This is a genomic window from Parapusillimonas granuli (assembly GCF_013416525.1).
In the GTDB taxonomy this organism is placed as follows: Bacteria; Pseudomonadota; Gammaproteobacteria; order Burkholderiales; family Burkholderiaceae_B; genus Parapusillimonas; species Parapusillimonas granuli.
In genome coordinates, this window is the sequence record NZ_JACCEM010000008.1 from 1 (window position 1) to 55335 (window position 55335).

The 55335-nt window shown below is 65.1% G+C and carries 55 protein-coding genes and 1 other RNA gene (1 of these 56 only partly in view); 29 read left to right on the plus strand and 27 right to left on the minus strand.

Annotated features, from left to right (window positions below; genetic code table 11):
* Window positions 1-688 precede the first annotated feature (688 nt).
* Window positions 689-1165, minus strand: a complete 477-nt coding sequence (locus tag H0A72_RS14985; RefSeq protein WP_180156754.1) for an Lrp/AsnC family transcriptional regulator — start codon at window positions 1163-1165, stop codon at window positions 689-691.
* Window positions 1166-1317: 152 nt separating this feature from the next.
* Between H0A72_RS14985 and hppD the strand changes: the two genes are divergently transcribed.
* Complete coding sequence (hppD, locus tag H0A72_RS14990) at window positions 1318-2430, plus strand: 4-hydroxyphenylpyruvate dioxygenase (RefSeq protein WP_180156756.1); 1113 nt, start codon at window positions 1318-1320, stop codon at window positions 2428-2430.
* Between the two features lie 119 nt (window positions 2431-2549).
* Complete coding sequence (locus tag H0A72_RS14995) at window positions 2550-3518, plus strand: nucleoside recognition domain-containing protein (protein WP_180156758.1); 969 nt, start codon at window positions 2550-2552, stop codon at window positions 3516-3518.
* A gap of 41 nt (window positions 3519-3559) precedes the next feature.
* On the opposite strand, the gene msrA is transcribed toward H0A72_RS14995, so the two are convergent.
* Both msrA and H0A72_RS15005 read right to left on the minus strand, forming a co-directional pair.
* The gene (msrA, locus tag H0A72_RS15000) at window positions 3560-4087 is read right to left on the minus strand and encodes a peptide-methionine (S)-S-oxide reductase MsrA (protein ID WP_180156760.1); all 528 of its coding nucleotides are present in this window, start codon (window positions 4085-4087) and stop codon (window positions 3560-3562) included.
* Window positions 4088-4099: 12 nt separating this feature from the next.
* Window positions 4100-4450 (minus strand): c-type cytochrome, encoded by a 351-nt coding sequence (locus H0A72_RS15005; protein ID WP_180156762.1) that lies wholly within the window; start codon window positions 4448-4450, stop codon window positions 4100-4102.
* A 100-nt stretch (window positions 4451-4550) separates the two neighbouring features.
* On the opposite strand from H0A72_RS15005, the gene lgt reads away from it, so the two are divergent.
* Complete coding sequence (gene lgt, locus H0A72_RS15010; protein ID WP_180156764.1) at window positions 4551-5342, plus strand: prolipoprotein diacylglyceryl transferase; 792 nt, start codon at window positions 4551-4553, stop codon at window positions 5340-5342.
* On the opposite strand, the gene H0A72_RS15015 is transcribed toward lgt, so the two are convergent.
* The 4 genes from H0A72_RS15015 to H0A72_RS15030 form a co-directional block, all read right to left on the minus strand.
* Window positions 5299-6054: an SIMPL domain-containing protein gene (locus tag H0A72_RS15015; protein WP_180156766.1), complete on the minus strand. Its 756-nt coding sequence runs from the start codon at window positions 6052-6054 to the stop codon at window positions 5299-5301. The two genes, lgt and H0A72_RS15015, sit on opposite strands and share 44 nt — an antisense overlap.
* Before the next feature lie 48 nt (window positions 6055-6102).
* A non-coding RNA gene (gene ssrS / locus H0A72_RS15020) (6S RNA) lies at window positions 6103-6282 on the minus strand.
* A gap of 53 nt (window positions 6283-6335) precedes the next feature.
* Window positions 6336-6650: a cell division protein ZapA gene (locus H0A72_RS15025; protein ID WP_180156768.1), complete on the minus strand. Its 315-nt coding sequence runs from the start codon at window positions 6648-6650 to the stop codon at window positions 6336-6338.
* 5 nt (window positions 6651-6655) lie between these two features.
* A complete protein-coding gene (locus H0A72_RS15030) occupies window positions 6656-7093 on the minus strand; it encodes a hypothetical protein (RefSeq protein ID WP_218953349.1) in 438 nt (145 codons plus the stop codon).
* A 334-nt stretch (window positions 7094-7427) separates the two neighbouring features.
* On the opposite strand from H0A72_RS15030, the gene H0A72_RS15035 reads away from it, so the two are divergent.
* The 3 genes from H0A72_RS15035 to H0A72_RS15045 all read left to right on the plus strand — a co-directional run bounded on the left by H0A72_RS15035 (window position 7428) and on the right by H0A72_RS15045 (window position 10438).
* Window positions 7428-7889, plus strand: coding sequence for a tripartite tricarboxylate transporter TctB family protein (locus H0A72_RS15035; protein ID WP_180156772.1), 462 nt, complete (start codon window positions 7428-7430; stop codon window positions 7887-7889).
* Between the two features lie 13 nt (window positions 7890-7902).
* Window positions 7903-9408: a tripartite tricarboxylate transporter permease gene (locus H0A72_RS15040; RefSeq protein ID WP_180156773.1), complete on the plus strand. Its 1506-nt coding sequence runs from the start codon at window positions 7903-7905 to the stop codon at window positions 9406-9408.
* Between the two features lie 127 nt (window positions 9409-9535).
* On the plus strand, window positions 9536-10438 hold the full coding sequence (locus tag H0A72_RS15045; RefSeq protein WP_180156775.1) for an NAD(P)-dependent oxidoreductase: 903 nt from the start codon (window positions 9536-9538) through the stop codon (window positions 10436-10438).
* 18 nt (window positions 10439-10456) lie between these two features.
* Here H0A72_RS15045 and H0A72_RS15050 read toward each other — a convergent pair whose 3' ends face one another.
* Genes H0A72_RS15050 through H0A72_RS15060 form a run of 3 tightly spaced genes read right to left on the minus strand, consistent with a single transcriptional unit; the run spans window position 10457 to window position 13195 of the window.
* Entirely contained in the window at window positions 10457-11971 is a 1515-nt protein-coding gene (locus H0A72_RS15050) for a sensor histidine kinase (RefSeq protein WP_180156777.1), read from the minus strand.
* On the minus strand, window positions 11971-12648 hold the full coding sequence (locus tag H0A72_RS15055) for a response regulator (protein ID WP_180156779.1): 678 nt from the start codon (window positions 12646-12648) through the stop codon (window positions 11971-11973). Before H0A72_RS15055 ends, H0A72_RS15050 begins: the two co-directional genes overlap by 1 nt.
* Window positions 12629-13195: an RNA pyrophosphohydrolase gene (locus H0A72_RS15060; RefSeq protein WP_180156781.1), complete on the minus strand. Its 567-nt coding sequence runs from the start codon at window positions 13193-13195 to the stop codon at window positions 12629-12631. Before H0A72_RS15060 ends, H0A72_RS15055 begins: the two co-directional genes overlap by 20 nt.
* Before the next feature lie 65 nt (window positions 13196-13260).
* Between H0A72_RS15060 and H0A72_RS15065 the strand changes: the two genes are divergently transcribed.
* The 11 genes from H0A72_RS15065 (at window position 13261) to H0A72_RS15115 (ending at window position 23394) form a co-directional block, all read left to right on the plus strand.
* On the plus strand, window positions 13261-14994 hold the full coding sequence (locus H0A72_RS15065) for a proline--tRNA ligase (RefSeq protein WP_180156783.1): 1734 nt from the start codon (window positions 13261-13263) through the stop codon (window positions 14992-14994).
* Between the two features lie 78 nt (window positions 14995-15072).
* Window positions 15073-15498 (plus strand): tol-pal system-associated acyl-CoA thioesterase, encoded by a 426-nt coding sequence (ybgC, locus tag H0A72_RS15070; RefSeq protein ID WP_180156785.1) that lies wholly within the window; start codon window positions 15073-15075, stop codon window positions 15496-15498.
* Window positions 15499-15500: 2 nt separating this feature from the next.
* Complete coding sequence (gene tolQ / locus H0A72_RS15075) at window positions 15501-16175, plus strand: protein TolQ (protein ID WP_180156788.1); 675 nt, start codon at window positions 15501-15503, stop codon at window positions 16173-16175.
* The gene (gene tolR, locus H0A72_RS15080; RefSeq protein WP_180156790.1) at window positions 16175-16612 is read left to right on the plus strand and encodes a protein TolR; all 438 of its coding nucleotides are present in this window, start codon (window positions 16175-16177) and stop codon (window positions 16610-16612) included. The genes tolQ and tolR overlap by 1 nt, the downstream gene beginning before the upstream one ends.
* Window positions 16613-16667: 55 nt before the next feature.
* Complete coding sequence (tolA, locus tag H0A72_RS15085; protein WP_180156792.1) at window positions 16668-18059, plus strand: cell envelope integrity protein TolA; 1392 nt, start codon at window positions 16668-16670, stop codon at window positions 18057-18059.
* Window positions 18060-18131: 72 nt separating this feature from the next.
* Complete coding sequence (gene tolB, locus H0A72_RS15090; RefSeq protein ID WP_246436972.1) at window positions 18132-19385, plus strand: Tol-Pal system beta propeller repeat protein TolB; 1254 nt, start codon at window positions 18132-18134, stop codon at window positions 19383-19385.
* Window positions 19386-19417: 32 nt separating this feature from the next.
* Window positions 19418-19915 carry a peptidoglycan-associated lipoprotein Pal gene (gene pal / locus H0A72_RS15095; protein WP_180156796.1) on the plus strand — a complete coding sequence of 166 codons (498 nt, stop codon included), beginning with the start codon at window positions 19418-19420 and terminating at the stop codon, window positions 19913-19915.
* 99 nt (window positions 19916-20014) lie between these two features.
* Complete coding sequence (gene ybgF / locus H0A72_RS15100) at window positions 20015-20698, plus strand: tol-pal system protein YbgF (protein WP_180156798.1); 684 nt, start codon at window positions 20015-20017, stop codon at window positions 20696-20698.
* Complete coding sequence (locus H0A72_RS15105) at window positions 20698-21735, plus strand: FecCD family ABC transporter permease (RefSeq protein ID WP_180156800.1); 1038 nt, start codon at window positions 20698-20700, stop codon at window positions 21733-21735. Before ybgF ends, H0A72_RS15105 begins: the two co-directional genes overlap by 1 nt.
* Before the next feature lie 21 nt (window positions 21736-21756).
* On the plus strand, window positions 21757-22554 hold the full coding sequence (locus H0A72_RS15110; RefSeq protein ID WP_180156803.1) for an ABC transporter ATP-binding protein: 798 nt from the start codon (window positions 21757-21759) through the stop codon (window positions 22552-22554).
* 9 nt (window positions 22555-22563) lie between these two features.
* On the plus strand, window positions 22564-23394 hold the full coding sequence (locus tag H0A72_RS15115) for an alpha/beta fold hydrolase (RefSeq protein ID WP_180156805.1): 831 nt from the start codon (window positions 22564-22566) through the stop codon (window positions 23392-23394).
* 18 nt (window positions 23395-23412) lie between these two features.
* Here H0A72_RS15115 and H0A72_RS15120 read toward each other — a convergent pair whose 3' ends face one another.
* Together H0A72_RS15120 and H0A72_RS15125 are read right to left on the minus strand one after the other, a co-directional pair.
* The gene (locus H0A72_RS15120) at window positions 23413-23967 is read right to left on the minus strand and encodes a copper chaperone PCu(A)C (RefSeq protein ID WP_180156807.1); all 555 of its coding nucleotides are present in this window, start codon (window positions 23965-23967) and stop codon (window positions 23413-23415) included.
* A gap of 100 nt (window positions 23968-24067) precedes the next feature.
* Complete coding sequence (locus tag H0A72_RS15125; protein WP_180156809.1) at window positions 24068-24481, minus strand: DUF2946 family protein; 414 nt, start codon at window positions 24479-24481, stop codon at window positions 24068-24070.
* 52 nt (window positions 24482-24533) lie between these two features.
* On the opposite strand from H0A72_RS15125, the gene H0A72_RS15130 reads away from it, so the two are divergent.
* From H0A72_RS15130 to H0A72_RS15155, 6 genes are all read left to right on the plus strand, one after another.
* Window positions 24534-24986 carry a PaaI family thioesterase gene (locus tag H0A72_RS15130; RefSeq protein WP_180156811.1) on the plus strand — a complete coding sequence of 151 codons (453 nt, stop codon included), beginning with the start codon at window positions 24534-24536 and terminating at the stop codon, window positions 24984-24986.
* A gap of 116 nt (window positions 24987-25102) precedes the next feature.
* Window positions 25103-25720 carry a TetR/AcrR family transcriptional regulator gene (locus H0A72_RS15135; protein ID WP_180156813.1) on the plus strand — a complete coding sequence of 206 codons (618 nt, stop codon included), beginning with the start codon at window positions 25103-25105 and terminating at the stop codon, window positions 25718-25720.
* A gap of 24 nt (window positions 25721-25744) precedes the next feature.
* Window positions 25745-26725 carry a Bug family tripartite tricarboxylate transporter substrate binding protein gene (locus tag H0A72_RS15140; RefSeq protein WP_180156815.1) on the plus strand — a complete coding sequence of 327 codons (981 nt, stop codon included), beginning with the start codon at window positions 25745-25747 and terminating at the stop codon, window positions 26723-26725.
* Between the two features lies 1 nt (window position 26726).
* Window positions 26727-28178, plus strand: coding sequence for a carboxylesterase/lipase family protein (locus tag H0A72_RS15145; protein ID WP_180156817.1), 1452 nt, complete (start codon window positions 26727-26729; stop codon window positions 28176-28178).
* A gap of 115 nt (window positions 28179-28293) precedes the next feature.
* Complete coding sequence (locus H0A72_RS15150; RefSeq protein WP_180156819.1) at window positions 28294-29289, plus strand: aldo/keto reductase; 996 nt, start codon at window positions 28294-28296, stop codon at window positions 29287-29289.
* 36 nt (window positions 29290-29325) lie between these two features.
* On the plus strand, window positions 29326-29880 hold the full coding sequence (locus H0A72_RS15155) for an MgtC/SapB family protein (RefSeq protein WP_180156821.1): 555 nt from the start codon (window positions 29326-29328) through the stop codon (window positions 29878-29880).
* Between the two features lie 33 nt (window positions 29881-29913).
* On the opposite strand, the gene H0A72_RS15160 is transcribed toward H0A72_RS15155, so the two are convergent.
* The 3 genes from H0A72_RS15160 to scpC all read right to left on the minus strand — a co-directional run bounded on the left by H0A72_RS15160 (window position 29914) and on the right by scpC (window position 34714).
* A complete protein-coding gene (locus H0A72_RS15160) occupies window positions 29914-32031 on the minus strand; it encodes an AsmA family protein (RefSeq protein WP_180156823.1) in 2118 nt (705 codons plus the stop codon).
* A gap of 150 nt (window positions 32032-32181) precedes the next feature.
* Entirely contained in the window at window positions 32182-33165 is a 984-nt protein-coding gene (locus H0A72_RS15165) for a diaminopimelate dehydrogenase (protein ID WP_180156825.1), read from the minus strand.
* A gap of 55 nt (window positions 33166-33220) precedes the next feature.
* Window positions 33221-34714: a succinyl-CoA:acetate CoA-transferase ScpC gene (gene scpC, locus H0A72_RS15170; protein ID WP_180156827.1), complete on the minus strand. Its 1494-nt coding sequence runs from the start codon at window positions 34712-34714 to the stop codon at window positions 33221-33223.
* A gap of 112 nt (window positions 34715-34826) precedes the next feature.
* Here scpC and H0A72_RS15175 point away from each other — a divergent pair, with 112 nt between their 5' ends.
* Complete coding sequence (locus H0A72_RS15175) at window positions 34827-35738, plus strand: LysR family transcriptional regulator (protein ID WP_180156829.1); 912 nt, start codon at window positions 34827-34829, stop codon at window positions 35736-35738.
* A gap of 55 nt (window positions 35739-35793) precedes the next feature.
* Here H0A72_RS15175 and ahpF read toward each other — a convergent pair whose 3' ends face one another.
* From ahpF to H0A72_RS15210, 7 genes are all read right to left on the minus strand, one after another.
* A complete protein-coding gene (gene ahpF / locus H0A72_RS15180; RefSeq protein ID WP_180156831.1) occupies window positions 35794-37395 on the minus strand; it encodes an alkyl hydroperoxide reductase subunit F in 1602 nt (533 codons plus the stop codon).
* A 104-nt stretch (window positions 37396-37499) separates the two neighbouring features.
* A complete protein-coding gene (ahpC, locus tag H0A72_RS15185) occupies window positions 37500-38063 on the minus strand; it encodes an alkyl hydroperoxide reductase subunit C (RefSeq protein WP_180156833.1) in 564 nt (187 codons plus the stop codon).
* A 146-nt stretch (window positions 38064-38209) separates the two neighbouring features.
* Window positions 38210-38974 carry a TSUP family transporter gene (locus tag H0A72_RS15190; protein WP_180156835.1) on the minus strand — a complete coding sequence of 255 codons (765 nt, stop codon included), beginning with the start codon at window positions 38972-38974 and terminating at the stop codon, window positions 38210-38212.
* Window positions 38975-38985: 11 nt separating this feature from the next.
* Window positions 38986-40257, minus strand: coding sequence for a TRAP transporter large permease (locus H0A72_RS15195; protein WP_218953351.1), 1272 nt, complete (start codon window positions 40255-40257; stop codon window positions 38986-38988).
* 22 nt (window positions 40258-40279) lie between these two features.
* Window positions 40280-40819 (minus strand): TRAP transporter small permease, encoded by a 540-nt coding sequence (locus H0A72_RS15200; protein WP_180156839.1) that lies wholly within the window; start codon window positions 40817-40819, stop codon window positions 40280-40282.
* Window positions 40820-40891: 72 nt separating this feature from the next.
* Window positions 40892-42115 carry a TRAP transporter substrate-binding protein gene (locus tag H0A72_RS15205; RefSeq protein ID WP_180156841.1) on the minus strand — a complete coding sequence of 408 codons (1224 nt, stop codon included), beginning with the start codon at window positions 42113-42115 and terminating at the stop codon, window positions 40892-40894.
* A 123-nt stretch (window positions 42116-42238) separates the two neighbouring features.
* A complete protein-coding gene (locus H0A72_RS15210) occupies window positions 42239-43861 on the minus strand; it encodes a GMC family oxidoreductase (protein ID WP_180156843.1) in 1623 nt (540 codons plus the stop codon).
* A gap of 115 nt (window positions 43862-43976) precedes the next feature.
* On the opposite strand from H0A72_RS15210, the gene H0A72_RS15215 reads away from it, so the two are divergent.
* Window positions 43977-44771, plus strand: coding sequence for an IclR family transcriptional regulator (locus H0A72_RS15215; RefSeq protein ID WP_343060203.1), 795 nt, complete (start codon window positions 43977-43979; stop codon window positions 44769-44771).
* 97 nt (window positions 44772-44868) lie between these two features.
* Here H0A72_RS15215 and H0A72_RS15220 read toward each other — a convergent pair whose 3' ends face one another.
* The gene (locus H0A72_RS15220) at window positions 44869-45576 is read right to left on the minus strand and encodes a TerC family protein (RefSeq protein WP_180156844.1); all 708 of its coding nucleotides are present in this window, start codon (window positions 45574-45576) and stop codon (window positions 44869-44871) included.
* A gap of 376 nt (window positions 45577-45952) precedes the next feature.
* On the opposite strand from H0A72_RS15220, the gene H0A72_RS15225 reads away from it, so the two are divergent.
* The gene (locus H0A72_RS15225; RefSeq protein ID WP_180156846.1) at window positions 45953-47458 is read left to right on the plus strand and encodes a lyase family protein; all 1506 of its coding nucleotides are present in this window, start codon (window positions 45953-45955) and stop codon (window positions 47456-47458) included.
* On the opposite strand, the gene H0A72_RS15230 is transcribed toward H0A72_RS15225, so the two are convergent.
* Window positions 47436-48143, minus strand: a complete 708-nt coding sequence (locus H0A72_RS15230) for a GntR family transcriptional regulator (RefSeq protein WP_180156848.1) — start codon at window positions 48141-48143, stop codon at window positions 47436-47438. The two genes, H0A72_RS15225 and H0A72_RS15230, sit on opposite strands and share 23 nt — an antisense overlap.
* 163 nt (window positions 48144-48306) lie before the next feature.
* Here H0A72_RS15230 and H0A72_RS15235 point away from each other — a divergent pair, with 163 nt between their 5' ends.
* The 3 genes from H0A72_RS15235 (at window position 48307) to H0A72_RS15245 (ending at window position 52279) form a co-directional block, all read left to right on the plus strand.
* Window positions 48307-49302 carry a Bug family tripartite tricarboxylate transporter substrate binding protein gene (locus H0A72_RS15235; protein WP_180156850.1) on the plus strand — a complete coding sequence of 332 codons (996 nt, stop codon included), beginning with the start codon at window positions 48307-48309 and terminating at the stop codon, window positions 49300-49302.
* 14 nt (window positions 49303-49316) lie between these two features.
* The gene (gene acnA / locus H0A72_RS15240) at window positions 49317-51998 is read left to right on the plus strand and encodes an aconitate hydratase AcnA (protein WP_180156851.1); all 2682 of its coding nucleotides are present in this window, start codon (window positions 49317-49319) and stop codon (window positions 51996-51998) included.
* Between the two features lie 152 nt (window positions 51999-52150).
* Entirely contained in the window at window positions 52151-52279 is a 129-nt protein-coding gene (locus H0A72_RS15245) for an entericidin A/B family lipoprotein (RefSeq protein WP_180156853.1), read from the plus strand.
* Between the two features lie 63 nt (window positions 52280-52342).
* Here H0A72_RS15245 and H0A72_RS15250 read toward each other — a convergent pair whose 3' ends face one another.
* From H0A72_RS15250 to H0A72_RS15260, 3 genes are all read right to left on the minus strand, one after another.
* Window positions 52343-52552, minus strand: a complete 210-nt coding sequence (locus H0A72_RS15250) for a hypothetical protein (RefSeq protein WP_180156855.1) — start codon at window positions 52550-52552, stop codon at window positions 52343-52345.
* Window positions 52553-52637: 85 nt separating this feature from the next.
* On the minus strand, window positions 52638-54134 hold the full coding sequence (locus tag H0A72_RS15255) for a PepSY domain-containing protein (RefSeq protein ID WP_180156857.1): 1497 nt from the start codon (window positions 54132-54134) through the stop codon (window positions 52638-52640).
* 21 nt (window positions 54135-54155) lie between these two features.
* Window positions 54156-55335, minus strand: partial view of a TonB-dependent receptor gene (locus H0A72_RS15260; protein WP_180157219.1) — the 3' portion only. 920 nt of this gene lie beyond the right edge of the window; the window shows 1180 of its 2100 coding nt (coding positions 921-2100); its start codon lies off the right edge, out of view; the stop codon is at window positions 54156-54158.

The following is a 55335-nucleotide window of genomic DNA, read 5'->3' on the forward strand; positions in this document are numbered from 1 at the left end:
AACTCTTCAGTTCAATTCCTGTAATCGTAAATTCCTCAAGCATCCAAAGACACTCGGGACATACGTCGCTTCACTCAAACGAAAAAGACAAGTGTTCTAATCTCTTAAAACCTTACTTCTTCATTTACTGTGAGCACTTGATAAATAACGTTGGCAAAAGCCCCTCGTGAAAGAGGCCTCGCTTGCGTCGCATTCCAAGCGCCCACACTTATCGGCTGTTTGATTGTTAAAGAACAAGGGTGATGGTCAACCGAAGCCCTAGCCTCGCCGCCCATCGGCACTTCCGCCCCCGCCTCGCCCGCCGGCTGCACTTGCGTGCCGCGCTGCGCTTGAAGCAGAGAAACGAGATTATGAAGCAGTTTTTTTAGGCTGTCAAATCGAAGACTTTCTGAAGTGCTCTCCCGAAAACCTCCTGCTTCGACTTCCCTTGCGCCGCAGTCCTTCGCCGCACAAGCCACCGCCCTTACCGCCCGCATGACCTCGCCGGTCTTGCCGCCCCGCCGCTCGCTAGGGAAAACCCTAGATCTCGATCAGCGAGGAACGGAACTATAGCATCAATTCTTCACCGCGTGCAAGTCCGTGTGCCCCAGCCACGACGAAAAAAAGCACCAGGCCCGGCAAGCCCTTGATTTCCATGCGTTTGCCGCGGCGGCGCGGGCACGCCCGCCGCCTCACGCGGTCACACCGCTCACACCGCCAGCACCGTCGTCTCCTTGATGCGCTGCAGAGTGAAGCTCGACCGCATATCGACGACCGCCGGATGCTGCATGAGCTTGTCCATGGCGAAACGCGAGAACTCGGCCAGGTCGCCGACCTGCACTCTAAGCAAATAGTCCATGTCGCCGGACATTGCATAGCACTCCACCACTTCGGGCCAGGTCTGCACGTCCCGGGCGAAGTCGGACACCGGCGCATGGGTTGCACGGAAGACCTTGTTCAGGCGGATGGTGACGTAGGCCAGCAACTTGAGCCCCACCTTGTCGGGATTCACCAGCGCCACATAGCTTTCTATATAGCCTTCCTCTTCCAGGCGCCGCACCCGCCGCAGGCAGGGGCTGGGCGACAGCGACACCCGATCAGCGAGATCCTGGTTGCTGATGCGGCCATTGCGCTGCAATTCCATCAAAATACGCCGGTCTGTTTTATCTAAGTCATTTTGTGACATAAACCACCACCAAATAATTCATCCCAAGTAGATTATTGCTCAATAATGGCAATTTGGATGCATGTTGGCAATCTCCTGCCAGCGTTTTTTCTTAGAATTTCTCCATCACCTTTTGTTGATGCACATCAAATCAATACGACGGAGCAAGGACGATGACAAACAGTTTTCAAGCATGGGACAACCCCATGGGCACCGCGGGTTTCGAATTCATCGAATACACCGCCCCGGACCCGGTGGCGCTGGGCAAGGTATTCGAGGCGCTCGGCTTCAAGGCGATCGCCCGCCATCGCAACAAGAACGTGACCCTGTATCGGCAGGGCGGCATCAATTTCCTGATCAATGCCGAACCCGACTCCTTCGCACAGCGCTTCGCGCGCCTGCATGGGCCGTCCATCTGCGCCATTGCCTTTCGCGTCCAGGACGCGGCCAAGGCCTATAAGCGCGCACTCGAATTGGGCGCCTGGGGCTTCGATTCACGCAGCGGCCCCATGGAGCTGAACATTCCGGCCATCAAGGGCATAGGCGACTCCCTGATCTACCTCGTCGATCGCTGGAACGGCAAGAAGGGGCATGGCGGGATTGGCGACATCAGCATCTATGACGTGGATTTCGAACCCATCGACGCATCCACCGCCACCGAGGACGTCGCGCACAAAGGCGCGGGGCTGACCTTGGTCGACCACCTGACCCACAATGTGCACAAAGGCCGCATGGAAGAGTGGGCGGAGTTCTACGAGCGCCTGTTCAATTTCCGCGAGATCCGTTATTTCGACATAGAAGGCAAGGTCACGGGCGTGAAGTCCAAGGCCATGACCTCGCCTTGCGGCACGATACGGATCCCGATCAACGAAGAAGGCACCGAGGAAAAAGGCCAGATCCAGGAATACCTGGACCTGTATCGCGGCGAAGGCATACAGCACATCGCGCTGGCGACCGACAATATCTACGATACGGTGGAAAAGCTCAGGACCGCCGGCCTTCAGTTCCTGGATACGCCGGACACCTATTATGAACTGCTGGACCGCCGCCTGCCCAATCATGGCGAAGACGTCGCGCGGCTGCGCAAGAACAAGATACTGCTCGACGGCACCGACGACGGCGGCTTGCTGCTGCAGATCTTCACGGAAAACCAGATCGGCCCGATCTTCTTCGAAATCATCCAGCGCAAGGGGAATGACGGCTTCGGCGAAGGGAATTTCAAGGCGCTGTTCGAATCCATCGAGCTGGACCAGATGCGCCGCGGCGTATTGAAATCCGTGGACTGACCGCGGGGCTCGGCCGGGCTTCGCCCCATGCGTCGGCCGGCGCAGCGGGCGATGCGCCGGCCGCCCGGGCAAGCTTCCCCGCAAACGGCTAGAATCCTGAGGTTCATGGGGGAAGTGGGATGCTTGCGTATCTGAAAGCGCTTGCCAAGCGCAGCTGGCGGCTGTTCATCACGGTGACCAAGGTGATGCTGCCTGTGATGATCATCGTGAAGATCGCCGACCTTTTCGGTCTGGTCGACTTGGTGGGGCGGCTGATCGCACCCGCCATGTCCTTGCTGCACCTGCCGCCCGAGGCAGGCATCATCTGGGCCACCACCGTGCTTACCGGCATCTACGGCGGCATCGCGACCCTCAGCAGCCTGCCGTCCCCGCCCGACATGAGCGTCGCGCAGGTCAGCGCGCTCTGCGCCATGATGCTGTTCGCCCACGCCATTCCGGTGGAACAGGCCATCGTCCGCCGCGCGGGCGCCGGGTTCGGGGTCACCGCCGCCTTGCGCATCGGCACCGCCGTCTTCTATGGCGGCCTGGTTTCATGGGTGTGCCATCTGACGGGCGCGCTGTCCGAGCCGCTTTCTTTCGACTGGCTGCGCGGCTCCGAGGTCATCGCGGCGGATGCGGGCTCTCCTTTCTTCGGCTGGGTGCAGTCCACGGCGTTCTCGCTGGGCCTGACTTTGTGCATCATCTTCGTGCTGGTGGTCGCCCTGGACTTGCTCGACCGCCTTGGCATCACGCGCCGCTTCACCCGGCTGATGATGCCGCTGCTGCGGGTTTCGGGGCTCGACGCCAATGTGGCGCCGGTCACGACGGTGGGGGTTCTGCTCGGCCTTACTTATGGCGGCGCGCTGATCATCGAGGAAGCCGAGAAACAGAACTTCCCGGCGCGCACGCGCTTCCTGGCCTTGTCGTGGCTTTGCCTGTCGCATTCCTTGATCGAGGACACGCTGCTGTTGCTGGCGCTGGGCGCGGATATCTGGATCGTCCTGGTGGGCCGCGTGGCGCTCACGCTGCTCATCGTGGCGGCGCTGGCGCGGCTGACGAATCGGGGGAACTGGCGGAGCATTCCCGCAACGGGTGCCGGGCAGGCCTGAGTTCCGGCGCCTTGCGCGGCCCGGGCAAACCGCCCGGCCGCCTATTGCGCCAGCAAATGCGCATACCGCTGCCGGAACTTCGCAAGCTTCGGAGAAATCACGGCCTGGCAATAGCCTTGATAAGGATTGCGCGCAAAATAATCGTGGTGGTAGTCCTCGGCCGGCCAGAACTTTTCCGCGCCAAGCAAACGGGTGACGATGGCCTGGCCCGTCTCGGCCTGCAGCTCCGCGATCAATGACTCGGCGACCGCCCGCTGCGCCGGCGACTGGCAGAAAATGGCCGATGCATATTGCGGGCCCACGTCGGCGCCCTGCCGATCCGGCGTCGTTGGATCATGGACGGCGAAGAACACGCGCAACACCGTTTCGTAATCGACGACCTGCGGGTCGAATTCCACACGCACGACCTCGATGTGCCCGGTGGTCTTGGTGCAGACCTGCTCATAGCTCGGGTCATCGACATGCCCGCCGCTGTACCCGGGCGTGACGTCCGCCACGCCGCGCATGGCCTTGAAAACCGGCTCGATGCACCAGAAGCACCCGCCGCCCAATATCGCAATTTCCGTCATGATGCCCGATTCCTATTCGACCTTGGCCGCCCGCTTGTCGGCCAGCGACAATATCCACGCCGCAAGCAGCTGCGCATTGGCGGGACTGACTTGCGGCTGGGCGGGCATGGGCACCGCGCCCCAGCGCCCCCGCCCGCCGCGGATGATGGCGTTGGCCAGATACGGCACCGCGGCCTCCTGGCCCGCGAATCTTTCCGCGATGACTTCAAAAGACGGGCCGACACGCTTTTTATCGACCTGATGACAGGCCATGCAATTGCTCGCCTGCGCCAGCGCCAGGCCGGTGGTGGACTGCCCCTGGGCGGCGCCGACCCAGAAAAAGCCGGCAACGCCTAACGAAACGATACTGAAAAACGAACGCATAAACCAACCCGGTGATCATTGAATAAGCCGTGGCGCCGCCCGATGCCCGAGGGCGTATCGGGTATTATCGACGATATTCCGTAGAGACGACACCTTTCATATGCTGCACTACCCCCAAATCGACCCCGTCGCATTCCAGATCGGTCCCATCGCCGTCCATTGGTATGGGCTGATGTATCTGATCGGCTTCAGCCTGGTCTGGATGTTCGGCCGCTGGCGCATCCGGCGCGGGCTGTCCGACCTGACCCTGCGCGATCTCGAGGACTTGATCTTCTACAGCGTGCTCGGCGTCGTCGCCGGGGGCCGGCTGGGCTACGTGCTGTTCTACAAGCCGTCCGAATACCTGTCCGATCCCATCCAGGTCCTGTATCTGTGGCAGGGCGGCATGTCTTTCCATGGCGGCCTGATCGGCGTCATCGTGGTGCTGCTGCTGTTCGCGCGGCAGCGCGGCCGCAGCATGCTGGAAGTGGGCGATTTCATCGCGCCCTTGATTCCACTGGGGCTGGCCGCCGGGCGCCTGGGCAACTTCATCAACGGGGAGCTCTGGGGCAGGCCGACCCAGGCGCCTTGGGGCATGGTCTTCCCGCAGGCGGGCGACAGCATCGCCAGGCACCCTTCGCAGCTGTACGAGATGGCGCTGGAGGGCTTCGTGCTGTTCGCCGTCTTGTGGTGGTTCGCGCGCAAGCCGCGCCCCACGGGGCAGGTCAGCGCCCTGTTCCTGATAGGCTACGGCGCGTTCCGCTTCATGGTGGAATACACCCGCGAGCCCGACTACTACCTGGGCTTGCTGGCGGGCGGCCTGTCGATGGGGCAGTTGCTTTCCCTGCCCATGATCCTGGCCGGCGCGCTTATTTTTGTTCTGAGCGCAAGAAGATCTCGCCCCGCACCGTGACCGTGACGCGTTCCGTGCCGCCTTCCAGCGGCACCGCAGCGTCCGCCGACTTGGCCATCATCATTGCCCGGGGCGCGGCTTCGAAACGCGTGCCGGCGCCGCCGAGGTCGATCTTCTTGATGGTGTAGCCGGCAAAGCCGAACGCCGAGGCCAGCGCCTGGGCGCGGTCGCGGAATGCCTTGGCGGCGCTTTCCAGCAGCGCCTCTTCCTGCTTGGCCCGCGCTTCGGGCGACACCGAGAACGCGAGATTGGAAATGGGCATGCGGTCGGAGAATTTCGAGGCGAGTTCGGATGCGGCGGCAAAGTCGCTGGACTGAAGCACGATTTCGCCGCGCCCGCGCCAGTTGGATATTTTTCCGTCCTTGTCGTTCATGGGCCAGATGTTGTAGTTGCCCGTACTGACCTTGATGCCCTGGTGGCCTTTGGCCTGCGCCATGACGCCGTCCATGACCTGGGCAAGCGCCGCTGCCACGGCCGCCTGGGTCGATTCGCTGACCTCGGAAGCCAGGGTGATCCTGACCGTGTCGTGCGGGATTTCCGCCGCGGCCTCGGCCTGCAGGCTGGCCTGCGGCCAGGCCTCGCGGTATGCCGGGTGCCGGGGGCCGTCGGCCCGCGGAGCCGCCTGCGCCACGGCGCAAAGCGATGCGGCGAGCGCCGCGGCGCCCAGCGCCGACGCCAACAAACGTTTACGTTTCTGTACGGAAAGATGCATGCGGCCACCCCAAAAAAGGAAAGCCCGTCCGGAGGACGAGCTTAGTTTTATTGCCCCGCCTGTGCCGTCAAGGCCGGCATCCCGGAACCTGAGGTTCAAGGTGGTCGCCATCAGCCAAGCTTCGGGTTCTCCAGTTAAGGAGAGCACGCCCACTTGTCAATCCGGCAACCTAATGCCATAGCATTGGTTCAAGGAATATTGGCCGAGTCACGAACACGGCAGGGACTAACCGTTGAATACGCCATGGCGTATCCGTGAAAATCTGTATGCACCCATTATACCTAAGTCGGGCCGGATGTTTTCAGGCCGGCGACCTGGTCGAGCATTTCGTGCATGCCTTCAATTTTACGCTTGAAATCGCCAAGCGCAACATTGCTGAGCGGCCCGTCGGGCGCGCGCATGGTCAAGAGTTCGCCGGCGATCTGTATGGCCGCCATGACGGCGATGCGTTCATTGCTGGAGACTTTTCCAGAGCCTTTCACGGCCAGCATGCGCTGGTCGACATGGCGCACCGCGGCCAGCAACGCCTCTTTTTCAGAGGGCAGGCAAGCCAGGGAATAATCGCGCCCCAAGATGGATACGTCGATGCGTTCCATAACCGCTACTCCTGCGGCGCCCCGGGCAGGCGCATCAATATTGAATCAATCTGTTCGCGCGCCTTGGCGGCGACGCCGCGCAGGCGCGAGGAATCGGCCTCGCTGGCGGACAGCCGCCCCCGCAGGGCCTCGGCTTCCGTCTTGTAGCGCGACAGTTCTGCGTGCAGCTGGGCCTGCAGGGCGTCCGATTCGGACTTGGCCGCGGCGAGCGCCGCCTGCGCTTCGTTGCGCACGGCCTGCAACTGTGCTTCGTGGTCGGCCATGCGTTCCGAGGCGGAGGAATATTCCGCGTCGCGGCGGTGAAGTTCGTCGCGCAACGCATTGCGCTCTTGCTCGAGGGTATGCAGCCGGGCCTGATGCGCGGCGCATTCGGCCTGAAGCTGCCGCGCAAGCTGCACCAGTTGCCCGACACGGGCGGCGAGGAAATCGAGATCTTGCAACATGGGCGTTATCGTAAACCATCCGGCGACGATCTGGGTAGGGAAAAGTGGGCGGCTGTCATAACCTTTCACCCCTCTTTCCGTTACCTTTCAAAATTCTTTCATTTGGGTCGGTATTACGCCTCATTTGCTACGGGAATATGTAAAAAACCAGAATTTTACGGGTTAACCCTAGATAACTGAGGGGAAATCTGGGTTTTCAGCCCCCTTCCCGTCAATTACCATGCCTCACCTTCGAGATTCGGGCTCCCGAACTCTGTCGCGCGGAAAACCGTCGGCGGTGCCAGGGGCGCTCCGGCTTTCAGTTTCATCATGCTGTCGGGGAGATTTCATCAACATGCAGCTCAAAAACAAACAGGACTTCTGGTCCGGCATAATGTTCGTCGCCCTAGGCGTCGGATTCGCACTGGGTGCCACCAATTATTCAATGGGTACCGCCGCCCGCATGGGCCCGGGGTACTTCCCCTTCTGGCTGGGCGTGCTCCTGGCTCTGCTCGGCGCCATCGTCGCGCTGACCGCGATGTCGCCCAAGGCAGAGGAAACCGAAGTCGAACGCTTCGACTGGAAGATCACCATCGTCATCATCGGCTCGGTCGCGCTTTGCGGCATCGTCTTCGACTTCCTGGGCGTCTACCTGTCCGTCTTCCTGCTGGTTTTCCTCAGCAGCATGGCCAGCCACCAGTTCAGCTGGAAAGTGGCCGGCCTTACCGGAATATTCCTCGTACTGTTCGTGTGGCTCGCCTTCATCAAGGGGCTCGGCCTGATTTTCCCGCTGTGGCCCAGCTTTATCGGCAATTAAGGAGCCTTGAAACATGGAATTGTTTGAACACCTGGCGTTGGGCTTCTCGGTCGCCCTCAGCATGGAAAACATCGTGTACTGCCTGCTGGGATGTCTGCTGGGCACCCTGATCGGCGTGCTTCCCGGCATCGGTCCGGTGCCGACCATCGCGATGCTGCTGCCCATCACCTACGTGCTGCCGCCCGTCGCCGGCCTGATCATGCTGGCCGGCATCTACTACGGCGCGCAGTACGGCGGCTCCACCACGGCCATTCTCGTGGCGCTGCCCGGCGAAACCGCCGCGGTGGTCACGGTGCTGGACGGCCACCAAATGGCCCGCAACGGCCGGGCCGGCGCGGCCCTGGCCATCGCGGCCCTGGGCTCGTTCTTCGCCGGCTGCGTCGCCACCATCCTGCTGGCGGGCTTCGCCCCTCCCCTGGCCGAAGTCGCCTTCAAGTTCGGCCCGGCGGAATACTTCTCGCTGATGGTGCTGGGCCTGATCGGCGCCGTGGTGCTTGCCTCCGGCTCGCTGCCCAAGGCGATCTGCATGATTCTGCTCGGCCTGCTGCTGGGCATGATCGGCACCGACGTGAACTCCGGCGTGGCCCGCTATGATTTCGGCATCCCCGAGCTGCAGGACGGCATCGACTTCGCCGTGGTGGCGATGGGCGTGTTCGGTTTCTCGGAAATCATGACCAACCTGGAACTGAAAGACCAGCGCGTCGACATCACCGGCAAAGTGGGCAGCCTGTATCCCAACAAGCAGGAATTCAAGGAAGCCTGGCCCGCATGCGTGCGCGGCACTGCCCTGGGTTCGGCACTGGGCATCCTGCCCGGCGGCGGCGCGGTGCTGTCCTCGTTCGCGTCCTACACTCTGGAAAAGAAGATCTCCAAGAATCCGGAGCGCTTCGGCAAAGGCCACCCCGCCGGCCTGGCCGGTCCGGAATCGGCCAACAACGCCGCGGCGCAGACCTCGTTCATCCCGCTGCTCACTCTGGGCATTCCCGGCAACGCCGTGACCGCCCTGATGATCGGCGCCATGACCATCCACAACATCCAGCCCGGCCCCCAGGTCATGACCAGCCACCCCGAGCTGTTCTGGGGCCTGATCGTGTCCATGTGGATCGGCAACCTGATGCTGATCATCCTGAACCTGCCGCTGGTCGGTCTGTGGATCAAGCTGCTGCGCGTGCCCTACCGGATCCTGTTCCCCGCCATTCTGGTGTTCTGCACGATCGGCGTGTATTCGCTGAACTACAACGTGTTCGACATCTGGATGACGGCGGCTTTCGGCTTCATCGGCTATGTCTGGGCCAAGCTCAAGTGTGAAGGCGCGCCCCTGCTTCTGGGCCTGGTGCTGGGTCCCATGATGGAAGAAAACTTCCGTCGCGCCCTGCTGCTGGCGCGCGGCGACTACACCACCTTCGTCACGCGTCCGCTGTCGCTGTCGCTGCTGGTGGCCGCCGCCTTCCTGGTGGTCCTGGTGGCCCTGCCTTCCATCAAGAAGAAGCGACAAGAGACATTCGTCGAAGAAGGCTGACGCCGGCGCTCGATCCCGCTCCCTCTGCCAAAAAACCCACCCGCGCGGTGGGTTTTTTGCGTCGGCAATGAGGTAACCTTATAGGCGCTGCAAAAAAACCAATATTCAACCTATGGAGAACAACGATATGCCTTCCATCAATGCCAGGACCTACGAAACCCAGCCTTCAGCCAAGGTCGCCTTTCTGGGCCTGGGCGTCATGGGCTTCCCCATGGCGGGGCATCTGGCCAAAGCCGGCCATTCCGTTACGGTCTACAACCGCACTTACGCCAAGGCGGAACATTGGGTCCAGGAATTCGGCGGCAGCGCCGCGCGCACGCCGCGCGAAGCCGTGCGGGGCGCAAGCATGGTGTTCTGCTGCGTCGGCAACGACGACGACCTGCGCAGCGTGGTGCTGGGCGAAAACGGCGCATTGGCCGGCATGGATGAAGGCTCGATCTTCGTGGACCACACCACCGCTTCGGCCGAAGTCGCGCGCGAACTGTACGCGCTGGCCAAGGAAAAAGGCGTGGGCTTCATCGACGCACCGGTGTCGGGCGGCCAGGCGGGCGCGGTCAACGGCAAGCTCACCGTCATGTGCGGGGGGGAACAGGCCAGGTTCGACGCCATACGGCCCCTGGCGCTGAATTTCGCCCAGGCCGTCACGCTGCTGGGCGAGCCCGGCGCGGGCCAGCTGTGCAAGATGGTCAACCAGATCTGCATCGCCGGGCTGGTGCAGGGGCTTTCCGAAGGCATTGCCTTCGGCCAGGCGGCGGGGCTGGACATGTCCAAGGTGCTGCAGGTGATCAGCAAGGGCGCCGCCCAGAGCTGGCAAATGGAAAACCGCGGCAGCACCATGATCGAAGACAAGTTCGACTTCGGCTTCGCCGTCGACTGGATGCGCAAGGACCTGGGCCTGGTGCTGGACGAAGCCAAGCGCAACGGCGCGCGCGTTCCCGTCACGGCGCTGGTGGATCAGTTCTACGCCGACGTCCAGCACATGGGCGGCAACCGCTGGGACACCTCCAGCCTGATCAAGCGGCTGCGCTGACCCCGGCGGCAAGGCGGCTCAGGCCTTGTAGCGCGGCACTTTCAGGGTTGCGCACAGGCCGACGCCGCCGTCCGCCGACGGCTCCCCGTCCGTCAGCACGATGGTGCCCCGGTTGCGCTGCGCATAGGCCAGCGCAATCGCCAGCCCCAGCCCCGACCCGCTGCCCGGCGCGCCTCTGCGGCCGCTGCTGGTGCCGCGATCGAACCGCATGAATACGCTGTCGCGCAGCGATGGATCCAGCCCGACGCCGTTGTCGCACACGCTGACCCACGCGTCCTGCTCGTCGGCGCCGGCCGACACCGTGATGGTGCAGCCATCGCCCGCGTGGTTGATGGCGTTGTGCACCAGGTTGGCGATGGATTCATGCAGTTCGGCGTCGCTGCCCAGCACCCAGGTCCGGGGCAGGCCCGCGCTGTCGTCGCGGCTCGACCACCCCGCGACGCAGTCCACCCAGCCCAGGTCCTGGTTGCGTTCCCGGGCCAGGGGCAAATACTGAAGAACGACTTCACGCGCAAGCGCGCTCAGGTCGACGAGCGACTGGGGCGCGGCATCGTTGCGGCTGGCATGCGCGAGCGACAGCAGCTGTTCCGTCAGGCGGGAAGCCTGGCCGAGCTGGCGGATGATGGCATCCAGGGTGTCGCGCATGCGCTGGATGTCGGGTTCGCGCTTGGCGTATTGAGCCTGGGTGCGCATGATGGCAAGCGGCGTGCGCAATTGGTGCGAAGCGTCGGCCAGGAATTGCGCCTGCTTGGCCAGCACGCGGCGATACAGGTCGATGTGGTGGTTCACCGCCTCGACCAGGGGGACGACCTCGCGCGGGACCTGCTCCGCGTCGAGCGGGCTCAGGTTGTCCACGTCGCGCGACTTGATCTCGCGCCGTAGTTCGATCAGCGGCCGCAAGGCCCATTGCACGCTGACCCACACCAGCAGAACCGCCAGTATCAGCATGCGGCCGTCGCGGAACAGGCCGTGCCGCCATGCCTCTTGCTGGGTGCGCAGACGCATGTCCAGGCTTTCGCCCACGATGACCAGCACCTGCCGCCGCACGCCGTTCAGGTGCAGGTCGCGCCACAGCGCCAGCAGGCGCAGGTGATCGTTGCGGTACATGGCGTTGTAGAAAATGGGCATGCCTTCGTTGTCGGCCAGGAATTCCGGCTTCGGCAGGCCCTGCATGCCCAGCATGGTCCGCCCTTCCAGGTTCTTGGCGGGCGCGCCCGCCAGGTTCAGGACGATGGGGGATATTTCCTCTACCCGGAAATACTTGCGGTTGCCGGCGCGCGATTCGAGCATCACCTGGGCGTAAAAAGGCGGATCGATGCGCAACGAGCCGTCGGGATTGAATTCGATGCTGGTCTCCAGCACTTTGGCGGGTTCCAGCAGGGCGCTGTCGTAGACTTCTTCGGTCACGGCATTGAGCGCCTGGTAGTCCTTCACGCTGTCGAACAGCAACAGGCCGATGGTGCCGGGGATGAGCAGGACCAGCAGCCAGAACCGCATGCTGCCGCGCGAGGCTTGCGAAAACCAGCGCATCATCACGGATCGACGCTCAGGCTTTCCAGCATGTAGCCCAGGCCGCGCACCGTCACGATGCGGACGTCGCTGCCCGCCAGCTTCTTGCGCAATCTGTGCAGCACGACTTCGATGGCGTCGGGGCTGGTGTCACTGTCGTGATCGAACACCCTGCTGAACAGCTGCGCCTTGTCCATGGGCGCGCCGCTGCGCGTGATGAGGGCTGCCAGGGCCGCATGTTCGCGCGGCGTGAGATGCAAGATGGCGCCGTCCAGGGAGAACGCGCGGCTTTCACTGTCGTAGACCAGCGACCCGCAGTGCATTTGCGGCACCAGCCGGCCGCGGCTGCGCCGCACCAGCGCGGCCAGCCGGGCCTCCAATTCTTCGAGCGCGAAAGGCTTGGAAAGGAAATCGTCGGCGCCCAGGTTCAGGCCGCGCACCCGGTCCTGCAAAGCCCCTTGCGCGGTCAGGATGAGCACCGGGGTGATGTCGCCCCGATTGCGCATTTCGCGCAGGAGCACCAGGCCGTGCTTGTCGGGCAGGCGCAAGTCCATGATGACGGCGTCGTACTCGGACATGCTGAGCAGATGCTCGGCCGTCTGGGCGTCGTGCGCGTGGTCGGGCACGAAGCCGCTTTGAGCGAGGGCGCGTTCCAGCCACGCCGCCATCTCGCGTTCGTCTTCAACCAGCAGTACGCGCATGGCCTTTGGCGTCCGCTGCGGGCAGCGCGCGTGGATGCTGCCCACGCTGGCGCAGATAGCGGGTTTCTTGGCCGCGCTTGAAGAGGATCATGGCCAGTTCGTTCAAGGCGAGGGTATAGACCTCGCGCTTGAACTCGATGACGGCATCCAGCGGCACCCAGTACTGGCTCCAGCGCCAGGCGTCGAACTCGGGGTTATGCGTTGCACGCAGGCAGACGTCGGAATCGCGGCCCACCATGCGCAGCAAAAACCAGATCTGTTTCTGCCCCTTGTAGTGTCCCCGCGATTCACGCCGGACGAAATTACTTGGAACGTTATAGCGCAGCCAATCGCGCGTCCGCCCTAATATGCGTACATGCTCCGGTCGGAGGCCGACTTCTTCGTGCAGCTCGCGATACATAGCCTGGACGGGGCTTTCCCCGTACTTGATGCCGCCTTGCGGAAACTGCCATGCGTGCTCCCGAATACGTTTGCCCCAGAAAACCTCGTTTTTCTGATTTACGAGGATAATGCCGACATTAGGACGGTAGCCTTCACGGTCTAACATGGGCCACCCCAAAGCGAATTCAATACAATTACCGTTGATTATACGTATCTGTCGAGATCCTCACCATGCATGCAAGCAAGTATCACATAAACACCCTGAAAGAAGCACCCGCGGAAGCGGAAGTAAAAAGCCATCAGCTGATGACACGCGCCGGGATGATCCGCAAGGCGGCGGGCGGGATCTACACTTACATGCCCCTGGGCCTGAAGGTCCTGCGCAAGATAGAAGGCATCGTGCGCGAGGAAATGAACCGGGCGGGCGCCATCGAGCTGCTGATGCCCGTGGTGCAGCCCGCCGAGCTCTGGATGGAATCGGGCCGTTGGGAACAATATGGGGCCGAACTGCTGAGAATCAAAGACAGGCACCAGCGCGACTTCGTGCTCCAGCCCACGTCCGAAGAGGTCATCACCGACATCGCGCGCAACGAGATCCACAGCTGGAGGCAGCTGCCGCTGAATTTCTATCACATCCAGACCAAGTTCCGCGACGAGCGCCGGCCGCGCTTCGGCCTGATGCGGGGGCGCGAGTTCACCATGAAGGACGCCTATTCCTTCGACCGCGACGAGGCTTCGGCGCAAGCCAGCTACGACGCGATGTTCCAGGCCTACATGCGCATCTTCGAGCGGCTGGGGCTGGAATTCCGGGCGGTGGCCGCGGACACCGGCTCGATCGGCGGTTCGCGCAGCCATGAATTCCAGGTCATCGCGGACACCGGCGAAGACCTGGTCGTCTACAACCCGGCCAGCCAGTACGCCGCCAACATCGAGCTGGCGGAAGCGCCCTGCCTGATCGCCGAGCGCGCCGCGCCGGCGCAGGCCCTGACGAAAACCGCCACGCCCGACGCCCCCAAGTGCGAGCTCGTCGCCGAGCAATTGGGGCTGCCGCTGGCGCGGACCGTCAAGTCCATCGTCCTGGCCACCGACGACCCCGAGGGCAAGCAGCAGGCCCGCATCTGGCTGCTGCTGCTGCGCGGCGACCACGAGCTCAATGAAGTCAAGACCGGCAAGCTGCCCGGCTTCGAAAACGGATACCGTTTCGCCACGGAAGCCGAGATCCTGGAAACCTTCGGCTGCGTGCCGGGCTATCTGGGGCCCGTCGACACCGCCAAGCCCGTCAGCGTGATCGCCGACCTGACCGTCGCCCACATGAGCGACTTCGTCTGCGGGGCCAACGAAGAAGGCTACCATTACACCGGCGTCAACTGGGGCCGCGACCTGCCCGAGCCCGCCAAGGCCGATTTGCGCAACGTCGTTTCTGGCGACCCGGATCCGCAAGGCGGCGTCCTGGCCATCCAGCGCGGCATCGAAGTCGGCCATGTGTTCTTCCTGGGCGACAAATACTCCAAGGCCCTGAACGCCACCTTCCTGGAAACCGACGGCAAGCCGGCCGTGCTGCAAATGGGCTGCTACGGCATCGGCATCAGCCGCATCGCCGCGGCGGCCATCGAACAGAACCACGACGACAAGGGCATCATCTGGCCGCGCGCCATCGCGCCCTTCGAGGCCGTCATCTGCCCGATGAACCTGCATAAAAGTGAAACAGTCCGCAACGTCGCGGAAAAACTCTATCAAGAGCTGCAGGCAAGCGGCGTCGACGTCATGCTCGACGACCGCGACATCCGGCCCGGCATCATGTTCGCCGACTGGGAGCTCATCGGCGCGCCCCTGCGCATCACCATCGGCGATCGCGGCCTGAAGGACGGCATCGTCGAAATCCAGACCCGGCGCCAGGCGGCGGCCGACAAGATTCCGGTCGAGCAGGCGCTCGAATTCAGCCTGCAGCAGTTAAAATCCCTGTAACAGGCGCGGGCCGGTCATGCCGGCCCGCTTGTATTGGGGCCACCGGAAACCGTCCTGTCACACCGCTTAACCAAAGACATGCCACCAGACACAACCGTACAGAATTCAGAGCTGGATATTCGCGTATATTACGAGGACACGGACGCGGGCGGCGTGGTGTTCTACGCCAACTATCTAAAATTTTTCGAGCGTGGCCGCACGGAATGGCTGCGCCGGCTGGGCGTCAACCAGATCGAGCTCGCGGAAACCGCGCAACGCATATTCGTCGTAAAAAACGTTGAAATACAATACCGCAAACCGGCACGGCTAGATGACTTGCTCACGATACGCAGCGACATCACCCGCCTGGGCCGGGCATCCATTCATTTCAGGCAGGCGGCCGTCCGCGCCGGGGAACTGTTGTGCGAGAGCGATATCCAAATATGCTGCGTCGATACCGACAGCTTCCGCCCTGCCCCGCTTACCGATGAACTCAGAACCATACTGGAAAAGGCCAAGAAATAACCATGCAAGCCTCTAGCGACCTTTCGTTGCTTACATTGCTGATCGATGCCAGCATACCCGTACAGCTCGTCATGCTCATATTGCTGGGCATTTCCATTCTTTCCTGGACCTACATCTTCAGCAAACGCGCGGCGCTCAAGCGCGCCAACGACCAGACGCGGCGGTTCGAAGACGACTTCTGGGCGGGCGGCGACTTGTCCGTGCTGCAGCAGGCCATCGCCACCCGCCGTTCCGAGCACGGCGCCCTGGCCCGCATCTTCGACGCCGGCATGACGGAATTCATCAAGGCGCGGCGCAGCAACGGCGGCGGCGACGCCATGCTGGACGGCCCGCGCAGGGCCATGCGCGCCACCTACCAGCGCGAAATGGACAGCCTGGAATCCCACCTGAACTTCCTCGCCTCCGCCGGCTCGGTCAGCCCCTACATCGGGCTGCTGGGCACGGTCTGGGGCATCATGCATGCCTTCATGGGGCTGTCGTCCATGCAGCAGGCCACCCTGGCCGCCGTCGCGCCCGGCATCGCCGAAGCGCTGATCGCCACGGCCATCGGCCTGTTCGCGGCGATTCCGGCGGTGGTGGCCTACAACCGCTACACCAACGAGATCGACCGCCTGTCCATACGCTTCGACAGCTTCATCGACGAATTCCTCAATATCTTGCAACGTCAGGTTCGCTAATGCCATCCGTCCGTGGCGGCACAGGCCGCTCTCGCCGACTCAAGAACGAAATCAACGTCGTGCCCTACATCGACGTCATGCTGGTGCTGCTGGTCATCTTCATGGTGACCGCGCCCATGATCACCCCCGGGCTGATCGAGCTGCCTTCGGTCGGCCAGGCCTCCGAAGTGCGGTCGAAGCCGCTGGAGGTCCAGGTCGGCGAAGACGGAACGATCTCGCTGCGCATGCGCGATGCCGGCCAGGAATTTGAAAAAATCAACAGCCAGAACCTGGTCGCCGAGGTCAGGACACGCCTTACCGCCGATACCCCCGTGGTGATCGCCGCGGACGGGCGCGTGCCCTACGAAACGGTCATGAGGATCATGGACCAGCTGCGCAGCAACGGCATTTCCAAGCTGGGGCTGCTCGTCGACCAGAAGTCGGCTCCCGAACGGTGAACGAACCAGGCGGGCCGGCGCGGCAGGCCGCCGTTCGCGCCCCATACGCTACGCAATGAAGCAGACGAAGAAACATTCTCGCAAGCCGGTATACCGCAGCCCCGAACAGCAGGACGAACGTCGGGCGCTGGCCTATGCCGTGGCCATCCATGCCGCCTTGCTGCTGTTCATGCTCTTCGGCTTCATAGCGACGCCCAGCACGCCCAACCCCGTGCAGGTCGAGTTATGGGCCGACGGCACCACGCCCAGCGCGGCCGAGCCCGAAACCACCGAACAGGCCGCCGAACCCGACCAGGCCGAGCCCGAGGCGGAGCCTGAAACCGAACCCGAGCCGGAACCGGAGCCCCAGCCGGAGCCGGAACCCGCGCCGACCCCCGAACCGCCGCCGCCCCCGCCGCCCCCGCCGGCGCCCGCCGCGCCGACACCTCCGCCCGCGCCCCAGCCCGAGCCCGAAGTGGATCCCGATATCGCGCTGGAAGAAGCGCGCAAGAAGCGGGAAAAGGAACAGGAAGAGGCCCGGCTCGCCGCCGAGAAGGCGGCGGCGGAGAAGGCCGCCGCCGAAAAAGCCGCCGCCGAGAAAAAGGCCAAGGAAGAGGCCGCCAAGAAAGCCGCGGCCGAGAAAGCCGCCGCGGAGAAGGCCGCTGCCGAGAAGGCCGCTGCCGAGAAGGCCGCTGCCGAGAAGGCCGCTGCGGAAAAGGCTGCCGCCGAGAAGGCTGCCGCCGAGAAGGCTGCTGCGGAAAAGGCTGCTGCGGAAAAGGCTGCCGCCGAAAAAGCCGCGGCCGAGAAAGCCGCGGCTGAGAAAGCGGCTGCGGAAAAGGCTGCCGCCGAGAAAAAGGCCAAAGAGGAAGCGGCCAAGAAAGCCGCTGCCGAGAAGGCGGCCGCTGAAAAAGCCGCCGCCGAGAAGAAAGCCAAGGAAGAGGCCGCCAAGAAAGCCGCTGCAGAAAAGGCAGCGGCCGAAAAAGCCGCCGCGGAGAAGAAGGCCAAGGAGGAAGCCGCCAAGAAGGCTGCCGCCGAAAAAGCCGCGGCCGAGAAAGCCGCCGCCGAAAAGAAGGCCAAGGAAGAGGCCGCCAAGCGGGACGCGTTGCGGGCCGCGATGCGCGGCGACGCCCTGGGCGCCGCGGGCATACCGGGCGGCACCGCCGACCGCAACCAGAGCGGCGGCGCCGGCGGCGACGACGGCTACGCCTCCAAAGTGCGCGCCTGCATACGGCCGCGCGTGGTCTACAGCGTGCCCCCGCGGCAAGGATCCGCCAACCCGACAGTACAATATCTGGCAAGTCTCAAGCCAAATGGCACGGTCGAAAACGTAGTGATCCGCCGCTCATCAGGCAACCCTCGCTTCGACGAAGCAGTCAGGAAGGGCATACAGGCATGCTCGCCCTTCCCCAAACCGCCTTCCGGAAAGTATCCCTCCTCGATAGAGGGCGACTACCGAATGTACGACTAACAGGAGATAGTAGATATGACAGCCCTCACTCCAGCAACAATCGCCCCGTCCTCCCGATGGCGCGCATGGGCCATGGGTCTGGCTCTTGCGGCGGCCAGCCTGCTGGCCGCCAAGTCGGCGGACGCCCAATTGCGCGTCGACATTTCGGGCGTGGGCGCCACCCAGTACCCGATCGCCATCGCCGATTTCAGCGGCGCCACCGAAGGCCAGGCCGTCGCCGAAGTCATACGGGCGGACCTCACCCGTTCCGGGCAGTTCCAGCTGATCAACGCGGCCGGCGCGAGCCTGAACGCGGAAAGCTCCATCGCCTACGAAGACTGGCGCAACCGGGGCGCCGACTATGTGGCCTATGGCTCGATCAGCCAATCCGGCGGGCAATACAACGTCAGCTACCGGCTGGTGGATTCCGTGCGCCGCACCCAGCTCGACGGCGTCGCCTTCAGCGGCACCGAGAAGGAATTGCGCCGCATCTCCCACCAGATCGCCGACCGCATCTACGAGAAGATCACGGGCGTGCGCGGCGTGTTTTCCACTCGCCTGGCATACGTGTTGCAAACCGGCAACGGCTATGAGTTACAAATTGCAGACGCCGACGGCCAGAATCCGCAGGTGATGCTGCGCTCCAAGCAGTCCATCATATCGCCCGCCTGGTCGCCCGACGGCAAGCGCCTGGCCTATGTAAGCTTCGAACTGGGCAAGCCCGTGGTGTATGTACAAACCCTCGCAACCGGCCAGCGCGTGCCCTTGGCCAACTTCAAGGGCAACAACAGCGCGCCCGCCTGGTCGCCCGATGGGCAGCAGCTGGCCGTCGTGCTGTCGCGCGACGGGATCTCCCAGATCTACATCATCAACGCCGACGGCTCCGGCCTGCGGCGGGTGATGCGCTCGCCGCTGATCGACACGGAACCGCAATACACCCCCGACGGATCGTCGCTGATCTTCACCAGCGACCGCGGCGGCAATCCGCACATCTACAAGGTGCCCGTCAGCGGGGGCGAGGCCCAGCGCATCACCTTCAACGGCAGTTACAATATCTCACCGGCCATGTCGCCAGACGGCAATAACCTGGTGTACGTTACACGTAGAAATGGCGCATTCCGTATCGCGATGCAAAACATGGGCACCGGGTCCGAACAGCTGCTGACAGCCGGTCCTGATGACGAGTCGCCAAGCTTTGCACCGAACGGAATGCAAATCCTATATAGTTCCGTGCAGGGTGGCCGTAGCGTATTGGCCGTTACTTCAGTCGATGGCCGTGTCCGCCAGACACTCTCGACTCTCAACGGTAAAGTACGTGAACCAACATGGGGACCATTTACCAACTGATTTTAGTGTGACTCTTTTTCAAAGGAACTTAAATGAGCTCGCGCATTGCAAGAAGTCTGTCCATAGCCGCATTCGCCGCCACGCTGGCGGCATGCAGCTCGGTGCCTCTCGACCAGTCCGGTACCGGTACCGGAAGTGGCACGGACACCGCCGGCACCGGGCAGATCATGGACCCGTTCAATCCCCAAAGCCCGCTCGCCCAACAGCGTTCGGTCTACTTCGACTTCGACAGCTACACCGTGCCCGAACAGTACCGCAGCCTGGTCGAAATGCACTCGTCCTACCTCACGAGCCACGGCCAGCAAAAAATCCGCATCGAAGGCAATGCTGATGCGCGCGGAGGTTCGGAATACAATCTGGCATTGGGCCAACGCCGCTCCGACGCCGTCGCCCGCATGATGACGCTGCTGGGCGTCAACAGCAACCAGATCGAAGCGGTAAGCTTCGGCAAAGAGCGCCCGCGCGCTCTGGGCAACACCGAAGCGGACTACGCCGAGAACCGCCGCGCAGACATCGTCTATCAGCGATAATTGCGCGACTCGCCGCAATGACGCCGTGGCGGTGGACCGCCGCGGCGTTTTTTTTGCCACGGGCGGCAAGCCGGAAGCATTTTTTTAACGGAAGCAGATATGAGCCTTTATTCCAAGTCCCTGGGCACTCTTGCACTGGCTGCGGCGCTGTCCGGCCTGACGGCAGCGCCGGCCCATGCGTTTTCCGACGACGAAGCGCGCCGCGCCATACTCGAGCTGCGCGAGCAGATCAAGCAGATCACGGAACAGAACCGCCAGGCCCGCTTGCAGCTGGCCGATCAGCTCGAGAGCCTGCAGCACGAACTGGCCGGCATACGCGGCCAGATCGAGCAGCTGAACTGGCAGTCGGACCTGCAAAAGCGTTCCAGCGAGGACCAGAGCGGCGGCCACGCCGCCAAGGTCACCGATCCGCAGGAACAGGCGGCTTATGAAGGCCCCATGGGCCTCTTTCGCAGCGGCAAGTACAAAGAAGCCGCCGCCGCGTTCCAGACCTTCCTGGAGGCCTACCCGGACAGCCGGCTCGCGCCCGAAGCCCGCTTCTACCAGGGCAGCAGCCGCTACGCCAGCAAGGACTTCAAGGGCTCCATCAGCGGCCTGCAGCAAATGGTGCAGGCCACGCCCCAGGACCCGCGCGCGCCCGACGCGCTGCTGGTCATCGCGGCCAGCCAGATCGAGCTGAACGACCTGAAGGGCGCGAAGGCCAGCCTGCAGCGCATCGTCAAGGACTACCCGCAGACCTCCGCCGCCGAAACGGCCAAGAGCCGCCTGAAGCTGCTGCAGTAATGGCGACGGCGAGTCCCGCGCACACCGCCCACCGGGCGGCGTGGCGAAGGCGCGCGCGCCTGCTGGGCGCGGTGCTGGCCGCCATCTTGATCCTGGCGGTGCTCGACGTCCTGCTCGGCCCTTCCGGCATCGGCCTCGCCCAGCTTTGGCGCAGCGTCGCGGACCCGCAATCCGGCACGGCGCACGTCATTTTCTGGCATATTCGCCTGCCGCAGGCACTGATGGCGGTGCTCGTGGGCGCGGCGCTGGGGCTGGCCGGCGCGGAAATGCAGACCGTGCTCGACAACCCCCTGGCCAGCCCCTATACGCTCGGCGTGTCCTCGGCGGCGGCGCTGGGCGCAGCCCTGACTCTCGTCTTCCAATGGCGGCTGCCTTTGCTGTCCGTCGACCACACCCTCATCGTCAGCGCTTTCTCGCTCGCCCTGCTGTGCACGCTGACGCTCGACGCGGTCGCCAAGCGCGCCCGCATCGGCTCGGCCGGCATCGTGCTGTTCGGCATCGCGCTGGTGTTCGCCTTCAACGCCCTGCTGTCCCTGATCCAGCTGCTGGCCAATGCGGCGGCGCTGCAGGACCTGGTCTTCTGGATGATGGGCAGCCTGGCCCGCAGCGACTGGCCCAAGCTGACCGTCATGGCCGGCGTGCTGGCCGCCGTGTTTCCTTTCGCCCTGCGCAATGCCTGGCGCTTGACCGCCCTGCGCTTCGGCGACGCCCGGGCGGTGAGTTTCGGCGCGGATCCCGCGCGGACCAGGCGCTGGTCCCTGCTGCGCGTCAGCATGCTGGCCTCCGTGGCCGTGGCCCTGGTGGGCGTGATCGGCTTCATCGGCCTGATCGCGCCCCATGTCGCGCGCCGGCTGTGGGGCGAGGACCACCGCTGGTATCTGCCCGCCAGCGCCGCCACGGGCAGCCTGATTCTTCTCGGGGCCTCCGTCGCGGCCAAGCTCATCAGCGACCAGGTCGTCATTCCGGTCGGCATCGTCACCACGCTGGTCGGCATTCCCTTCTTCGTCATCGTCCTGACGCGCCGCCGCGCGTACTAGGCGACACGGCAACAGCAGCATATGGAAGCGGCCATCGATCGCCACGCACTCATCGTCAGGGGCGCATCCTGCCGTTTCGGTTCCTTGCGGGTCCTGGACGGGCTCGACCTGCCCCCTCTGCGGCCCGGGCAGGTCGTCGCCCTGCTGGGGCCGAACGGCAGCGGCAAGTCGACCCTGCTCAAATCACTGGCCGGCCTCGTGCCGGCGCGCTTCCAGGCGCTTTCCTTCGGAGCCTGCGACATGCTGTCCCAGCCGGCGCGCCAGCGCGCCGAGGTGCTGCGCTACCTGCCGCAGTCGCTGCCCGAAGCCGTTCACCTGACCGTCACCGAGGCCATGCTCGTGGCGCTGAACGTGCGCCGGCGCACCGATCGCGAACAGGCCATGCAGCGGGCCGTGGCGGTGCTGGACAGCCTGGGCATCGCCGCCCTGGCGCCCAAATACCTGGACGCCTTGTCGGGCGGCCAGAAACAGCTGGTAGGGCTGGCCCAGACACTGGCCGACCAGCCCGGCGCCCTGCTGCTGGACGAACCCCTGGCGTCGCTGGACCTGAACTACCAGCACCACGTCATGGCTCTGCTGGGCCGGCTGGCCCGTGAGCGGAACATGCTGATCATCATCGTGGTGCATGACCTGAACATGGCTTTGCGCTATGCCGACACCGCCCTGCTCTTGTACCAGGGCAAGCTGCTGGCGGCGGGGCCGCCGCCAGCCGTGGTCACGCCGGAGCACCTGGCCCATGCCTTCAAGGTGCAAGCCCATATCCAGACAGGCCACGCGGGCCAGTCCGGCGTTTTCGTCGACGGCCTCATCCAACTTTGAACCGACATCATGCCTCATATCCTCGGGCTTGCCGAACAGGCGATTTCACTGCCTGACACCGACATCCACTACACCCGGGCCGGCCACGGGAGCATATTGCTGCTCATCCATGGCTCGCTCTGCGATTATCGCTACTGGCGCTGGCAGATCCCGGCGCTGAGCCGCTCGCACACGGTGATCGCGCCCAGCCTGCGCGGCTACTGGCCGCGCGCGCTGCGGGGGGAGGATCCGGGCTTCGGCATTCAACGGCATGCCGACGACATGCTGCAGCTGCTGGAGCGCCTGCGGAACGGCGGGCGCGTGCATGTCCTGGGCCATTCGCGCGGCGCCCAGGTCGCGCTGGAAATGGCCCTGCGGGCGCCGCGCTCCATCGACGGGCTGATGCTCGCCGACCCGGGCTTCGCATTCGACGACGAGCCGCCGGTCCGGTCCTTCCGTTCGGACATCGCCGAGCTCCTGCGCAAAGGCGATACGGAAGCGGCCCTGGCCGGCTTCGTGGACGCCGTGAACGGCCCCGACACCTGGCGCAAAATGGTGGGCTGGTTCAAAACCATGGTGCACGACAACGCCTACACCCTGTTTTCGCAGTTGCGGGAAGAGAACCCCGGCATCCGCCGCAGCGACCTGCCGGGCCTGGATCGGCCCGTGCTGCTGATCGGAGGCGCGCACAGCCCCGAGCGCTACGTCAGCCGGCTGGACAGCCTGCAAGACGCCCTGCCCAGGGCCACGCGCGTGACGATACCGCTGGCGGCGCATGGAATGAACCTGGCCAATCCCAAGGCTTTCAACCAGGCGGTCGCCGATTTCCTGCGCGGCGTGGAAGGCGGCGCCCCCGACTGAGGGCGCCGCCGCGGCGGCTTAGTGGGCCTTGGTGTTGGCGGGTTTCACTTCGCATTCGGCGCTTGCCTTCTCGCCGTTGCCGAAGAGGAAATCCATGCCGACTTTGCTGCCTACCTCCGGCGCCTTGGCCGGCTTTTCAAGCATGGCGTGATAGCCGCCCGGCTTGAACAGCAGTTCGCCCCCGGCCGGAATCACGATTTCGGGAACTTCCGACATGCGGCTCATGCCGCCCTCGTGCGTGGTCTGGTGCAGCATGACCATACCGTAGGTGGCGGATGCCGCGCCCACGAGCTTGGCCTCTTTGGCGCCGCCGTTCTTGATCAGGAAGTATCCCGCGGAAGGCGCGGGCAGCGGAATGGCGCGTATCCAGCAGTTCGACACCGAGATGGTGTCAGACACTTTCGCGCCGGCGAATGCGGCGGCATTGTGTGCGACGTGCCCGTGCTCCGCCTTGGCGTGGCCGGCATGCGCCATCAGCAAGGGTTGCGCCGAATCGATGTTGCCCGCGGATGCCGACAGGGCCGTTGCCACGCCGGCCAGGACCAGCAAACCGTTCAGGATCGATTTTTTCATGATGTATTCCATTCAATTGTGTGTTTCTCGATAGGCTACGCGATGAAGGTCCGAAGCTCTTTGTTCGGGGTCAAGGTGCAGCGCAAGCTAATGGGGAGACTCAGACAACGAACGGAGGCGCCCGCGAGCCCAGCGGCGGGCCGGGCGTGCGCCGGCTGCCGGCTTCGCCGGCGGGCGCCGGCGGCGGCGCTTCGGACACCAGGTCCGGAAGCAGGAAGGCGGCCGCCGCGGGGGGCGGCGTGTAGGCATGGCCCACGGCCGAACCGAAGGCGCAGTCCAGGTCTTGCGGCTCGGCATGGCCGTGCTGCGTATCCAGGGCCAGGGTTTCGATGACGCTGCCGGACAGGCCCTTCACGCATAGCGTGACCGTAAGCGCCGGCGCGGCGTGGCCCGCGAACAGAAACACCGGCATGTAGCCCGCCGGCACCAGGGCGCGCAACAGGAAGGCCAGCAGCAAAGCCTTCAGGCCAATTTGCCGCCCGCCTGCCATCGACGCGTACCAGTATCTGTTCATCACAGCGCAAGTGTACTATGGCCCATACGAACAGAAGACAGGACAGGACGACATGAACCCATCCAAGACCAGCGACGCCCAGGCCGGCAAGATCTCCGTCGCCGAGTTCAATCGGCTGCTTGCGAGCCATCATCCCTTCGCTTCGGTGCTGGAAATCGAAACGCTCGAGATCGGGCCGGGCCAAGCGTTGCTGCGCCTGCCGGACCGCAGCTCCCACCAGCGCCTGGGCGGCATCGTCGCCGGCCCCATGCTGATGGGCCTGGCCGACGTCGCGCTGTACGCCGCCATCCTTGGCGCGACGGGCAACAGCGAAGCCGTCACCGCCAGCCTCAGCATGAATTTCCTGCGCAAGGCGCCGCCGGGCGGCATCCTGGCCCGGGCCACCATCCTCAAGACCGGCCGCCTCGCGGCGGGCGAAGTCCTGCTCGTTCCCGCCGCGGGCGGCGACCCGGTCGCGCAGGCCATCAGCACCTGGTCTCTGCCGCGGACGGCGGCGGCCTCGTAAACGCCTCCATCATAGGGCTCGCCGCTTCCGGCACAGCGCGGTCGCAGGTGTAAACCCTCATACCGGCGTCCGGCTTCGCCAATTTACAATATACCCATAATGTAAAATGTATTGCCATGGAAAACGGACGAAAGCAGCTCAAGCGCAGCCACGCCGAACGCAGCCAAATGATGCGACAGCGCCTCATTGAATCGACGATAGGCATCATCCAGAACCAAGGGTTCGAAGCGGCCACCTTCTTCGAAGTGGCCAAGTGCGCAGGCGTCACGCCGGGCGCCATACAGCACCACTTCAAGTCCAAGGGCGACCTGATGATGGAAGTGCTGAACCACCTGATCAAGGAAGGCCACCAGGCCGGCAAGCTATGGCCGTCCAGCGATCTGCCGCCGAACGAGCGGGCTCGGCTCCTCGTCGGCAACGCCTGGCAGCTGATCTACCGGCACCCGCGTTTCGTCGCCGCGTGGAGCACTTACCTGGGCTGCAAAGGCAAGCCCGAGCTGCTGGCGCATATCGCCCGGCAGCGGGCCGACCTCATGCGCGAACTCAGGCCCAGGTTCCTGGCCTCCTTTCCCGAATTGGCCGATGCGCCCGATGCCGACGGTTTCATCGGCCTGGTTTTTTCCGCACTCAGGGGCATGGGCCTGCTCCAGCTCTTCGATGCGGACGGCGCAGCCACCCAGCAGCAGCTCGAAAGCCTGGCAAAGCTGATCGCAAGCCGTTGCGCCATGGCATAAAACACTCCCCAACCGAGACCCACCATGAAACGACCGTATTTGACGACCTTGGCCGCCGCCGTGTTCCTCAGCACCGCCCTGATCGGGCCGGATGCGCGCGCCTACCCCGAAAAACCCATCACGGTCATTGCCCAGCAGCCGCCCGGCAGCGGCTCCGACGCGATGACGCGCATTTGGGCCGAATGCGTCGCCCAGAAGGTCGCGCAGCCGCTCGTGGTGCAGAACAAGCCCGGCGCCAATGGCATACTGGCCATCAATAACCTGAAGGGCCAGCCGGCGGACGGCTACACCGTCATGTCCATCGGCATGTCGCAAATGACGATTACGCCTTATGTGTACAAGAACATGCCCTATGACCCGGCCAAGGATTTCTCGGGCGTCACGGTGTTCGGCGCCACTCCGATGATCCTGACGGCAAGCGCCGATTCCGGCATCAAGAACCTGGACGACCTGGCGGCCCATGCCAAGGCGGCCGCCGGCGGCGTCAATTTCGGCTCGCCCGGCAAAGGCAGCCCCGCCCACTTGCTGACCACCGCCCTGGTCAGCAAAATAAAAGCGCCCGGCACCCACGTTCCCTTCGTGGGGGAAGGCGCGGGCGTCACCGCCCTGATCGGCAATCAGATCCAGATCATGACACTGGTGTCCGGCACGGCGCTCCCTCAGGTGAAGGCCGGCAAGCTGGTGCCGATCGCCCTTTTCGCCAGCCAGCGCTCGCCCGCCTTCCCCGATGTGCCCGCCATCACCGAACTGCTCGACGCGCAAGACCTGGCCCGCCCGGCCTGGATAGGCGTGGTGGCGAAGAAAGGCACGCCCATAGCGGCCATACGCAGCCTGAACGATGCCACACGCCAGTGCCTGAACGACCAGGGCTATACGAAACGCTTGCAGGCCATGAACGTGGAGCCCCTGGCCACCACCGGCGACGATCTGGAGGCCCGCGCGCAAGCCGACGTCCGGGTATGGCGCCCGTTGATCGACGCGCTCGGGCTGGCAAGCGAAAACTAAGTTGCGGCAAACCCTCGGCATGCCGGCGCGCGACGGCCTGGACGGCCCTGTCGTGGCCTTGCGCAACGGCGGGCTCATACAGGGCCGGCGCAGCCGGACCTTGCGCTGGTTCCTGGGCGTCCCTTATGCAAAGCCTGCGGCGGGCGCGGCCCGTTTCGACGCTCCGCAAGCGCTGGATCCCGATCCCGGCGATGAACCGTTCCATGCGCTCGAATTCGGCACCCTGCCCCTGCAAGCCGCGCGCGACCGCCTTGCCATGCTGGGCGGCCCCGACTGCCTGAACCTGAACATCTGGACTCCCGCGGACCCGCCCGCCGGCCGGTCGCTGCCGGTCATGGTGTGGATACCGGGCGGCGGCTTCATACGCTGCAACGCCAACGACGCCTTGTACGACGGCGGCAACTTCGCCCAGGGCGGCGCCGTGTTCGTTTCCGTCAACTACCGGGTCGGCGTCGACGGCTTCCTTCATCTGGCGGGCGCGCCCGCCAACAGAGGCCTGCTGGACATCGTATGCGCCTTGCGGTGGATACGCCGCAATATCGCGGACTTTGGCGGCGACCCCGAACGCATCACCTTGTTCGGGGAGTCCGCCGGGGCGGGCGCGATCGCCTGCCTGCTCGGCATGCCGTCCGCCGCCGGCCTGTTCCAGCGCGCCATCCTGCAAAGCCCCAGCACCGCCACCCACAGCCACGACGACGCAAGGACAGCTCGCCGAGCCATTGCAAGCTTGGCCGGCCATCCCGCCGACCCGGCGGCGTTCCTGGCAGCCCCCGCCGAAGCGCACGCCATGGCCCTGGCCAGGCTGGCCGGGGACTCCGAACTGCGGCGCACCTTCGGCTTCGGCGCCCATCAGCGCTTTCCTTTGAGGCCGGTGGTCGACGGCGATTGCCTGCCCGAGCCTCCCGCGCGCGCCCTGATGGGCAGCGAGCGCTTGCCCGCTTCGGTCCTGCTGGGCTCGAATGAGGAAGAAGCCCGCTTCTATATGGTGCCCAGCGGCGAAATCCGCAGCACCACGATGGACGACGTGCGGCGCTTCGTGCGCGATGCCGGCCTGGATCCGCAGGCCATCGACCGATGCGCCCGGCGCCTGTCCGCCGACAGGCGCACCCCGGGTGAGATTCTGTGCGCGCTGCAGTCCGAACATTTGTATCACGCCCCGGCGCGCGAGCTCGCCGCGGCGCTGGCCTCCAGGGGAGTCCAGGTACACGAGTATTCCTTCGCATGGAGATCCCCTCTTTTCGGCGGGGAGCTCGGGGCGGCGCACGGCGTGGAGCTGCCCTTCGTCTTCCTGAATCTGGACAACGACGGCGCAAAGGGCTTCATCGGCCCGCCACGGCAATCGTGGCGCGGCCTGGCCGGTGACATGCACGGCGCCTGGCTGGGCTTTGTCAAGTCGGGAGACCCCGGCTGGCCGCCGATCACGGCTTCGGGCTTCAGACGATTCGGCGCCTGACGGGACACGGCCAACTTCCAGGCACGACAGGCCCGGGGCATGCCGATTTGGACTCGGCAATGGCATAATCGCTGCAATGGCTCGCGCCGTCCGCGCCGCCCACCAGGAGACCCGCATGCAATACCGACGCCTTGGCGCCAGCAACCTGAAAGTATCCGCCCTGTGCCTGGGCTCCATGATGTTCGGCGACCAGACCGAATTCTCCGAGGCGCGGGACATCGTGGCGTCCGCCCAGGAACACGGCATCAACTTCATCGACACCGCCGACGTCTACACCAAGGGAAAGTCGGAGGAAATGGTCGGCAGGCTGCTGCAAGGCCGGCGCGACGACTGGGTCCTGGCGACCAAGCTGGGCAACGCCATGAGCATGCGGCCGAACGAATCGCACTATTCGCGCCACTGGATCACCCGTGAAGTCGACAACAGCCTGCGCCGCCTGGATACCGGGCACATCGACATCCTGTATCTGCACAGGGACTTCCACGACGAGAACCTGGACGAAGCCGTGCGCACGGTGGGCGACCTGATACGCGCCGGCAAGGTGCGCGCCTTCGCCCTGTCCAATTTCCGGGGCTGGCGCATCGCCGAAGTGGTGCGCCTGTGTGAAAAAGCCAATATGCCGGGCCCCATCGCCTGCCAGCCCTATTACAACCTGCTGAACCGCGGGCCCGAAGTCGAGATCCTGCCCGCCTGCGCCCATTACGGGCTGGGCGTGGTGCCTTACAGCCCCATCGCCCGCGGCGTCCTGACCGGCAAGTATACCCCCGGGCAGGCTCCCGCCCCCGAGACCCGCGCCGGCCGCGGCGACCGGCGCATGATGCAGACGGAGTTTCGCCGGGAGTCGCTGGAGATCGCCCAGAAGCTGCAGGCCCACTGCCAGGGGAAAGGCATCAAGCTCAATCATTTCGCCACGGCCTGGGTCCTGGCCAACCGCCATGTCAGCGCCGTCATCGCGGGGCCCCGCACGCTTGCCCAGCTGGAAGACTATTACCCCGCGCTCGACCTCGTCCTAGGCAAGGAAGACGAAGCGCTGGTCGATCAGCTGGTCGCGCCCGGGCATGCGTCCACGCATGGGTACAACGACCCCAGCTACCCTTTCTTCGGCCGCTGAGGCGCAGCGGCCGCCGCCCGCGGGGATACCGCCACGATGATGGACATCACAGACAGCATCTGGACGACCATCGTCCAGGAATTTTCCGACATCCCCGACGCCTCCGAGGCCACGCGCATGGTGCTGCGGCTGACCATGGCGGTTCTGCTGGGCGCCGCGATCGGCTTCGAGCGCGAATTGCGCGGCAAGGCGGCCGGGCTGCGCACCCACATGCTGGTATCCCTGGGCGCCGCCATTTTCGTCTTCGTGCCGCTGCAAAGCGGCATGCCGCTGGCGGACGCCAGCCGCGTGCTGCAGGGCGTGATCGCCGGCATCGGCTTCCTGGGCGCGGGGGCGATCATCAAGCTCGGCGAGGACGAGCAGGTCAAGGGCCTGACCACCGCCGCCAGCATCTGGGTCGCGGCCGCCATCGGCATCGCGGCCGGCATGGGCAAGGAAACCACGGCCGTGATCAGCACGCTGGCCGCCCTGTTCATCCTGGCCATCGTGCACCGGCTGGAAAACCGCGTGATACACGACCGCCCGGAACCGGGCCCCGAAGACAGCCGCGCAGCGAAGCGCAAGGCGGGCCCCGATACCCCGACGAAATGACGGACTGCCGCGCGGCGGCGGCCGGCGCCGGCCCTAAGGCGTGATGGTCTTGGGGAAGCCCGCCTCGTCCTTTTCCTCGGCGCCGTCGGTGCGCGAACTCTGGATTTCCTTGTTGGACTCCGGCTTTTCCTTGGCCGCGTCCCGGCCCGCGCCGGTCGTTTCTTTCTTTGCGCCGCCCGCGCTCGCGAAGGAGGCGCAGCCGGTGCTCTGGTCCGTGCCGACGTTCAGCAAAGGCAGGATGGCGGCGAAGGGCGTGGCGACCACGCCCAGCGCGACGGCCGCGCCCACGCGGGCGGCAAGAGGGCCTTTCTCGACCCCCACGTCAGGGTTCTTGAAGGTGCCCTTGGCGTAGAGCGGCGAGCGCAGCGTGAAGACGCGCACCGTCTTGTTTTGCGGCAGGATGCGCAAATCCAGGCTTTCCTCGGCCAGATTGATCCGGCCCTCGACGTCGACCACGGCGTCGTCGGTTTCCAGCCGGAAGACCCTGGCCCGCATCACGCCGTCCTTGACGGCGAAGTCGCTGGCCAGGCAGTCCATGATCACCTGCTCGTCGCCGAAGATCTGGACCATCACCATGTTGGCGACATTCAGGCCGGCGGCCTCCAGCAGGAAGCGGCTGATGGTGCCGCGGCTCGCCATCGCCTGCAATTCGCCGTTCGAGTTGCCCAGCAGTTCGGCCAGGGAAACGCCCTGCCCCTTCAGCTTGGCGTCGCCGAACAACTCGCCGAAGCTCGCGTCCATGCGTTCCGCGCCGGGGAACAGCTGCTTGAGCTTCAGATGCCGCGCCTGGGCCGACAGGTCCGCCTTGATGCGCTCGTCGCGGCCGTCCAGCACGAGCTCGTTGGCCAGCGTGCCGCCCGCGAAACCGAAGTTGAGCGGCTTCAAGGACAGCACGCCGTCCTCCAGCACCACATGAGCCTTGATATCGTCCAGCGGCAAGTCCTTGTCGCGCAGGATTTTCTCGCCTTCGAACTTCACGTCGGCATCCATGACCTTCCAGGCGTCGGTGTTCAACGGCTTGGCGGGCAACGCCTTGTCGGCGGGCTGCTTGAAGTCGGACTCCTTTTTCTCCCGCTTTTCCATGCCGCTGGTTTCGAGCCCGATGAGCGGGCCCAGGTCGCGCAGGCGCAGCAGGCTGGACTGGACTTCGCCCGTCAGCAGGGGCCGAGGCTTGCGCCGATGGTATTCAAGCGTGCCGCGCAAATCGCTTTTGCCCATCACGCCCTTGAATTCCTCGTAGCGCCAGACATCGTCCTCGCCTTCGAGCGTGGCGACCAGCCGACCTTCGGTTTCGTAAGGCGGTGTTTCGGGCAGCGCGACGCCCAGCAGGGGCAACAGATCGGCCATGGTGTCGCCGGCGAGGATCAGGCGCACGTCCAGGGCGGCCAGGGATTGAGGCCGGGTCACCGACCCTTCCAGGCCGATGGTGGTCGTCCCGACGCTGACCTTGCCCCGGAAAGGGAAAGGCTCGGCCCCGTCGCGCAAAGACAGCACGCCGCCCGACTTGCCTTCGCCGGTCAGCTCGGCCTGCCGATACCGGCCCTGCGCCTTCCATTCCAGGCCATAGCCGTCCGGGCCCGGCTGCGCAATGCTGTCCAGTTCCGTCCGGAAGTCCAGTTCCCGGGACGCGTCCACCACCTGCGCCCGGACGCTGGTGAGCGACAGGGACTGCAGATCGAACTTCCATTCGGACGGCGTCTTGGCTTCTTCCGTGGATGCGTTCAGCGCCCAGTTCACCGCTCCGTTTTCCTGGCGCTCCAGCAGCAGCGAGGCGTCCTCGATGTGCAGTTGGCTCAAGCGGAAGACCCGATGGAAAAGCGCGCCCGAATCGATGGTGGCGACCAGGCGCGACGCCTCGGCCATGGTCTTGCCTGCGCCCGCCCAGGCAGGGTTGCCGACCACGACCTGATTGGCGGTGACGCGCGGCCACGGCAGCCAGCGCGGCCCGTCGGCGTCCTGGGGCGGCCGGAGCCAATCGACGTCGAGATCGCCCCGAATTTGCACGGGGCGATGGATGGCGTCGGCCACGCGCTGGCTGACCCAGGGACGGGCGAAGTTCCAGTTGGCGCTCGCCAGCAGCGCCGCCGCAGCCACGACCGCGAGCAGCAGCCCGAACAGAGACCACAAGGTTATTTTGACGTAGCGTGGCATGATCGCTCCCGGTCCCCGCCGCAAAACTTGCGTAGGTCAACAATGTCAAGTCATTGTAGAAGGGCCGGGCGCGAAGCATGCAACCGGGGTAAACCAAACGCTACAAAACCCCTGGCCCTGCCGGCGCTGAAATACGGGCGGCGCAGGGCTTCAGAGCAGTTCCTTGCGCAGCTGCGCCGGGGTCTTGGGCGACAGCAGCCCGGGCGGCACGTCGAACACCGTGCGCGCGCCCGCCACGCCCTGCTGGTTCAGGCGATGGGCGGCGCGGGCATAGGCGACCAGCACGCTGGAAGTGAACTCGGGGTTGCTTTCCAGGGTGAGCGAATATTCCATCACCTGCTTGCTGCCGTTTCCGGTCGAGCCGCTGCGTATCACGAAGCCGCCGTGGGGCATGGCCCCGTGATCGCGCGCCAGCGCTTCGGCGGTGATGAACGTGACGGTCGTGTCGTAGTCGGCGAAGTAGTCCGGCATGGTCACGATGGCCTGTTCCACCTGCGCGGCATCGGCGCCCTCTTCCAGCACGACATAGCATTCGCGCGTGTGTTTCTCGCGCGTGCTGAGCTTGGGCGCCGCGCCGCTGCGCACGCGCGCCACCGCCTCGTCGACGGGCACCGTGTATTGCACCGCGCCCTTGACGCCGGGCACGCGCCGGATGGCGTCCGAGTGCCCCTGGCTGAGCCCCTTGCCCCAGAATGTGTAGCTTGCGCCCTCGGGCAGGATGGCTTCGCCGAACAGGCGGTTCAAGGAGAACAGGCCGGGATCCCAGCCCACGGAAATCAAGGCGACATTGCCCGCCGGCTCGGCGGACTGGTTGACGGCTTCGAAATATTCGGGAATCTTCGCATGCGTATCGAAGCTGTCCACCGTGTTGAACAAGGCGGCCAGCGCCGGCCCCTGCTCGGGCAGGTCGTTCTTGGACCCGCCGCAAAGAATGAGGACGTCGATCTCGCCCTGGAAGCGCGCGATGTCGTCCATGGCGTGCACCGCCACGGGGCCCAGCGTTTTCACGGCGCCGGGATCGCGCCGCGAGAACACCGCGACCAGTTCCATGTCGCTGCTTTGCGAAATCGCGGACTCGACGCCGCGCCCCAGGTTGCCGTATCCGGCGATGCCGATTTTGATTTTCCCAGACATTGCTGCCATTCCTTCTGTCATTATGAACATCGGAATTGTAGCGACCCCGGCTCGGTCAAGGGCGCATGGACCCCGTGTCGCGGTACCGGAGGTGCCAGGCGAAGGCCTCGCCGAGCAGCTGCGGCGTCTGCCCGCCCGCCTGGGCACAGGCGCGCTCGAAGTAGGCGCGCAGCTCGTCGCGGAAATCCGGGTGGCAGCAGCGCTCGATGATGAGCCGGGCGCGTTCGCGCGGGGCCAGGCCGCGCAGGTCCGCCAGGCCCCATTCCGTGGCGACCACGTCGACGTCGTGCTCGGTGTGGTCCACGTGCGTGGCCATGGGCACCACGCTGGAGACCGCGCCGCCCTTCGCCACCGACTTGCTCACGAAGATGGACAAATGCGCATTGCGGGCGAAGTCGCCCGAGCCGCCTATGCCGTTCATCATGTGGGTGCCGCCCACGTGGGTGGAATTCACGTTGCCGTAGAGGTCGAATTCCAGCGCGGTGTTGATGGCGATGAGGCCCAGCCGCCGCAGGATCTCGGGATGGTTGCTGATTTCCTGCGGGCGCAGAAGCAGCCGCGAACGATAGCGTTCGACGTCGTCCAGGAAGGCCTGGTGCCGGCGCTCGGACAGCGTGATGGAAGAAGCCGAGGCGAAGGTCAGCTGGCCGGAATCCAGCAAGTCGAAGGCGCTGTCCTGCAGCACCTCGGAATACATGGTCATGCCGCTGAAGGGCGATCCCACCAGGCCGTGCAGCACCGCGTTGGCGATGGTGCCGATGCCGGCCTGCAAGGGCAGCAGCGAGGGCTCGAGGCGCCCCGCGTCGACTTCGCCCTGCAGGAAGCCCACCACATGCCGGGCGATCGACTGCGTCTCGGCGTCGGGCGGCAGGATGGTGGAGGGGCTGTCCGGGCTGTCGGTCAGCACGATGGCGGCGATGCGCGCGGGGTCGACTTCAATGGCGCGCGTGCCGATGCGCTGGCCGCAATGCGTCAGCGGAATCGGTCGGCGGCCGGGGCGCGGACCAGGCACGTAGATGTCGTGCAGGTCTTCCAGCGCCGCCGGCATGCTGAGGTTCAACTCGATGATCACCCGCCTGGCCTGCTGCGCGAAATTGGCCGAATTGCCCACGGAGGTGCTGGGCACGATGCCGCCGTCTTCGGTGATCGCGACCGCCTCGATCACCGCGATGTCGATCGCGTCGAGATTGCCGGCGCGCAGCTGTTCGGCCGTTTCGGACAAGTGCTGGTCGATGAACATGACCTCGCCGGCATTGATCTTGCGGCGCAGCGTCGCATCGCCCTGGAAGGGCATGCGGCGCGCCAGCAGCCCGGCCTCGGCCATCACGCCGTCGCTGTCGTTGCCCAGCGAGGCGCCCGTGATCAAGGTGATGGAAAGGCCGTCGCGCCTGGCGCGCTCGGCCAGCGCGGCCGGCATAGCCTTGCAATCGCCGGCTTTCGTGAAGCCGCTCATCCCGACCACCATGCCGTCGCGGAACAATTCCGCCGCCTCTTGGGCGGACATGAGTCTTTTTTCCAGGCCCGGAAAACGAATTCGCTTGGTATGCATGTTGTCTCTCGAATTACAAATTGAATTTGCCGTCACACGGCAGCAGAGATTAACATTCACATAATGAATTTAATTTACCTATTCCAGTCGTTTTATTCATGAGTTAGCCGGCATGGACGTCCGCTCCCTTCGCTACTTCATCGAGACGGTCAGGCAGCAAAGCCTTACCGCTGCGGCGCGCAAGCTGGACGTCACGCAATCCACCATCAGCAAGATGATCCGCCAGCTGGAAGACGAGGTCGGCGAGCCGCTGCTCATCCGCGCGTCGCGGCCGCTGGTGCTGACCGATGCCGGCAAGGTGGTGTACGAGCGCGGGCAAGACGTGATCGCGGCCATGCACCGCCTGGCCCTGGAATTGCGCGAGACCCAGGCGCTGAACCAGGGCACGCTCGAACTGGGCATGCCGCCCATGATCAATCTGCTGTTCACCCAGGTGCTGAAGGCCTTCCGCTCGCAATACCCCGGGATCCGGCTCGTGCTGCACGAGGACACCGGCCGCGAGATCGAACGCCGCGTGGCGCGCGGCGAGCTGGAGATCGGCATGAGCGTGCTGCCGCTGGACCCGGCGCCCGACCTCGAAAGCGCGGAAGTGGCCCGGCACGCCGTCTGGGCGCTGGGCGAACCGGGTTCGTTCAAGCCGTCCGGCAAGGGCTTGCGGCTCGACGCCCTGCGCGGCCGGCCGCTCGTACTGCTGGACGACGACTTCGCCATGACGCGCGCATTGCGCAGGGCTTTCCTGCAGGCGGGCTTCGAGCCGCTGGTGGCGGCGCAAAGCAGCCAATGGGACTGGACGGTGTCCATGGCGCGCGCCGGCATGGGGCTGGCGCTGCTGCCCGAGCCCTTCGTACAGCGCATCAATCGGGAAGGCCTGGTGCTGGCGCCCATCGTCGAGCCCGAAGTCCATTGGCCGGTAGCGCTGCTGTGGAACGCGCGCTATCTGTCGCACGCCGCCCAGGCCTGGCTGGAGGTCTCCCGGCGGGTGCTGGGCATCCGATGGAGCGGCGACGAAAAAACCGGCGCATGATGCATGCGCCGGTTTCCGGAACGATGACCGCGGGGCGGCGGCTGCCGCCCGGGCCTCAGGCCGCCACGGTGGATTCGGCTTGGGCGGAGCTGTCTTCCTGGTCGGCCACCGAACTGCGGATCAGGTGATCGAACGCGCTCAAGGCCGCCTTCGCGCCGTCGCCGGCCGAGATGATGATCTGCTTGTACGGGGTCGTGGTGCAGTCGCCCGCCGCGAACACGCCGGGCAGCGACGTCTGCCCGCGCGCGTCGACCTCGATCTCGCCGTGGCGGGACAGGGCCACGGTGTCCTTCAGCCATTCCGTGTTGGGCACCAGGCCGATCTGCACGAACACGCCTTCGAGCTCGACCTTGACGAGTTCGCCCGTGTTGCGGTCCTTGTACGTCAGGCCGTTGACCTTCTTGCCGTCGCCGTGGATCTCGGTGGTCTGCGCCGACATGATGATGGTCACGTTGGGCAGGCTCTTCAGCTTGCGCTGCAGGACCGCGTCGGCGCGCAGGACGTCGCTGAATTCGATGAGCGTCACGTGCTGCACCACGCCGGCCAGGTCGATCGCGGCTTCCACGCCGGAATTGCCGCCGCCTATCACGGCTACGCGCTTGCCCTTGAACAGCGGGCCGTCGCAGTGCGGGCAATAGGCGACGCCGTTGTTGCGGTATTCGCGTTCGCCGGGCACGTTGACTTCGCGCCAGCGGGCGCCCGTCGCCAGGATGACGGTCTTGCCTTTCAGCACGCCGCCGTCGGCCAGCTGGACCTCGACCAGCTTGCCGCCGGCGACCAGCCGGCTTGCCCGCTGCAGATTCATGATGTCGACGTCGTACGCGCGGACATGCTCCTCGAGCGCGGCGGCGAACTTGGGCCCTTCGGTTTCCTTCACGGAAATGAAGTTTTCGATCGCCATGGTGTCGAGCACCTGGCCGCCGAAGCGCTCGGCCACGACGCCGGTGCGGATGCCCTTGCGCGCCGCATAGACGGCCGCCGCGGCGCCCGCCGGGCCGCCGCCGACGATGAGCACGTCGTAGGGCGCGCGCGCGCTGAGCTCGTCGGCCTTGCGGGCCGCCGCGCCGGTATCCAGCTTGGCGAGGATTTCTTCGACGCTGGACCTGCCCTGGCCGAAGACTTCGCCGTTGAGGTACATGGTGGGCACCGACATGATCTGGCGGGCCTCGACCTCGCCCTGGTAGAGCGCGCCGTCGATCGCCACGTGGCGGATGCGCGGATTGATGATGGACATCACGTTCAGCGCCTGCACGACGTCGGGGCAGTTCTGGCAGGACAGGGAGAAATACGTTTCAAACTCGTAGTCGCCATCGAGATTGCGGATCTGTTCGATGACGGCTGCGTCCAGCTTGATGGGGTGGCCGCCCACCTGCAGCAGGGCCAGCACCAGCGAGGTGAATTCGTGGCCCATGGGGATGCCGGCGAAGGTCACGCTGATGTCGGTGCCCACGCGGGCGATGCTGAATGAAGGCTTGCGCTGGCTGCCGTCGCCGCGTTCGACGAGCGAAATCTTGTCCGACATCAGCTCGATTTCCTGCAGCAGCTCGCGCAGTTCGCGCGATTTGGCGCCGTCGTCCAGGTAAGCGGTGATTTCGATCGGCTGGGAGATCATTCCCATGTAGGATTTCAGCTGAGTTTTGAGATTTGCGTCTAACATGGCGTATCCACCTTCATGACAAGAGGGCTTGGGGAGCCGCGCAAGCGCTCTTGGCCCTTGCGCGGCGATGGTATGGGCCGGCTGCCTATCGCAAGCCGCGCCGCTTAGATCTTGCCGACCAGGTCAAGCGAAGGAGTCAGCGTCTTGCCGCCTTCTTCCCACTTGGCGGGGCAGACTTCGCCCGGGTGCGAGGCAATGTACTGGGCTGCCTTCACTTTGCGGAGCAATTCGGAAGCAACGCGGCCGATGCCGTTGTCATGCACTTCCATGACCTTGATTTCGCCTTCGGGATTGACGACGAAGGTACCGCGCAGGGCGATGCCTTCTTCTTCGATCAGCACTTCGAAGTTGCGGGACAGCGTTTGCGTGGGGTCGCCGATCATGGGATAGTTGACCTTGCCGATGGCTTCGGACGTGTCGTGCCAAGCCTTGTGGGCAAAGTGGGTGTCGGTGGAAACGCTGTAGATTTCGACGCCCAGCTTCTGGAATTCAGGGTACTGCTCGGCCAGGTCTTCCAGTTCGGTGGGGCAGACGAAGGTGAAATCGGCGGGGTAGAAAACGAAGACCGACCACTTTCCCGCGATGGATTCATCGCTGACTTCAACAAACTTGCCGTTGTGGTAGGCGGTTGCTTTGAACGGTTTGATTTTGGTGTTGATCAGAGACATAGCGTTTTCCTCTAGTTGGTGAAAAAAGTTCGTGGTTTTCCCGAACACAGAAGCAGTATAGGCCGCCGCTATTGATTTGTAAAATTGATTAATATTATTGATCAGATAGGCAAAAGCTATTCTGCTCGGCAGCCCCGCCGCTCATGCTATAGATAGGCGGGCACGACGGGCAGAATGAGGCCCATGCCCATCAGGAACAATACGGCGAAAGCGATGCGCCGCATCACGGCGGCGGTGAATGGCGGCGGGTAGCGCCTGCCCGCCCAGGTGGCGGCCGCCGCCACCGGCAGGCAGACGGCGCTGAGCGCCCATATGTCGGCATCCAGCTGCCCCTGGGCGCCCACGAACAGCGTGCGCGCCCCCGCCACCACCGCGTTGACCAGGATTAGAAAGCTGCGGATGCGCACGAGTTCCATGGGCTGCCGGTAGAACTGGAAAATGAGCGGCGGGCCCGGGATGCCGAACATGCCCCCGATGAATCCGCCGAAAAACCCATAGGCCGCGAAGCCCGCCAGGCCCGACACGCGCTCGAGCACGCGGGGGCGCAGCGCGAAGCTGACCCCGCCATACACGATCACCAGCCCCAGCAGGATCTGCACGGCGTCGGCCGCGGTGCTGCTCAGGTAGTCCAGCGCCAGCACGCCCAGCACGCTGGCCGGCACGATGCCGGCGATCATCGCCGCCGCGATCCGCCAATCGATATGGTGCAGGTGGCCGCGCAGGGCGAGCGCGCTGTTCACCAGAGTCATCAGGCTGATGACGGAGGCGAGCGCCGCCACCGAGGCGACGCCCATGCCGCCCGCCAGGCCCATGATGATCATGGCCAGGCCAAAGCCGGTGACCGTGTGGAAATACACGGCCACCAGGACGATCGCTACGAAGGAAGCCAGCAAAAAACCGTCTGGAAGCATGCACCGCCTTGCTATCGAACCGGGATCAGGCCCAAGGAGAACCAGGGTACGAAAGCGATCAGCATCCAGGCCACGAGCAGGCCGGCGAGGTAGATCAGCACCGACGGAACGATGCGCATGTACGGTATGCCGGTGACGCCGCTGGCCACGAACAGATTCAGGCCGAAAGGCGGCGTGATGAAGCCGATGGCGGCGCCCACCAGGAAGATCACCGAGAAATGCACGGGATCCACCCCCACGCTCACCGCGATCGGCGCCAGGATGGGCGCGAAGATCACCGTGATCGGCAGGCTTTCCAGGATGCAGCCCGCGGCGAACACGATGGCCATGCACGCCAGCAGAACCACCACCTTGCCGTCGCCGAACCAGGCGATGAACGCCGACACCGTTTCAGCCGCTCCCAGCAGCCCGAATACCTGCTGCATGACGATGGAGATCGCAATCATCGGCGCCAGCATACCCGTCAATTGGCCGGAGCGCAGCAGAATATCGGGCAATTCGCGCCATTTGATCTCGCGCGTGACGAACACGCCCGCGACCAGGCAGAAGCCGACGGTGATCGCCGCCGCTTCCGTCGGCGAGAACACGCCCGAGTAGATGCCGTAGATGACGATGAAGATGGCGAAGAAGCCCAGGTAGGCGCGCCGCGCCGTCGTCAGCACATTGCGCATGTCCAGCGGGGAGATCGTGCCCATGTTCTCTTTCCTGCAGCGCCACCAGCACATGGCGAGCATGGACAGCACCATGAGCACGCCCGGCAGTATGCCGGCGATGAACAGGTCGGAAATCGACAGGTTCATGATGAAGCCGTAGACGATGAAAATGATGGACGGCGGAATGATGATGCCCACCGTGCCGCCCGCGGCCGCCGTCGCCGCGGCGAAATGGCTGCGGTAGCCGTCCTTCACGAGCAGCGGATGCATGATGCCGCCGATGGTGGCGGTGGTGGCCGCATTCGACCCGGAGATCGCCGCGAACAGGCCGCAGGAGCCTATGGTCGCCAGGCCCAGCCCGCCATGCAGCCAGCTCAGGCAGGCATGCGCGAAATTCGCCAGCCGGCGGGCGATGCCGGCCGCGGCGATGAGGTCGCCGGTCAGGATGAACAGCGGCAAGGCCAGCAGGCCGAAGAAGTTGAGCCCTTCGAACAGGGTGACGCCGACGTTGGCCAGGGTGAAGTCGATGGCCATCGACGCGCCCACCACCCAGAACCCGATGACGAGAAAAATCGGGACGCCGAGCACGAACAGCACCAGTACGCCGGCCGTGATCAACCAAAGCAACATTCCGGTATCCATGAGGCTTCCCTTATACGTTTTCGGCGCCGACGCTCTGGATGGCGACGATGAACGGTTGTTTGTTCTTGTACCTGCGGGCGTCCGCAAGCAGGTTCTGCACGGCCCGGAACATGAGCAGCACCCATGCGACCGGCGTTGCGCAATAGAACCACCACTGCATCAGGTTGTCGGTGCCCTGCACGATGGAAAAATTCTGATAGGCCAGCATGGTCTGCTCCAGCGTGAAATACACCACCAGGCCGCCGAAGACGAGCCACAGGACGGCATCGAGCCACATGCAGGCGTACTGCGCACCGTAGGACATGCGCATGCGGACCTCGTTGAAGCACAGATGCGAGCGCCGGCGCACGTTGTACGAGCAACCGATCCAGGTGACCCACAGGAAAAGGTAGATGGGCACCGAGCCGCTCCATGGGATCTGGGTGCTGAAGACGTAGCGCTGGATCACGGCGAAGACGATGATCAGCGACATGGTTGAATAAGCGACCAGTATGAACGCGCGCTCGATATTGCGATCCAGCCAGCGCAAGGCTGTAGACACGAACCCCATTCCCGTCTCCTTCGTTTGAAAAAAGCCGGGGCATGGGCGGGCCATCGCCCATGCCGCCGGCCATTGCCGCGATCAGGCCGATTGCCACCAGCGGCGGGGCTTGACGCTGTCCACGGGCGCATCCTTGGGGATCTCGCGCGCGATGGTGTAGATTTCCTTGTAGGTGTCGGCGCCGCCCTGCATCTTGTTCAGCCGTTCGCGCCATTCCTCCCAGGGCTTGGGGTTGAATTCCGGCGAGCACGCCTGTTCGGCCTTCCGGATCTCATCGTCGGACAACAGCGCGACCCTGACCTTGTTCTTGCCGAACAGGGTATCGGGGCCGGGATTCGGGACGGCGCCCACTTTCTCGACCAGTGCGCGCTCGTTCTCGCGCTGGGTGTACTGCTGCGCGGCAAAGGCGGTTTCCAGCACGACATCCTGCAGTTTGGCGGGCAGCTTCTCGAATGCCTTGTTGTTCATCGCCGTATGCTCGGTGCCGCAGAAGAACTTGAGATCCACCGCCTGCGACAGCACGGGCGACAAGCCCCCATAGCCGGCCGCGCCCATCCAGGTCTCCGCGCCGTCGATCAGGCCGGACTTGAGCCCGTCGACGGTCTCTTCCCATGCCAGCGGCACGGGGCCCAGCTCCATCAGCTGCATGGCGATGCGCCCCAGCTGGGTGCCGGTCACGCGGTTCTTGGTTCCGGCCAGCTCGGACACCTTGGTGACCGTGGGCCTGTCCTTGAACTTGGCGCCCATCATCAGGCCGCGCAGCTCGCAGTGCGTGAACAGGAATTGCACGTTGTGCAGGCGGCGCAGAGGCTCGCGCAGCAGCGCCTCGCTCTTGGGATGGTAGAAGAAATGATGCTGGGCGGCCCGGCTCGGGAACATATAGGCGAAGTCGAGCACGTTGTAATAAGGCGCGGCCCCGGCGGAATTCTGGGTGCTGGCGGTGAAGAGATCCACGATGCCCTGCTGCGTCTTCTTGATGCAGTCGAGCTGGTTGCAGATCTGGTTGCTGCCGATGAAGTCCACCTTGATGGCGCCGTCGCTGCGTTTCTCCAGTTCGCGCGCGAACCAGATCTGTCCCGACTCCTGGATCTTCAGGTTCTCTTCGTTGAATCCCGCGGCGCCGAACTTGAAATTGAACTGCGCTTTCCCATTGCGCGCCGCGGCGGTCTGCGCGGACGCGCGGCCCACGCCTTCCAGGGTCAGCGGCCCGGCGAAGCCCAGCGCGGCCAAGGTGGTGGACGTCAAGCCGTATCTGCCCGCGATGCGCAAAAAGCCGCGGCGGTCCAGAGGTGTTTTCGTTGCCATGTTTGTCTCCCGATGTGGAAAGGAAATCAGGCAGAATTGCCTGGCGCAGCGGCGGCCTTTATGTACGGCGCGGCACGGCTCGCGGCGCTCACTACGCTCCTACGGTGCTGCTCGATACTGCATTCACGCCGGCGTATGCCGGTCTTCTCGAATCATGTCCACGGCTTTTTCCGCCATCATCACCACCGGCGCGTTGGTGTTGCCGGAAACCAGCACGGGCATCGCCGAGGCGTCCACCACGCGCAGCCCGTCCACGCCCCGCACGCGCAGGCGCGCATCGACCACCGCCATGGGGTCGCTCGCCGGCCCCATGCGGCAGGTGCAGCTGGGATGGAAAATCGTGGCGCCGTTGTCGCGCGCGAACTCCAGCAGGGCATCGTCCGTGCCGAACTCCGGCCCCGGCTTGACTTCCCGCTTCACGTAGGGCGCCATCGCGTTCGACTGCGCGATGCTGCGCGCCGCCCGCACGCCCGCCACGGCCGTGCGGCGGTCCAGGTCCGTGGACAGGTAGTTGGGCTGCATTTCCGGGGGTTCGAGCGGGTTGCCGGAGCGGATGCGTATGTGCCCGCGCGATTCCGGCCGCAGTTGGCAGACGGAGAAGGTGAAGCCCGAATAGGGATGCACCTTGCCCCCCGCCATGTCGGCGGACAGCGTGGCGACGTGGAACTGGATGTCGGGCGTGGCCGATTCGCCGGGCAGGGCCCGCATGAAGCAGCCGCCCTGGTTGATGCCCACGGCCAGCGGCCCTTGCCGGCGGATCAGCCACTGCATGCCTATCATGGCCTGGCCGAACAGCGAATTCAGCGCATCGTTGGTCGTGATGGGCCGGGTGCATTCATAGCCCAGCCGGATCTGCAGATGGTCCTGAAGGTTTTCGCCCACGCCCGGCAAATCGGCCGCCACGGGAATGCCGCGCGCTTCCAGGAGATCGCGCGGGCCTATGCCGGACAGCTGCAGCAATTGCGGCGTATGGATGGCGCCCGCCGACAGCAGCACTTCGCCCCCGGGCGCAAGCAGCGCGCGGCTTTCAACCCCGTTGCGCAGGTATTTGACCCCGATGGCCCGCTTGCCTTCGAGCATCACGCCGCTTGCGTGGGAAAGGCTGTGCACCACCAGGTTGGGCCGGGCCCGGGCGGGCTTGAGATAAGCCGTCGCCGTGCTGCAGCGCCACCCGCGGTGGGTGGTCAATTGATAATAGCCGGCGCCTTCCTGGCTTGCGCCGTTGAAGTCGTCGGTCGCGGGCACGCCGATTTCCTGGGCGCCCTTCACAAAGGCGTCGATCAGTTCGTGGCGGCCCGGGATGTCGGACACTTTCAGAGGGCCGTCGCCGCCGTGGTAGGCGGAAGCGCCCCGCTCGTTGCCTTCGGACTTGATGAAGTAAGGCAGGACGTCCTGGTAGCTCCAGCCCGGGTTGCCCAGGGCGGCCCACCTGTCGTAGTCCTCTTTCTGGCCGCGCACGTAGATGAGGCCGTTGATGGCGCTCGAGCCGCCCAGCGTCTTGCCCCGGGGCCAATAGATGCGCCTGCCGTTCATGTTGGGATCGGGATCGGTGTACAGGCACCAGTTGTACTTGGCGCTCCACATCGTCTTGCCGTAGCCGATGGGCAGATGCAGCCACAGCGAGCGGTCGGCCGGCCCGGCTTCCAGCAACAGCACCCTGACGGAAGGATCCTCGCTCAAGCGCGCCGCCAATACGCAGCCCGCTGAACCGGCCCCCACTACGATGTAATCAAAGCCTGTCGCCATTTTTTAGCACCCGCTTGGCACGATTCATAAAATGGAACAAAATGTTCTATGTATCTTATAGACGAGCGCACAGCGCCACAAGACATGAATCGCTTTTCGGCCTAAGGAGTTACCCGTGATTTCCGTTCCGCCACTTGACAACGACGAAGAAAATAATGGAACCGCGGCGCCGGACGGCGCCGCCACGCGGGCCTTGCGCATCCTGCTCGCGGTCTCTTCCCGAGGACGGGCCATGGCGCTGTCGGAGATCACCGAAGAGCTGGACATCCCCAAGGGCACGGCCCATCGCCTGTGCGCCCAGCTCGTGTCCATGGGCTTTCTGGCCCGCGACGTGGACGAACGCAGCTACGGCATAGGGAAATCCTTGCGGCGCCTGGCGCTGAACACGCTCAACCACCGCTCGGTGCAGGCCTTGCGCCACGACGTGCTCATCGAACTCGTGAAGCAGGTGGGCGAAACCTGCAATTTCACCACCCTGGACGGCACCCAGGTCGTCTACCTGGACCGTGTCGAGGCGCAATGGCCGTTGCGGCTCATCTTCGACGTCGGCTCGCACGTGCCCCTGCATTGCACCGCCAGCGGCAAGCTGCTGCTCGCCCACATGCCCCCCAGGGAAGCCGCGCGCGTTCTTCCGCATCTCAAGCTCGACGCCAAGACACCCAGCACCATCACCAGCCTGCTGGACCTGGAACGCGAATGCAGGCTGATCCGGGAACAGGGCTATTCCACCGACCGTGAAGAATTCATCGCCGGCATGGTCGCCGTAGCCGTGCCGGCGCGCGACTCGCGGGGCGACGTGCGTGCCGTCGTGGCCATGCACGCCCCCACCGCCCGCATGTCCATCGAACGGGCCATAGAATTGCTGCCCTATCTGAACAAGGCCGCCAGGGAAATGCAGGGCTTGCTATAGCCCGGGGCCCGCTGTGGCGGGGTGATCGCCATGGCGGAAGGGGCGGCCGTCGCCGGCCGTGCGTGCCGCATGGCCGGCGATATCGGTGAACGCCCCGTCAGGCTTCGGCCGTGCCGCTTTGCTTGCGTCGCGCCAGCAAACGGCCCAGCACCACGATCGAGACCGCGCCGACGGCTTCCGCGGCCAGCTTCATGGCGCCGCTGGGCTCGCCGAAGCGTTCCACGATGGCGATGTCGGTGATCAGCATCCCGCCCGCGATCCAGCCCAGCAGCGCCGCGCCGAAGGTGACCACGATGGGGAAGCGGTCGATGAGCTTGAGCACGATGGTGCTGCCCCAGATGATGATGGGCACGCTGATGATCAGGCCGAAGACCACGAGGCCGATCTGGTGGTCGGGATTGGCGCCCTGCGCCGCGCCCGCGATGGCGATCACGTTGTCCAGGCTCATGACGAAGTCGGCGATGATGATGGTCTTGATCGCGGACCAGATCGACGCGCCGCCCTCGATGTTGCCATGGGCGTCCTCGTCGGGCATCAGCAGCTTGATGCCGATCCAGACCAGCAGCAGCGCGCCTATGACCTTCAAGTACGGCACGCTGAGCAAGGTCAGCGCGAACGCGATCAGTATGACCCGCAGGCCGATGGCCCCCGCCGTGCCCCACAATATGCCCTGCATGCGCTGTTTCGGGGGCAGGTTGCGGCAGGCGAGCGCGATGACCACCGCGTTGTCGCCTCCCAGCAAAATGTCGATCATGATGATCTGAAAAACCGCCGTCCAGCTTATCGTCTGCAATAGTTCTAACATTCTCGCCCCTTGGGGATAAACAATTGAAAAAGGGTAAGAATCAGGCCGGCGCGCCTTCGCCGGCAAACCGGCGGCGGCATGGGAATGCGCCAATAAAAAAGGCCTGATCCAGAAGGACAGGCCTTAGCGATTGTTGGAGATACGCCTTGCCCTTCACGGCAAGGTCTTGCTTGCAACACTGGTGTTGCCCGAGCACCGGGAGCCTGGATACTGCGACAGGACTGCCGTAATGACGATGCTGCGGAAAGAAAGCTACTCCCCTTGATAGGGCGTAAGTATATTCAGAAATTGCGCAATGTCAAAACTTTTTCGCAGTATAGTCAGCGAAACAACGCCATCGACGCGCCCGCCGCCAGGCGCAAAGGAGACCGCAAAAATGAAATACGCCGCATTGACCGCCCTATCCCTTTCCCTGCTGGGATACGCCGCAAGCGCCGCCGGGCAGGAGGCGAAGAAAGACGAATTCTTCTGGCTGGGCGCCATGAACAAGGCGTCGCTGGTCATCAACACCGACGAGGGCCTGATCGAGCGGTCCCTGGCCCCGGGCTTTGCCGCGGGCATCGACAAGGTGATCCAGGCCGGCAACCGGGAAGGCGGGAAGCGGCCGTCCACGGTCATTTCCTTCGAGCCCCTGCTGATCAAAGAGGCGGGGCAGGAAATCACCTTGCTGCATGCGGGCCGGTCGAGCCAGGACATGCACGCCACCTTCCGCGCGGCGATCTTGCGCGAGGACTTGCTGAAACTGGCCGAGCAGCTGCACAAGACGTCCGCCACGCTCGTCGATCTGGCCGAACGCCACACGGGCACCATCGTGCCCAACTACACGAACGGCGTGGCGGCGCAGCCCAACAGCTACGGCCATTATCTGCTGGGGCATGCCGCCGGCCTGCGGCGCGATGCGCAACGCATGCGCGAAGCCTATGCGCGCATCGACCGGTCCGCCATGGGCACCACGGTGCTGAACGGCAGCAGCTGGCCGCTGAACCGCGACCGCATGGCGGCGTACCTGGGCTTCGCGGCCACCGTCGAGAACGCCTACGACGCGTCGCAGATTTCCTCCATGGAGCATCCCGTCGAAGTCGGCGCCGTCGTCACCAGCATTGCCCTGCATACCGGGCACTTCGTCGAAGACCTGCTGACGCAGTATGCGCAGCCGCGCCCCTGGATATTGCTGCAGGAAGGCGGCGACAACACCTATGTGTCCAGCGCCATGCCGCAAAAGCGCAACCCCGGGCTGCTGAACAACACGCGCAGCAGCGCTTCGACCGCCATGACGCTGGCCTTCGGCCCGGCGCTGCAGGCGCACAACATCACCCCGGGCATGTCGGACCCCAAGAGCTCCAAGGCCAATAGCGCCATGGTGGCCAGCGGCATCACGGCGCTGAAGAACTGGGAACGGGTGCTCAAGGCCCTGGTCATCAGCCCCGAGCGCGCGCTCGAAGAGCTCAACAGCGACTGGACGGCATCGCAGGAGCTCGCGGACAGCCTCATGCGCAAGCACAAGCTGCCTTTCCGCGTCGGCCACCACTTCGCATCGGAAGTGGTCGATTACGCCAAGCAGCACAACATCAAGCCGCTGGACTTTCCCTACGAGCAGGCGCAGCGCATCTATGCCGAAGCGGTGAAGGGCGGCTCCTATCCGCAAACCCTGCCCATGAGCGAAGCCGAGTTCCGCGCCAACCTGGACCCGGTCGCCATCGTCGAGCACCGGGCGACGGCCGGCGGCCCGCAGCCCGCGGAAATGAAACGGATGATCGCATCGGCGCGGCAGGACCTGGACGCCCAAAAGCAATGGATCGCCGACCGCCGCCACGCCATCGACGCGGCGCTGGACAAGCTGGACGCCGACTTCCGCAAGCTCAGCGCGGGGCAGGCGGGCTAGGGTTGGGCCCTCTCAAGGCCGCGAGCAGGCGCTCGCGGCTTTCACGGACGTGGGCGCGCATCAGGCGCTCGGCGCCGTCCGGGTCCCGCCGTTCGATGCAGTCGACGATGGCGTGATGTTCCTGGTGTATGCGGCCCATGTCGCGCCGCAGCTGCCCCGACCGCATTCGACAGAGCCGCAGCAGCGTGTACAGATCGCGGCACAGCAGATTGGTGATCCATTTGTTGCGGCTGCCCAGCACGATGGTGCGATGGAAGTCCTGGTCGGAATCGACCTTGAACACCGCTTCCATGTCGCGGCTGCCAAGGTGCTCCAGCCCCGCGGTGATGGCGCGCAACCGCCGCACTTCCGGCAAGGTCATGTATTCGGCCGCGAGCCGGCTGGCCATGCCTTCCAGCGATTCGCGCACGGTCAGGATCTGGTCCATGTCCTCGACCGATAAATCGACGACGCGCACGCCCGCATGCGGCACCCGTTCCAGCAGGCGCCGGCCTTCCAGCGTGCGGATGGCCTCGCGCAAAGGCCCCCGGCCGATGCCCAGGGCATCGGCCAGCGCCTGCTCGGGCAGGCGCGCGCCCGGGCCGTAATCCCCCTTCAGTATCAGGTCTTCAAGCCGGCGCATGATCTCGTCGACCGACAAACGCTGCCGGACGTCGACCGCCGCTTGCGGCTTTATCGGCTCCATGTTCGCTCCTTCACCCGGATCGCAGACACCCGCGCGCCCTGTGCTCATCGTCAATATGGTTATTGTTGACAATCTTATTTGATTGTCGATAACATTTTCAAGCTGAAAACACATCAACGAACCGTAATCTATCGCGGGACTCACCCCGCAGGAGGAAGACACCATGGTTTCGACCACTCGCCGTCGTCTGATCACTTCCATGGGCGCCTTGTCCGTGGGCAGCGGCCTGGGCATTTCCGCACCCGCCGTGCTGGCCCAGGGCGCGGGCGATTATCCCAACCGTCCCATCAAGATCATCGTGCCGCTGGCCGCCGGCGGCGGCGGCGACCTGACGGCCCGCCAGCTGGCCCAGCACCTCACCGAACGCATGGGCGTTCCGGTCGTCGTCGAGAACCGGCCCGGCGCGGGCGGCAGCATCGGCACGCACGCGGCGATCAAGTCCCCGCCCGACGGCTACACGCTGGTCATGCTGTCCAGCAGCCACACCTGCAACGCCGCGCTGCGCGAACTGCCCTTCGACTCCATCAACGACATCGAGCCCATTACGCTGTTCAAGCGCGAATCGCTCATTCTGGTGGGCAACAAAGACCTGCCGGTGAAGAACTTCGGCGAACTCGTGCAGTGGGCCAAGCGCGAACCCGGGGTCGTCACCTATGGCTCGTCCGGCGTCGGCGGCATCACCCACCTGAGCATGGAGCATCTGGCCGACCTCGCGGGCATCAAGCTCAACCACGTCGCCTACAAAGGCACGGGCCCCGCCTTGCAGGACACCATCGGCGGCACGGTCAACCTCATGTTCTCGTCGGTCGCCATCGTGGTGCCGGTCATCCAGGAAAAACGGGCCATCGGTCTGGGCATCGCCGACGCCCGCATACCCGCCCTGCCCGACGTGCCCAGCTTCAAGGAAGCGGGCGTGCCGGGGTTCAAGTCCGACCTGTGGCACGCGGTGGCCGGCCCCAAGGGCATTCCCAAAGAGATCGTGGCCCGCCTCAACAAGGAAATGGCCGAGGTCCTGAAAAGCCCGCAAATGCAGGAACGCATCAGGTCCGAAGGCAGCCAGCCCGTCGGCAGCAGCCCCGAGCAGCTGCTCGAGACCATACGCGCCGACATCGCCCAGTGGAAAGACGTCATCCGCAAAGCGGACATCAAAGCGACCTGATACCAGCGCGAAACATGAATCAACCTTCTCTTCGCAACGCAGCCTCCGCGCTGCGTTCGCGCTGCCGCCGGGAGTTCGAGTCCGGCGGCCGGCGCTATGCCTATTACTCCCTGCCCGAGCTGGCGGACTACGCCCAGGCCGGGCTCGGCCGCCTGCCCTATTCGATCCGGGTGCTGCTGGAGAACCTGTTGCGCCATGCCGAACGCGACGACGTCGGCGCCGCGCTGCCGCTCGAGGTGCTGCGCAACTACCATGAGCGCGTCGGCAAAGACACCATACCGCTGATGCTGGCGCGTGTGATGGCGCAGGACGTCAGCGGCATCCCGGCGCTGATCGACCTGGCCGCCATGCGGGACGCCATGGCGCGCGCCGGCGGCGACCCATCCAGGATCAATCCGCGCATTCCCGTCGAGCTGATCGTCGACCACTCGCTCGAGGTCGACTACGCCGGCCAGGCCGGCGCGCTGGACCTGAACGTCGCCCTGGAATATCGCCGCAACCGCGAGCGCTACACCTTCCTGAAATGGGCGCAGCACGCGATGGACAACCTTTCCATCGTGCCGCCGGGCGCGGGCATCCTGCACCAGATCAACCTGGAGCACCTGGCCCGGGTGGTGTTCGTCGATCACAGCCAGGACCCGCCGCTGGCCTATCCCGATACGCTGGCCGGCACCGATAGCCATACCGCCATGATCAACGCCGTGGGCGTGCTGGGCTGGGGCGTGGGCGGCATCGAGGCGGAAGCGGCCATGCTGGGCGAACCGCTGTCCTTCCTGTTGCCGCCGACCGTCGGCGTCCGCCTGCTGAACCGCCCCCGGGCGGGCGTGACCGCCGCCGACATCGTGCTGACCCTGACCCGCTTGCTGCGGGAAGCCAAGGTGGTGGAAAGCTTCGTCGAATTCACCGGCCCGGCGCTGGACGGCGATGCGCTGACCCTGGAGGACCGCGCCACCCTGGCCAATATGTCTCCAGAATACGGCTCCACCTGTGGCTTCTTCCCGGTGGACGCCGGCACGATCGATTATTTGCGCCGCTCGGCGCGCGACGACGAGGCCATCGAACTGGTCGAGCGCTACTGCCGCCTGCAAGGCCTGTGGCGCGACCCCGGCGCCGCCGAGCCGGAATTCTCGCGCGTGGTCGAGCTCGACCTGGCCACGGTCGAGCCCAGCGCCGCGGGGCCGCGCAGGCCGCACGAGCGCGTGGCCCTGTCGGACATTCCGGCCTCTTTCCTGGCCGCCTGCCCGCAGGCCGGCCCCCGCGCGCCCGGCGCCGCCATGGCCGAACTCGACCACGGCGCGGTCATACTCGCCGCCATCACCAGCTGTACCAATACGTCCAACCCCAGCGCGATGATCGCCGCCGGGCTGCTGGCGCGCAAGGCGCGCGCCAAGGGCCTGCGCGCAAAACCATGGGTCAAGACCTCGTTCACGCCCGGCTCGAAAGTCGTCAGCGACTACCTTCAGGCCAGCGGCCTGCAGTCCGACCTGGACGGCCTGGGCTTCCAGCTTGCCGGCTATGGCTGCGCCAGCTGCGGCGGCGGTTCGGGCCCGATCGCGCCGGACCTGCAATCCGCGATCGAAAGCCGCGGCCTCACGGTTTCCGCCGTCCTGTCCGGCAACCGGAACTTCGAGGGCCGCATCCACCCGCTGGCACGCGCCAATTATCTGCTTTCGCCGCCGCTGGTCGTCGCCTACGCCATCGCCGGCAGCGTGCGCATGGATTTGTCCACGGAGCCATTGGGCCATGCGCCCGACGGCACGCCGGTGTTCTTGTCCGACATCTGGCCGGACAACGCCGAAATCAAGGAAATCGAACAGCGCTACGTCACCCCGGACCGCTTCCGCAGGCAGTATGCCGGCATCACCGAAGGCGACGCCGGCTGGCGGGCCCTGCCCTCGGGCGGCTCGATGCTGTACGAGTGGGACCCCGACAGCACCTATGTGCGCCGGCCGCCCTACATCGACCAGCGGCCGGCGGCCGGCCGCAGCCTGCGCGGCGCCCGCCCCCTGCTGGTGCTGGGCGACAGCGTGACCACCGACAACATCTCCCCCGCCGACGGCATACGGCCGGACGTCCCGGCGGGCCGCTACCTGCGGGACCGCGGCGTCGCCCCGGCCGCGCTGCACACCTTCATTGCGCGCCGCGGCAACCACGAGGTCATGATGCGCGGCACATTCACCGGCGGGCGGCTGGCCAACGAACTGCTGCCGCAAGGGCCCGCCGGCGGCACGCTCATCATGCCGGAGGGCCGCGTGGCGCCGATCTACGATGCCGCCATGCACTACCTGGCGGCCGGCGTGCCGGTGGTCGTCGTGGCGGGTCGGGAATACGGAACCGGCTCGTCGCGCGACTGGGCGGCGAAGGGAACGCGCCTGCTGGGCGTGCAGGCCGTGCTGGCCGAGAGCTTCGAGCGCATACACCGGTCGAATCTGGTCAACATGGGGGTGCTGCCCCTGCAGTTCGAGCCGGGCGTGACGCGCAATTCGCTGGGCATCACCGCCGAAACGCGTTTCGACATCGACGTGCCCGACACCATACCGCCCAACGGCTGGGTCGAGTGCCGGATCTCGGACGCGCAAGGAACGCGGACGATACGCCTTCAGGCGCGGCTGAATACCGCGCACGAAGAGGCGGTGTGGCGCCAGGGCGGCATATTGACCACCATGCTCGACCATTTCATGCAGTCCACCGCCTGAACCGGCCGGCGCGCGCCGGCCGGCCGGGCACCCGGCCGCGGCGCGCGCAAGCGGAATCCCCGTCCAGGCACGGAACTTGCCGAGCATCGACCGGGTCCGCGCCGCCTTCGGGCGGGCGGCCGCTAGCAGTCATCTTTGGTCAGGAGAACAGCATGAAAATAAAAATCTTAACGATGGTCATCGCTCTTGCGGCGCTCGCAGCGGGATGCACCAACACGATGCGCGGCGCGGGGCAGGATATCGAGCGCGGCGGAGAAAAGATCCAACAAAAAGCCGGCTAGCAGCCGGCATGGCGATGGGATGGCGGCGAGGTTTTCCGTAGGCCTCGCCGCTATTTTCGTCCCTTACGCGTGGGCGCTGCGCATGCCCTGGACCACCAGGAAAACCGCGGTGCCGATGGCCAGCAGCACCCAGGACGCGGTGACGATGGCCGCCAGGCCCAGGGCGACGGCGATGATGGAACCGATGAAAAGCACGTTGCTGCGCGGCCCCAGAATGGCGCCGATGGCGGTGCCCACGAGAATGGCCGCGAGGATCTGGATGATGTAGTGCATGGATGCCCCCCTTTCTTATTGATCGAATCCGCGGGCGGCACGAACCAGGCCCGCGTCGTCGTCCATACAGGACGGCCCGAGTGTATCATCGAACCCCTTTGCGGCGGAGCCTGCGCCACCCGATCACGATGCCGGTCGCCGCCACCAGCATGCCGCCCAGGCTCAGGAAGATCAGCACGGCATCGCGCAGCGGGCCGGCCCGCAACAGGGCGGGCGTATCCCAGCTATGCAGAAAATAGAACAGCCAGCGGCCCGCTCTTTCAGACCGCGCCAAGGCCAGGTTCACCTCGCCCGTGCGCAGATCGATATACACGCGCGTGTCGTCGGGGTCCGCGAACTGCAGCATCAGGGCCGGCAGCCCGCGCGGCGCCCCGCCGTTCATCGCTTCGGCGTGCCGCCGGTAATAATAGGCGTCGTAGTCCGACAACACCGATAGCCGCCGGGTATCGGCCTTGAACAAGCGCCCCGCCGCGGGCCGGATCTCTTCGGGGCGCCAGCGATCGCGCACTTCCAGGCCGTGGCCTTCGGCGGTGACGATCCGGCTGTCGGCCGCGGCGTCGTGGGCCAGCACATACGGGCGGCCCGCCAGGCTGAGCCATGCCAGTTCGACCGGCGCGAAGCCCGCGCCGCGCAGGGCGGCGACGATGCGCGCCGGCTCGCGCAGCCCGGAAAAATCCGCGGAGCCGGCCGACCGGTAGGCCGCCATGTCCGGCGCGCCATGCCTGGCGGAGAACACGCCGCCGGGGTTCATGGACATCAGCCCGCTGAAGATCCAGAAGCTCAGGAACGCGCCGAACAGCAGGCCGCCGATGTGATGCCATTTCATCATCGGCGCGCGATAGGGCGAGCGCGAGCCCGATTTGTACCGGCCGCGGAAGCGCCAGCGCCAGATGCCGACGCACACGCCGCTGGCGGCCAGCACCGTCCCCGCCGCGGACAGCGCGATCACGATCCATGACCAGACCGGATCGACGGACTGGAAGCGCAGCATATAGAGCCAGTGCAGCCAAGCGCCCAGGTAATTCCAGCGCTGCTGGCTCTCGGGCGCATCCAGCACCACCTGCCCGGTCGCCGACGACACATACAGGGTGGACGGCTCGGGCCCGTCAACCAGGACCCGGTGCAGCGGCCGGTGGACATCCAGGCCGCGCCCGTGCGTCCAGCGGTCTTCCTGGATGGTTCCCAGATAGCCCAGCGCCGGCGCGCCGGCGAACGCCTGGGCGGACGCCACGGCCTCCCGGGCGCCGGCCGGCCCCTGGACGGCGGAACCGGTCAGCGCCGAAAACACCCGGATGGGCCCCCGCCCTTCACGCAGCAGATAGACCGGACCGCCGCCGGCCGACGTCAGCACCGCCGTCGCCCGAGGGTCGTCCAGCGGCCGACCTTCCAGGCCGTCCAGCGGCGCGCGGCATGCCTCTTCGGCCAGCGGCGGCAAGGCCGCCAGCCGTTCCGGCGGCGTCAGCTTGGGGTAGCCCACATACAGCATCACCACCCCGCTGGCGAACCAGAGCAGCATCAGGACGCAAGCCCCGATGCCCAGCCACCGATGCGCCAGATAGATCAGGCGCTTCATCTTTCCCATGGTCTTGCTCCCGGTCCGCCGTCAGAACCGATGGTTGAGCGTCAGCTCGTAGCGGCGTCCCGGCCCGTACAGCCATTGCGTGGGCGTGTAATAAGCCGTGGTGAAATAGGCTTTGTCGAACACGTTGTAGCCGCGCGCGGTGATCGTCGTGTCTTTATCGAGCCGCCAGCGCAAGGCCAGGTCGGTCGTCGTATAGGAAGGCAATTCCAGCGTATTCGCGTTGTCGGCGTAGCGCTTGCCCACGTAGCGCAAGCCGCCCATGGCGGTCCAGCCCGGGGCGAACTCCCAGCCCAGCCACAGATTGGCCAGGCGCTGCGCGACATTGGGCGGAACCTTCCCGTTGCGCGAGACCGCCATGGGCGGCGAACCCGCGGATTCGGTGAAATCATCGTAGCGGGCGCGCAGCATGGCGGCATTGGCCTCTATCGTCCAGCCCCGGGCCAGCTCCATGGACAGCGACGCCTCGATGCCCCGCGAGGACTGCGCCCCCACCTGGACCCGCCGGGCGGGATCCATGGCGTCGCGGGTCAGCAAATCGGTCTTCCTGATGTGATAGAGCGCCAAGGTCCACTCGCCTTTGCCGTCGAGAAAGCTCTGCTTCAGGCCGACCTCGATCTGCCGCCCCCGCGCCATCTCGAACTCCGCATTCGCGGGGCTCAGCATCAAGATGCCGCTCACCGGATCGGCCGCTTCCGAATACTGGGCATACAGCGCCAGGCCGGGCCGCGCCTGAAAGACCGTCCCGACCCGGAAGCCGGTGTCCGAATAGCTGCGATCCAGCACCCTGGCGGACGAGACGAGGTCGTCGCGCACGAGCTTGGCGTGGTCGTGGCGCAGGCCCGCGATCACCGACCACCGCGGCGTGAGCTCGAGCCGGTCCTCGATGAACACGGCGTATTGGAGCGCCTCGTTGCGGTAGCGCGGCATGGTCGGCTGATCGCTATGGAAGTAGCCCGGTATCGGGTCATACGGATCGACCGGGCCCGAGCTGCCGGTGTAGGTGTTGTTGGTGTGCCGGAAGCTGCTGCGGTTGAGGTCGAAACCGATCGAAAAGATGTTCTTGAAGACGCCCAGGCGGCCGTCGAACGCCGCGTCGGCGGTCAGGCCGGTCTGCTTCTGGTCGTGGTTGATCTCTGTGTTGTCGGAGCGGTCTATCCATTTCGTGGAGGGGTTATAGACGTATTTTTCGGCATTCCTCCAG

Coding starts and splice junctions, on each gene's coding strand:
- H0A72_RS15120 (WP_180156807.1), bottom strand. CDS start 23,967: ATGAAAAAATCGATCCTGAACGGTTTGCTGGTCCTGGCCGGCGTGGCA.
- H0A72_RS15190 (WP_180156835.1), bottom strand. CDS start 38,974: ATGCTTCCAGACGGTTTTTTGCTGGCTTCCTTCGTAGCGATCGTCCTG.
- ybgC (WP_180156785.1), top strand. CDS start 15,073: ATGCCACCAGACACAACCGTACAGAATTCAGAGCTGGATATTCGCGTA.
- H0A72_RS15200 (WP_180156839.1), bottom strand. CDS start 40,819: ATGGGGTTCGTGTCTACAGCCTTGCGCTGGCTGGATCGCAATATCGAG.
- H0A72_RS15205 (WP_180156841.1), bottom strand. CDS start 42,115: ATGGCAACGAAAACACCTCTGGACCGCCGCGGCTTTTTGCGCATCGCG.
- H0A72_RS15225 (WP_180156846.1), top strand. CDS start 45,953: ATGAAATACGCCGCATTGACCGCCCTATCCCTTTCCCTGCTGGGATAC.
- H0A72_RS15220 (WP_180156844.1), bottom strand. CDS start 45,576: ATGTTAGAACTATTGCAGACGATAAGCTGGACGGCGGTTTTTCAGATC.
- H0A72_RS15230 (WP_180156848.1), bottom strand. CDS start 48,143: ATGGAGCCGATAAAGCCGCAAGCGGCGGTCGACGTCCGGCAGCGTTTG.
- H0A72_RS15235 (WP_180156850.1), top strand. CDS start 48,307: ATGGTTTCGACCACTCGCCGTCGTCTGATCACTTCCATGGGCGCCTTG.
- H0A72_RS15015 (WP_180156766.1), bottom strand. CDS start 6,054: ATGCATCTTTCCGTACAGAAACGTAAACGTTTGTTGGCGTCGGCGCTG.
- acnA (WP_180156851.1), top strand. CDS start 49,317: ATGAATCAACCTTCTCTTCGCAACGCAGCCTCCGCGCTGCGTTCGCGC.
- H0A72_RS15160 (WP_180156823.1), bottom strand. CDS start 32,031: ATGCCACGCTACGTCAAAATAACCTTGTGGTCTCTGTTCGGGCTGCTG.
- H0A72_RS15115 (WP_180156805.1), top strand. CDS start 22,564: ATGCCTCATATCCTCGGGCTTGCCGAACAGGCGATTTCACTGCCTGAC.
- ahpC (WP_180156833.1), bottom strand. CDS start 38,063: ATGTCTCTGATCAACACCAAAATCAAACCGTTCAAAGCAACCGCCTAC.
- H0A72_RS14995 (WP_180156758.1), top strand. CDS start 2,550: ATGCTTGCGTATCTGAAAGCGCTTGCCAAGCGCAGCTGGCGGCTGTTC.
- ahpF (WP_180156831.1), bottom strand. CDS start 37,395: ATGTTAGACGCAAATCTCAAAACTCAGCTGAAATCCTACATGGGAATG.
- H0A72_RS15175 (WP_180156829.1), top strand. CDS start 34,827: ATGGACGTCCGCTCCCTTCGCTACTTCATCGAGACGGTCAGGCAGCAA.
- tolR (WP_180156790.1), top strand. CDS start 16,175: ATGCCATCCGTCCGTGGCGGCACAGGCCGCTCTCGCCGACTCAAGAAC.
- H0A72_RS15065 (WP_180156783.1), top strand. CDS start 13,261: ATGCATGCAAGCAAGTATCACATAAACACCCTGAAAGAAGCACCCGCG.
- tolA (WP_180156792.1), top strand. CDS start 16,668: ATGAAGCAGACGAAGAAACATTCTCGCAAGCCGGTATACCGCAGCCCC.
- H0A72_RS15105 (WP_180156800.1), top strand. CDS start 20,698: ATGGCGACGGCGAGTCCCGCGCACACCGCCCACCGGGCGGCGTGGCGA.
- H0A72_RS15025 (WP_180156768.1), bottom strand. CDS start 6,650: ATGGAACGCATCGACGTATCCATCTTGGGGCGCGATTATTCCCTGGCT.
- H0A72_RS15255 (WP_180156857.1), bottom strand. CDS start 54,134: ATGGGAAAGATGAAGCGCCTGATCTATCTGGCGCATCGGTGGCTGGGC.
- H0A72_RS15055 (WP_180156779.1), bottom strand. CDS start 12,648: ATGCGCGTACTGCTGGTTGAAGACGAACGCGAGATGGCGGCGTGGCTG.
- H0A72_RS15155 (WP_180156821.1), top strand. CDS start 29,326: ATGATGGACATCACAGACAGCATCTGGACGACCATCGTCCAGGAATTT.
- H0A72_RS15165 (WP_180156825.1), bottom strand. CDS start 33,165: ATGTCTGGGAAAATCAAAATCGGCATCGCCGGATACGGCAACCTGGGG.
- ybgF (WP_180156798.1), top strand. CDS start 20,015: ATGAGCCTTTATTCCAAGTCCCTGGGCACTCTTGCACTGGCTGCGGCG.
- H0A72_RS15135 (WP_180156813.1), top strand. CDS start 25,103: ATGGAAAACGGACGAAAGCAGCTCAAGCGCAGCCACGCCGAACGCAGC.
- H0A72_RS14985 (WP_180156754.1), bottom strand. CDS start 1,165: ATGTCACAAAATGACTTAGATAAAACAGACCGGCGTATTTTGATGGAA.
- H0A72_RS15140 (WP_180156815.1), top strand. CDS start 25,745: ATGAAACGACCGTATTTGACGACCTTGGCCGCCGCCGTGTTCCTCAGC.
- H0A72_RS15030 (WP_218953349.1), bottom strand. CDS start 7,093: ATGTTGCAAGATCTCGATTTCCTCGCCGCCCGTGTCGGGCAACTGGTG.
- hppD (WP_180156756.1), top strand. CDS start 1,318: ATGACAAACAGTTTTCAAGCATGGGACAACCCCATGGGCACCGCGGGT.
- H0A72_RS15040 (WP_180156773.1), top strand. CDS start 7,903: ATGGAATTGTTTGAACACCTGGCGTTGGGCTTCTCGGTCGCCCTCAGC.
- H0A72_RS15250 (WP_180156855.1), bottom strand. CDS start 52,552: ATGCACTACATCATCCAGATCCTCGCGGCCATTCTCGTGGGCACCGCC.
- scpC (WP_180156827.1), bottom strand. CDS start 34,714: ATGCATACCAAGCGAATTCGTTTTCCGGGCCTGGAAAAAAGACTCATG.
- H0A72_RS15110 (WP_180156803.1), top strand. CDS start 21,757: ATGGAAGCGGCCATCGATCGCCACGCACTCATCGTCAGGGGCGCATCC.
- msrA (WP_180156760.1), bottom strand. CDS start 4,087: ATGACGGAAATTGCGATATTGGGCGGCGGGTGCTTCTGGTGCATCGAG.
- H0A72_RS15150 (WP_180156819.1), top strand. CDS start 28,294: ATGCAATACCGACGCCTTGGCGCCAGCAACCTGAAAGTATCCGCCCTG.
- H0A72_RS15195 (WP_218953351.1), bottom strand. CDS start 40,257: ATGTTGCTTTGGTTGATCACGGCCGGCGTACTGGTGCTGTTCGTGCTC.
- tolQ (WP_180156788.1), top strand. CDS start 15,501: ATGCAAGCCTCTAGCGACCTTTCGTTGCTTACATTGCTGATCGATGCC.
- H0A72_RS15210 (WP_180156843.1), bottom strand. CDS start 43,861: ATGGCGACAGGCTTTGATTACATCGTAGTGGGGGCCGGTTCAGCGGGC.
- H0A72_RS15050 (WP_180156777.1), bottom strand. CDS start 11,971: ATGATGCGCTGGTTTTCGCAAGCCTCGCGCGGCAGCATGCGGTTCTGG.
- H0A72_RS15245 (WP_180156853.1), top strand. CDS start 52,151: ATGAAAATAAAAATCTTAACGATGGTCATCGCTCTTGCGGCGCTCGCA.
- H0A72_RS15005 (WP_180156762.1), bottom strand. CDS start 4,450: ATGCGTTCGTTTTTCAGTATCGTTTCGTTAGGCGTTGCCGGCTTTTTC.
- pal (WP_180156796.1), top strand. CDS start 19,418: ATGAGCTCGCGCATTGCAAGAAGTCTGTCCATAGCCGCATTCGCCGCC.
- lgt (WP_180156764.1), top strand. CDS start 4,551: ATGCTGCACTACCCCCAAATCGACCCCGTCGCATTCCAGATCGGTCCC.
- tolB (WP_246436972.1), top strand. CDS start 18,132: ATGGGTCTGGCTCTTGCGGCGGCCAGCCTGCTGGCCGCCAAGTCGGCG.
- H0A72_RS15035 (WP_180156772.1), top strand. CDS start 7,428: ATGCAGCTCAAAAACAAACAGGACTTCTGGTCCGGCATAATGTTCGTC.
- H0A72_RS15045 (WP_180156775.1), top strand. CDS start 9,536: ATGCCTTCCATCAATGCCAGGACCTACGAAACCCAGCCTTCAGCCAAG.
- H0A72_RS15130 (WP_180156811.1), top strand. CDS start 24,534: ATGAACCCATCCAAGACCAGCGACGCCCAGGCCGGCAAGATCTCCGTC.
- H0A72_RS15125 (WP_180156809.1), bottom strand. CDS start 24,481: ATGAACAGATACTGGTACGCGTCGATGGCAGGCGGGCGGCAAATTGGC.
- H0A72_RS15060 (WP_180156781.1), bottom strand. CDS start 13,195: ATGTTAGACCGTGAAGGCTACCGTCCTAATGTCGGCATTATCCTCGTA.